The following is a 55,660-nucleotide window of genomic DNA, read 5'->3' on the forward strand; positions in this document are numbered from 1 at the left end:
CGGAAGCGTCAGAAGAGCCCCAAATCGGGCGAGGCCGCGGGGGCTTCTACAGCCACCAGCTGCTGGAGCAGGCTGCCGGCTCCCTCGACAGCAACGTCGAGGAGATCCGTCCTGACCTCCAGGACCTGCGTGTGGGCGACGAGGTGCGTCTGCACCCGCAGCTACCACCGCTCGTCGTGGCCGAGGTGAGGCCGGGCGTCTCGCTCGTCCTCGTGGGTGTGCCGGAGGGCGGGCCGCTCGCCACCACCGTCTGGTCCTACCACCTGCAGCCTCTCAGCCAGGGCCGGACCCGGCTGATCGAGCGCAACGCCTACGCCCACGGCGACAGCCTCGCTCAGCGCCTGGCCGGCGGCCCCTATGTCATCGAGCCCGTGAGCTTCGTGATGAGCCGGGAGATGCTGCTCAACATCAAGCGCCTCTCCGAGCAGCCCGCCTAGCTAGAGCTTCTGGATCGCCTTGACGATCTCGCTCACCGCGAGCGCCGCGAACGCCAGCGCGCACACCACCATCAGGACGTTGGACCAGGCCTTGTTGCGCCACTCGCGCGGCACGCGGTCGGTGTTGAGGATCCACAGCAGCGTGACCGCCAGGAAGGGCATGAAGAACGCGCCGAGGACGCCGTACGCCAGGATCAGCACCACCGGCTTGCCCCAGAACATCATGATCATCGGGGGGAAGGTCAGCCACAGGATGTACCACCGGTAGTAGCGGCCGCCGGTGCGCGTGTCCTCGTGGCCCGACGGCAGTCCCTTGAGGTTGCCGACGAAGTCCGCGAACATCAACGAGACGCCGTTCCACACGCCGACCAGCGAGGACATGGCCGCGCCCAAGAAGCCGAGCAGGAAGACCTTGCCCGCGAACGGCCCGTAGCGCTGGTCGAGGACGTCGGCCACCGAGAGCAGCCCCTTGTCGTCGCTGGCGACCTTCATGGAGTACATCAGCTCGGCGCCCACGACGAGCGTGGCGAGGACGAAGATGCCGGTCACGACATACGCGACGGTGTTGTCGATGCGCATGACCCGCATGAAGCGCGGTGTGTCCCAACCCTTCTCGCGCAGCCAGTAGCCGTAGGCCGCGAGCGTGATGGTGCCGCCGACGCCGCCCGCGAGCGACAGGACGTTGACCAGGCCGCCGTCCGGGATCCACGGCTTGAGGCCCGCCAGGATGTCGAGGAGGTTGGGCAGGGTGATGATCGCGGCGCCGACCATGGCGACGAACATCAGGCCCACGAACGCCGCCATGACCTTCTCGAAGAGGCCGTACCGGTGGAACCACACGAGCATCAGGCCGACGAGCCCGGAGATGATGCCCCACCACTTGGTGTCCAGGACGGGGAAGAGCGCGTTGAGCGGCAGACCGGTGCCGGCCATGGCGGCCGAGCCGTAGACGAAGCCCCAGATGACGATGTAAGGACCGAAGTACCAGGTCGTCCAGGGACCGAGCGAGCGCCAGCCCTCGAACATCGTGCGGCCCGTGGCGAGGGAGTAGCGTCCCGCGCCCTCGACCAGCACGATCTTCATGATGCAGCCGACGAGCACGCACCACAGCAGGCCGTAGCCGAACTTGCTGCCGGCGATCAACGTGGCCACCAGGTCGGCGGCGCCCACACCGGTGGCAGCGACAATCAGGCCGGGGCCGATGATCTTCCACCGGGGCGGGTTGGCGGCGTCAGCGGCAGCGCCTGGGACTGCGGTGTCACGGGTCATGGGCGGGAGCATGCCGGACCGCCCGGCGCCTGGCGAGGGCCGCCCACCCGCGCGGCCGTCGCCGTCAACCGAGGCCAGTCGGCCGTCAGCCGGCGTCCCACCGGGGTCAGCGCTGACGGACGAGCTTGTGCGGCGCGGCCTGGGCCTGCGGCTTGATCACCAGACGGTCGATGTTGACGTGAGCGGGCCGGGTCGCGACATACGCAATCGCGTCCGCGACGTCCTCGGCCACGAGAGGCTCCGCGACCCCCTCGTAGACCTTGTCGGCCGCCGCCCGGTCGCCGCCGAGGCGCACGAGCGAGAACTCCTCGGTGTGCACCAGACCCGGGTCGATCTCGCAGACCCGGATGCCGTCCTCGACCGCCTCGAGGCGCAGCGTCTCGGCGATGACGGTCTCGGCGTGCTTGGCCGCGCAGTAGCCCGCGCCGCCCTCGTAGACCCCGAGGCCGGCGATCGAGGAGACGATGACGACCATGCCGCCCTTGACCTGCCTGAGGGCGGGCAGCAGGGCCTTGGTGACGTTGAGGGCGCCGATGACGTTGGAGTCGTACATCTGCCGCCACTTGTCGACCACCGCGTCGGCGATGCGCTCGGTGCCCAGGGCGCCACCGGCGTTGTTGACGAGGACGTCGAGCCGGTCGCCGACCTCCTGCGCCAGGCGCGCCACGTCCTCCTCGCTGGTGACGTCGCAGGTGACGGCCCGTCCGTCGATCTCCTTGGCCAGCTGCTCGATCCGCTCCGTGCGCCGCGCCGCGCAGATCACCTCGAAGCCCTCCTGGGCCAGGCGACGGGCGGTGGCCTCGCCGATGCCGCTGGAGGCTCCGGTGACGACGGCCAGGGGACGGGTGGTGATCGCGTCAGTCATGCCTCCCATCCTGCCCGGTCCACGGCCGGGCCTGCACGCCCGGCTCGTATGCCGTCCACGCCCCACCAACGACCGCGAGGAGATGTCCATCACGCGCGTCGCCCCAGACGACCCGAACTGAGCTCCCAGCTCACAACAGGTCGCCTGCACGCCCAGAACCGGCCCTCAGACGACCCGAACTGAGCTCCCAGCTCACTCAGGGCCGCCTACGGCCACAGGGGCGGGGCGGATGACGACGCAGGGGCTGTGCGCTGCTCGCGGGGGGTCTGACGGAGGTGATGCCCGTGGGCACCGCGATGACGGCGTGCGCCGCCCTGTCGATCGTCGTGACCCTCAGCACCCTGCGCGGGGTGACGAGGGCGTTGGGCCTCCCTGTCCGTCCCTGAGCCCGGCCGCCGATCTCGGTGGGTCCACAGGTCGACGGGTCAACGGGCACCGGACAGGCGGAGGCTGGGGTCAGGAGGCCGGCCAGTCGGCCGGGTGGATGCGTCGCAGACCCGGCACGTCGACGAAGTCGGTGTCTGGGGAGATGATCTCGTCGAAACCGGCCAGCAGCGCGGTCGCTGCGTGCACAGCGTCTCGCCCGCGGATCGCACTGACCTGCATCAGGCGGGTCGCCTCCTGCCAGACCTCCAGGTCAAAGGCATGGACAACGGTCATGTCCGCCAGGTCTCGAGCGTCCAGCAACGCCTCGGGCACCGCACCCATCCGCATGCGGTGGTGGGTGAACTCCTGCAGCATCTCGACGCTGGCGTGCATGCGGACGCTCCCGGCCGCCACCGCAGCCATCACCTCCCGTGATGCCGCCCGTAAGCGATGGGCGCCGCCCGCGGCCAGGAGTGGCACCGCGCTGTCGACGAAGACCTCGTTCACGAGGGCAGCGTGGCCATGAGCTCGTCATCCAGGTTGCGCCGGAGCTCCCGGAGGTCGAGAGGCGGCTCGTCGCGGGGCTCGGACGTACGGTCTAGGAAGCACCGGGCCGCGTGCTGGGCCGCGCCGACGTCCTCGGGGTAGGTGACGTCGATGGCGTGCCGGATCACCGCCCCGACACTCTGGCCGGAGTCCTCGGCGGCGCGAGCGACCCGGTCGTAGCGATCCTGGTCGAGCAGGATCTGCAGGCGGCGTTCGAGGAGGGACATGCACATATCCTACACATGTGCAGGAATGGCGCCAGACCTGTGCAGGAGGTCTGTCGGTGGGCGCGGCTAGGGTCGGTGGCATGACGATGGTCCACTGGCCCGGCACGCAGTCCCCCGCCTCGGCGGTCGGCGACCTGGCGCCCCTCGAGCTGGCCCTCACCGGGCGTGGTGCGGCGGTGTGCCCGAGCGGGGCGCCACCGGGCCGATCGGACCACGTGCCCTCGCCGCCGGAGGGCACCGCCATCGTCGTCGGCACCTCCGGCTCCACCGGGACACCCAAGCTGGCCGTCCTGTCGGCCGCGGCCGTGCGAGCATCCGGCGAGGCCACGGCCGAGCACCTCGGCGGCCATGGGCAGTGGCTGCTGGCCCTGCCACCCACGCACATCGCCGGCCTGCAGGTCCTCGCCCGCTCGCTGCTGGCCGGGCACTCCCCCGTCGCGACCGACGACGGTCCTTTCACCCCAGAGGGGTTCGCCGCGGCGACCGAGCGTCTCACCGGTGGCGTCCGCCACTACACCTCGCTCGTGCCGACCCAGCTGGTCCGGCTGCTCGCCTCACCTCTGGGCGCCGAGGCCGCGGCGACGTACGACGGGATCCTCGTCGGCGGGGCCGCCCTGCCCGCCACCGTGCACGCGCAGGCGGTGGCGGCCGGGCTGCGCGTGGTGCGGACCTACGGCATGAGCGAGACCGCGGGCGGGTGCGTGTATGACGGACGGCCGCTCTCCTGCGCCCGCGTCCGGCTCGACGAGGGACGGATCTCGTTGGGGGGCGAGATGGTGGCCGACGGCTACCTCGGCGAGACGGCCCTCACCGCCACCCACTTCACGGTCGAGGACGGCACGCGGTGGTTCCGCACGGACGACCTCGGCGAGCTGGCCGAGGACGGCACCCTCACGGTGCTGGGTCGGGCCGACGACGTGATCGTCACCGGCGGGCTCAAGGTCGCCCCCCGCGTCGTGGAGGACGCGATCCTGGCCCACGTCACCGGCGTCCGCGAGTGCGTCGTCGTCGGCGTCCCCGACCTCGAGTGGGGCCAGGTCGTCGGAGCGCTGGTCGTCGAGGACGGCGCGCGCAACGGCGGCAACGGAGGCGGGAGCGACGGTGACGGTGGGGGTGGGGGTTGCGGTCACGCCGGACGGTACGAAGTCGGCGATCCGGCGGCGGCCGAGGTCGCGACCGGCTGGGACGCCGAGCGGGTGCGGGCGGCGCTGCGCCCCCACCTCGCGGCCCACGCCCTGCCCCGCGTGGTCGCCGCCGCGGACGGCATACCGCTGCGGGGGCCGGGCAAGCCGGACCGCGCGGCCGTCCGGGAACTGCTGTCCCAGGCGCTCAGCGCGGCGCCGAGGCGGCGGGAGAGGGGGCCGGTGCCGGGAGCTGGATGAGCGAGGACTGGGTGGGCGGCACGACGTAGACCGTGTTTCCCTTGGCCGCCGCTTCCTTGAGCATGTCGATGTACTTGCTGGTCAGGACCTGCTCGTTGAGCCGGTTCTGGCACTGGGCCGGTGGCACGGGCACGACCTTGACCGAGTTGACCTCCTTGCCGGCGATCATCTCCTTGACCGTGGTGGACATCGCTCCGCAGCGGATGATCTGGTCCGAGTCGGACTGGGCCTGGGCCTCGGTCTTGACCTTCTCGGCGTTGATCTTGGCGGACTCCAGCTCGGCTCGCGCCGACTCGACGCGCGAGCGCGCGGTCTGCACGGCAGCCAGCGACTGCTCGATCTCCTGGGGGAATCGGATGTCGCGCAGGTCCACGGAGTCCACCGTCACGCCGAGGCGCTCCCAGCGTCGGGACAGCTCCTTGGCGATGTCGGACGACACCTGGGCTCGTCGCTGCCGCAGCTCGCCGGCGGTGTAGTTGACCGGGACGTCCCGCACGATCGAGCGGACGTCGACGTCCAGCGCCCGGCTGACCAGGCCCTCCTGGGTGCGGTAGGCCTGGTAGATGTCGCCGACCTTGGCCGGGACGATCGAGTAGCGGATGGTGATGTCGATCGCCGCGGTCGCGTTGTCGGTGGTCTGGGCGTTGATGGCCGGGCCGTCGGTGGCGCCGCTCTCCTGCGCCATGGTGATGACCTGGTTGCGCACGTCGTACTTCACGATGTCGTTCCACGGCGCCTTCATCGAGAACCCCGGGGTGCTGTCCACCCCCGCGACCGTGCCGCCAGGGGTGCGCACGACGATCGCCTCACCCACGTCCTGGGTGTAGAGCGTGGACAGGAACAGGCACAGCGCCCCGAGACCGGTGAGCACCCAGCCGCCGACGACCGGCCAGCGTGAGGGCCCGCCCGGAGCGACGATCGGACGCCGTCGCTTCTCGGCCTTGGCAGCGCGCTCCCACCGGTTGGCGCCCGACGCGTCCGTGCCGCCCGGCCCCAGCTCGGACGGCAGCGGAGGCATGGCCGGCGGCTGGGGCGGACCGGCCGGCGCGGCGCCCGCACCGCGCAGGGCCCTCCGCCCCCACACGACGAGTCCAAGACCCAGGACCAGGAGGGTCACACCCAGGACGAAGGTCGCCATCGACCGCCTCGACTCTCTGCGCCAACGCACCAGGGACCGGGCATCGGTCGACCGGTCGTCTCAGGTCGGACGCTACGCGTCGGTCAGGGCGTTCCGAGCCGCGGGGGCGGCGACTCACCCGTCCGGCACGCGTGCCGTGCGCAGCGCGATCTCTCGATCACGAGACAATGTGCTCATGGCCACCATCTCCCAGTGGGTCGAGGGCGCTCGCCCGCGGACCCTGCCCGCAGCTCTTGCTCCCGTCGCCGTCGGCACCGGATCCGCAGCGGGGCTGGGTCACTGGGACGCCGCGCTCGCCCTCCTCGCGCTGCTGGTCGCGCTCTTCCTGCAGGTCGGCGTCAACTACGCCAACGACTACAGCGACGGCATCCGCGGCACCGACGCCGACCGGGTCGGACCGGTGCGGCTCGTCGGTGGCGGCCTCGCGACGCCGCTGCTGGTCAAATACGCCGCGTTCACGTGCTTCGGACTTGCCTGCCTCGCCGGGCTGGCGCTCATGGGACTGTCCGGTGACACCTGGCTGCTGCTGATCGGGATCGCCGCGGTCCTGGCGGCCTGGTTCTACACCGGCGGACGCCGCCCCTACGGCTACGCCGGGCTGGGCGAGGTGTTCGTGTTCGTGTTCTTCGGGCTGGTGGCGACGGTCTGCACGGCATACACCCAGGCCGAGAAGGTCGACGCGGGCACCTGGGCGGGCGCCGTCGGCATCGGCTCGATCATCACCGCAGTCCTGGTCGCCAACAACCTGCGCGACATCAGCGGGGACGAGGTGGCGGACAAGCGCACCCTCGCGGTGCGGCTCGGGGACCGCGGCACGCGGATCCTGTATGTCGTGCTCATGGTCACCCCCGCGGTGTGCGCCGGCCTGGCCGCCTGGGCCGGTCACCGGTGGGCGCTGCTCGGGCTGGTCGGCCTGCTGCCCGCGATCAAGCCGTGCCTCGACGTGCTGCGCGGCGCGACCGGTCCCGCGCTGATCCGGGTGCTCGCGGCGACGGGCCTGGTGGCCCTGACCTATGGCGGGCTCCTGGCCGCCGGCCTCGCGATCCACTGACAGACCTACCGCCGGTAAAGGCATCGACCTGGCGAACGAAGGCCGGTCGATGCCTTTACCGGCGGTAGGTCAGGTGCCGCAGTAGGTGATGTGGCGTGGTGCGCCCGCCGGGGCAGGGCCGCGCAGATCCTCGAGGCCGGGCCGCTCGGCATACGGGCTGGCGACGGCGTCGAGCAGCCGCTCGAACGGCCCGAGGTCACCCGCGGTCGCGCGCGCCAGAGCCTCCTCGACCCGATGGTTGCGCGGCACGTAGACCGGGTTGACCGCGTCCATCCGGGCCGCGACGGCCGCCCGGTCGTCCGGCAGCAGGGCGTCGCGACGGGCGCTCCAGGCGTCGAAGGCCGTGGCGTCGAGGAAATGACCGCCCGCCGTCCCCGCAGCGAGGGCGCGGAAGAAGGACGTCCAGTCAACGCCATGGGTCTGCAGGAGGGCGAGCAGGTCGGTGACCAGCGGACGGACGACGTCACGGGTCGTCGCCGCGTCGAGACCGGCCAGCCCGAGCTTGGCGGCCATGCCGTCCACGAAGACCCGGTCGTAGCGCTCGGCGAACTCGTGCAGCACGCCCGTCGCGGCCTCGACCGCAGCGTCCGCGCCGTCCGCGCCGTCCGCGCCGTCCGCGCCGTCCGCGCCCTTAGTGTCCTTGGTGCCCTCGGCGATCAGCAGGATCAGCGTCTCGCCGAGACGGGCGAGGTTCCACTGGGCGGCCGCAGGCTGGTTGCCGAAGGCATAGCGACCACCCGTGTCGATCGAGCTGTAGACCGTCGCCGGGTCGTAGGCGTCGAGGAACGCGCACGGGCCGTAGTCGATGGTCTCGCCGGAGATGGTCATGTTGTCGGTGTTCATGACGCCGTGGACGAAGCCCACCAGGGACCACCGGGCGACGAGCTCGGCCTGGGCCAGGGTCACCCGGCGGAACAGCTCGAGGTAGGGCTCGTCCGCCTCGGCCGCCTCCGGGTGGTGGCGGGCGATGGCATAGTCCGCCAGCGATCGCAGCAGGGCGGGGTCTCCGGTCGCGGCGGCGTACTGGAAGGTGCCGACCCGCAGGTGGCTGGCGGCGACCCGCGCCAGGATCGCCCCCGGCAACGGCGTCTCGCGCAGCACCGTCTCGCCGGTCGCGACCACCGCGAGGGCCCGCGTCGTCGGGATGCCGAGCCCGTGCATGGCGGCGCTCACGACATGCTCGCGCAGCATCGGACCCACCGCTGCCTTGCCGTCGCCGCCGCGGGCGAAGGGCGTGCGGCCAGAGCCCTTGAGGTGCAGGTCGCGGCGCGCGCCGGACCCGTCGACGAGCTCCCCCAGCAGGAGGGCGCGCCCGTCGCCCAGCCGCGGGGAGTAGCCGCCGAACTGATGACCTGCGTAGGCCTGGGCGACGGTCGTCACGCCCTCGGGCACCTGCCCGCTGAGCAGGGCCACCCCGTCGGGCGAGCGCAGCCACGCCGGGTCCAGGCTCAGCTCGTCCGCCAGCCCCTCGTCGAGGGTGAGCAGGCGTGGTGCCGGCACGGGAGCGGCCGACCACGCGAGCGACAGCGCCGGGACCGCGCGGGCGTAGGAGTCGTCCAGCCGGAACGGCAGCGAGGTGGGGGACCCCAGCGTCTCTCCCGCCGGCTGAGCGTCATCCACCTCGGGGGCGGTCGGGTCGATGCCAGCCATGTCAGAGACCGTCGTGCCGTCGCTCGGTCCGACGCGCGGCCCGGTCGTCGGCCGTGCCCTCGCCGGTCGAACGGCCGATCTCGTCGTCCTCGACCTCCTCGTCGGAGACCTTGTGGGCCCCTGCCGCCTCGGCGCGCGCGGCCTTGCGGTCCACCCGCTCGGCGATGCGGGCGCTGAACTCCTCACGGGGGCCGCGGAGGACGAACAGCGAGACGACCATGGACAGCAGGCCGGCGAGGATGACCAGGAGCAGGCCGCGCAGCCCCACGAGCCACAGGACGATCAGACAGCCGAGGAACAGCATGATCCGCAGCAGCGAGTAGCGCAGTCCAGGAGAGCTCATCGGTCGATCACATCCCCGAGTAGGAGTGCATGCCGGACATGAACTTGTTGACCACGAAGGAGTTCATGGCGATGCAGAGGAACCCGGCGATCGCGATCCACGTGGCGGTGCGGACCTTCATGCCGGTGGTCGCGCGGGCGTGCAGGTAGGCCGCGTAGACCACCCAGATGATGAAGGACCAGACCTCCTTGGGGTCCCAGCCCCAGTAGCGGCCCCAGGCCTTCTCGGCCCAGACGGCGCCGGCGATGACGGTGAACGTCCACAGCGGGAACGCGACCACGTGCAGCCCGTAGGCCATCCGGTCCAGCGTCCGCGACGGCGGCAGCGCCGCGAGCAGCGTCTGGCGCCACCCCGAGAGCCGGGCCTGCGCCGCCTGGCGCCGCTCGCTCGACTCCTGCACGAGGTAGAGCGCGCTGAGCGCCGCGCCGATGGCGAAGATCGCGGTGGCGATGATGGCGATCGACACGTGCACGACCAGCCAGTAGGACCGCAGCGAGGGCATGAGCTGCCCCGCCTCGGTGTAGACCGTGAGGGCGGGCCCGAGGATGAGCATCAGCAGCGCGGTGAGGAAGACCCCGAGCCAGCGCACGTCCCGGCGCAGCGACATCACGACGTAGACGACGCTGACGGCGGCCGCCGCGGTCAGGAGGTACTCGTAGAGGTTGCCCCAGGGAGCGCGCGACACCGACAGCGCCCGCATCACCACGGCCGCCACGAGCAGCAGCGACGCGAGCCGCGACAGGGCGATCCCGATGCCGGCGGCCTGGCGACGAGACGGACCTTCGTCGGCCTGCACCACGGCGGGAGCGTCACCCCGGACCAGGGTGTCCGTGCCGCCGGAGGCGGCCGACATACGGCCCTCGCCGGAGGCGCCCGACCGGCCCGCAAGGGCGCGGCTGCGGGTGCCCGCCAGGTCGACGGCGAAGGCGAGGAACGCGATGCCCAGCACGACGAGCGCGGAGTAGACCGCGAGGTTGGAGTAGCCCGCGAGGGCTTCGTTGGTCATCGTGCGTTCTCCTTCGTGGACCGGACGGGCGGGGTCAGCCCGAGTCGCTCGCAGAGCTGCTCGGTGAGGTCGTCGACGGCCTCGCCCAGGCGGGGGTCGTCGTTCTTGGCGAGACCGGCCACCTCCAGCAGGGTACGTCCATCGCGCTCCCCGATCCGCACGAAGGCGCGTCGGCGCCGCACGACGAGGGACAGCACCAGGCCGACGAGCACCAGCACGGCGCCGAGCAGGGCCACGGGCTTGCCCGGGTCGTAGCGCACCGACAGCCCGGCGAACCGCTGCACGCCCTCGAAGGTCACCGTCCCGCGACCGCCCGGCAGGGTCTGGGTCTCGCCGGGACGCAGCGCGAGGCGCACGGGCAGGCCGCTCTCCAGCGTCGGCTGCTTCATCGCCTGGGTGTCGAGCGTGTAGACGGACTGCGGCCGACCGCCGGGGAACAGGTCGCCCTCCCACAGCTCGAGCAGCAGGCCGGGCGCTACCGGCGCCGGGAAGTCCGACTGGGGCATCGCGCGCAGCGCCTCGTCGGAGATGGTCGGGGCGAACAGCCCGAGGAAGCCGAGCTGCTCGCCGGGGGGCAGCGCCGAGACCTTGACCGCGCCGGTGGACGTGTAGTTGTTGTCCTGCGGGCGGAACACGGTGGCCTGCTTGTAGACCTGACGACCCTGCGCGTCCTTGACGGTGATGACCGGGGCGTAGCCGTTGCCGAGCAGGTAGACCGAGGACTGCCCGAAGCTCAGCGGCTCGTTGACCTCGAGCTTGCGGCGGCGCTCGGCGGCCCCGGGCGTGTCCCGGGTGGTCACGTCGGCCTCGAAGGACCGCGGCTGCCCGAACTGCTTGCCCTTGAGCGTGGTCTCGAAGGCCACGCGCATCTGGTCCACGCGGACGGTGAAGGGCGGCAGGGACTCCTCGTCGACCCACGGCCCCTTGGTGAAGGTGTCGTGCTGGCTGGTCGTGTTGGCGAAGGTCTCCCCCTCGGGCACGATCGCGTCGACGCGCCAGCCGAGCAGGTGGCCGAGGGCCACGCCCACGATGACGACGAGCAGGGCGACGTGGAACAGCAGGTTGCCCACCTCGCGCAGATAGCCGCGCTCTCCCGAGACCGAGCCGTATGCCGACCGCCCCGCCCCACCCGTGGCCGCCGCGTCGGCGGCGCGGACCCGGTAGCGCCGGCTCCGCAGCACCTCGCGGGCCGCCGCGAGCGCGCGCTCCGGCTCGACGTCGCCGAGCTCCACGACGCGGTGCTCCGGCATCCGGTCGAGGACACGAGGGGCTCGCGGCGGTGCGGCGCGCAGCTCGCGCCACAGCAGGCGCAGGCGGGGCACGACGCAGCCGACGAGGGAGATGAACAGCAGCAGGTAGATCGCGGCGAACCACGGCGAGGCGTAGACGTCGAACAGCCCGACGCGGTCCATGAAGGGGCCGAGGGTCTTGTGCTGCTCGAGGTAGTCGCGGGTCTTGACCGGGTCGATGTCGCGTTGGGGGAAGACCGAGCCCGGGACGGCGGCGAGGGCCAGCAGCAGCAGGAGCAGCAGCGCGGTGCGCATGCTGGTGAGCTGGCGCCAGGCCCAGCGCAGCCAGCCGATCGGGCCGAGCCGAGGCTGGGTGATGTCGGCGCCGTCGCCAGCGCCGCCGCCGCCGGTGGCGCGGTCACGCGTGTGGGAGGAGGTGGCGGGCATCAGAGGACCGGGTTCCCGACGAGCTCGGTGAGCCGCGTCTGCAGGCCCGCGACCAGGGGCTGCCACAGCCCCAGGACCATGAGCAGGCCGAGGACGAGGAGCAGGCCGGCCCCGGCGAGCTGCAGCGCCCGCTGGTGGCGGCGCAGCGCGGTCCAGGTGCCCGAGAGCCGGCCGTAGCCACCGGCCAGCAGCAGGAACGGCAGGCCGAGACCGAGGCAGTAGGCCACGCCCAGCACGGCGCCGCGCGCCAGCGGCCCGGTGGCGGAGTCGTCCAGGGGGCTGCCGAGCGCCATGACGGCACCGAGCGTGGGGCCGATGCAGGGGGTCCAGCCGAGCGCGAAGGCCGCGCCGAGGAGGGGGGCTCCCGCCATACCGGCCGCGGGTCGCCAGCCGACCTTGACCTGGCGCTGGGTCCCCATCCCGGCGAAGACGAGGGCGAGCAGCACGACGACGACGCCACCGACCCGCTCGAGGACCTCCCGGTGCTCGCGCAGCAGGGTGGAGACCGAGGTGACGACGAGGATCACGAGCGGCACGAAGACGACGGTGAAGCCGAGGACGAAGAGCAGCGTGCCCGCGAGCATGCGGCTGGTGCGGCGGTCCTCGAGGCGCGTGTCACCGAGCCCCGTGACGTAGCCGAGGAAGCCGGGCACGAGCGGGAGCACGCACGGCGACAGGAAGGACGCGGCGCCGGCGAGCAGCGCGACGCACGCCGCGAGCGGGAGGGTGCCCTCGGCGATGACGTCGGTGACGCCGGCGATCACCCGGCTTCCTTGGCGACGTCGTCGACGAGGTCCTGCACGGTGCGCTCGGACGTGATGGCGCCGAGCACCCGGGCCGCGATGCGCCCCTGCTTGTCCAGCACGAGCGTGGTCGGCGGCGAGGGCGCCTTGCCCTGCAGCGCCAGCACGGTCTGGCCGTCGAAGGCCAGCGTGGGATAGGGCACCTGACGGGCACGCGCGAAGTCGCGGGCGTTGTCGGAGGACTCGCGGCCCGCGTGCACGCCCATGAAGACCGCGTCGGGGTGGGTCTTGCGGACGGCGGCGTGCAGGGCGTTGAGCCGCGGCTGCTCCTCGACGCAGGGCGGGCACCACGAGGCCCAGAGGTTGAGGACGACGACGTGGCCGCGCTGCTGCGCGACGGACCAGGAGGCACCGTCGAGGGTCGTGCCCTGCAGCGCCACCGGCTCCTTGCGCTGGGCCGCGGTCAGCCGCTCGATGGTGCCGTCGCCGGAGATGTAGCCCTTCTGGTCACCGGAGCGGGCCTGGGCGTTGATCGAGCCCGCGTCGTCGGAGCAGCCGGCGAGCGGTATGCCGATCGCGACCGCCGCGAGCGCGGCGCAGAGCGTGCGTCGGACCTGCGTCATGCCCCCACCGTGGGCTCGGCGACCTGCAGGAGCGCGCCCGCGGGCTCGCTGTAGACGATCGAGGTGAGGCGGTCGCCGTCGTAGTGCAGGCTCGTGAGGCTGGCCAGGCTGCACTGCCGGCGTCGCGGGTCGTGCCACAGGGGGCGACCCTCGAGGTGGCGGCGCAGCGTCCAGACGGGCAGCTGGTGGGAGACGAGCACGATCTCGCGGCCGGGCGCATGCTGGCGGGCCGCGTCCACGGCCGCCTCCATGCGGCGGGCGATGGCGCGGTAGGGCTCTCCCCAGGATGGGGTGAAGGGGTTTCGGACGAGCCACCAGTTGGCGGGGCGCCGCAGCGACCCCGCGCCGTGGCCGAACCTGCGGCCCTCGAAGTGGTTGCCGGCCTCGATGAGCCGGCTGTCCGTGAGGATCGGGGTGTCGAAGTGCTCGGCCACGGGCCGGGCCGTCTCCTGCGCGCGCTCGAGCGGCGAGGCGACGACGAGGGCGACGTCGCGGCCCTCCAGCGACTCGGCCACCAGGTCGGCCATCTGCCGACCGAGGTCGGACAGGTGGTAGTCGGGCAGGCGTCCGTAGAGGATCTTGGCGGGGTTGTGGACCTCGCCGTGACGCATCACGTGCACGATCGTGCGGGCCGTCGCGGTCATGCTGCTCGTCACGCTCCCATCGTAGCATCGTCGGCTGAGGCCGCCCTGGCAGCGGCCGGCAGGGCCGCGAGGACGCGGTCGACCGCCGCGTCGTCGTGGGCGGCGCTGACGAACCAGCACTCGTAGGCGCTCGGGGGCAGGTGGACGCCCTGGCTGAGCATGCTGTGGAAGAAGCGCCCGAACGCGGCGGTGTCCTGGCCCTGCGCGTCCGCGTAGGACAGCACCGGGCCCTCGCGGAAGAAGACGGAGAACATCGAGCCGGCCCACTGGATCGTGTGGGCCACCCCGGCGGCGGCCAGCTCGGCGGCCACGCCGTCGGCGATCGCGTGCGCCGCGTGCTCGAGGCGCTCGTAGACCGCGGGCGTGCAGCCGCGCAGCGTGGCGAGGCCGGCGGCGGTGGCCACGGGGTTCCCCGACAGGGTGCCGGCCTGGTAGACGGGGCCGTTGGGCGCGAGGTGCTCCATCACGTCCCGGCGCCCGCCGAAGGCCGCGGCCGGGAAACCGCCGCCCATGACCTTGCCGAAGGTGAACAGGTCGGGGGCGCCGTGGACGGTCGGGCCCTCGAGGCCGTACCACCCGGCGGCCGAGGCGCGGAAGCCCGTCATGACCTCGTCGCTGATCAGCAGCGCGCCGTGCTCGCGGGTCGTCCGGCGCAGGGCGGCGGTGAAGCCGGGCGCCGGCGGGACCATCCCCATGTTGCCCGGGGCGGCCTCGGTGATGACGGCAGCGATCTCGTCGCCGCGGCGCGCGAAGGCCTCCTCGAGGGCGCGGACGTCGTTGTAGGGCAGCACGATCGTCTCGCCGGCCGAGCTGGCGGGGACGCCCGCGGAGTCCGGCAGGGCGAAGGTCGCGACGCCGCTGCCCGCGTGCGCCAGCAGCGCGTCGACGTGGCCGTGGTAGCACCCGGCGAACTTCACGACCGCCGAGCGGCCGGTGAAGCCCCGCGCGAGGCGCAGCGCGCTCATCGTGGCCTCGGTGCCGCTGGACACCAGGCGCACCTGCTCGACCGGCTCGACGCGGTTGACGATCGCCTCGGCGAGCAGCACCTCGTTCTCGCTGGGCGTGCCGAAGCTGAAGCCCTTGTGCGAGGCCTCGTGCACGGCCTCCAGGACGGTGGGGTGCTGGTGCCCGAGGATCATCGGCCCCCAGGAGCACACCAGGTCGACATACTCCCGGCCGTCCACGTCGGTGAGATAGGGGCCGGTCGCGCTCGCCATGAACCGCGGGGTCCCACCGACGGATCGGAAGGCCCGGACCGGGGAGTTGACCCCGCCGGGGATCACGGCGCTCGCCCGCTCGAACCACGCCTCGGAGGCGGGAGCGGCAGACGGGTATGACGGGGGCTGGGTGGTCATGCGGCTCAGTCTCTCAGCCCGGCCGGGCGCGGGTCGAACCCGTGCTCGTCAGTCGCCGCAGACGCGGGCGACCTCGGCCCGCTGCTGCTGCGAGGTGCCGTTGTCGTCACGGACCCGGGTCATGGCGTCGCCGAGCGCCTGCACGAGCTCGGGCGACAGGGCGTCCAGCCAGTGGCGGCGCACGCTCTCGACGTGGACGGGGGCCATCTCGACCACGGCCTCGACGCCGGCGTCGGTCAGGACCAGCTCGACGCCGCGCCCGTCGCCGGGGACCGGGTGCCGCTGGACCCAGCCGCGTCGCTCGAGGCGGTTGGCGGTGTGGGTGAGGCGGGACCGCGACTGGACCACGAGGGCGGCCAGCTCGGACATGCGCTCCCGGCGTCCGGGCTGCTCGGACAGCATGGACAGGATCTCGTACTCCGACAGCGAGACGCCGTGGGTCTGCAGGTCACGGTCGAGGGCGACCTCGAGCAGGCGCTGCCCACGCAGGTAGGCCCGCCACGACACCTGCTCCGTCGGGCTCAACCACCGCACGTCGTCCGTCACAAGACCCTCGTTCCCCTGGGTGCCGTCATTCGGGGCACCGACAAGCACCCAGCGTAACGACTAGTTCAGCCAGCGTGCTGCCGAGCTTGCGTAATAGGTGAGGATCTGCTGCGCACCGGCGCGGTGGATGCTCGTCAGGGCCTCCAGCGCGACGCGGTCGCGGTCGATCCACCCGTGGGCCGCGGCGGCCTCGATCTGGGCGTACTCCCCCGACACCTGGTAGGCCGAGACGGGCACCGTGGACTCGGCCGCGACGGCGGCCAGCACGTCGAGGTAGGGCAGCGCGGGCTTGACCATGACCATGTCGGCGCCCTCCTCGATGTCGAGGCGGGTCTCGCGCAGCGACTCGGTGAAGCTGGCCGGGTCCTGCTGGTAGGTCGCGCGGTCGCCCTGCAGCGAGCTGGAGACGGCCTCGCGGAAGGGGCCGTAGAAGCCGGAGGCGTACTTGGCGGCGTAGGCCAGCACGATCGTGTCGGTGTGGCCGGCCTCGTCGAGGGCTCGGCGCACGTGCCCGACCTGGCCGTCCATCATCCCGGAGAGCCCGAGCACGGTGGCGCCCGCCTCGGCCTGGGCCAGGCCCATCGCGGCGTAGCGCTCCAGGGTGGCGTCGTTGTCGACACCGCCGCGGGCGTCGAGGACCCCGCAGTGCCCGTGGTCGGTGAACTCGTCGAGGCACAGGTCGGCCATGACGACGAGCTCGTCCCCGACCGTGTCGGCCAGGCGGCGCAGGGCGACGTTGAGGATGCCGTCCGGGTCGGTCGCGCCGGACCCCACGGCGTCCTTGCTGGTGGGGACCCCGAAGACCATGATCCCGCCGACCCCGGCCGCGACCGCCTCGCGCGCCGCCTGCTCGAGGGTGTCGAGGGAGTGCTGCACCACGCCGGGCATGGATCCGATGGGTGTCGGCTCGGTCGCCCCCTCCTTGACGAACACCGGCAGGATGAACTGGGCCGGGTGGAGGCGGGTCTGGGCCACGAGCCGGCGGACGGCCGGGCTCTGGCGCAGGCGGCGGGGGCGGTGGAGCGGGTAGCTCAAGGGTGTCTCCAGCAGAGGTCGGGTGGTGCGGTCGTGTGGTGCGGTCGTGGACGCGAGGTGGTGGTGCGCCGGCGGTGCTCAGCTGCGGCGGCGCCGACGGCGCTTGCTGGGCAGCACGATGGGGTCGCCGGCGTCGTAGGACGCCCGAGCGAGCGTGTGTCCGTGGTCGGCGAGCGCGTCGACCAGGGCGTCGGCGCTGGCCTCGGGGGCGAGGACGTCGACGTGCAGGCCGTGCTCCTCGGCGGTGCGCGCCGTCGCGGGACCGATGCAGGCCACGACCGTGGCGCGGTGCGGCTTGCCGGCGATGCCGACGAGGTTGCGGACGGTGGAGCTCGAGGTGAACAGCACGGCGTCGAACTGGCCGGTCTTGATGGCCTCGCGCACCTCGGCGGGCGGCGGTGAGGCGCGCACGGTGCGGTAGGCCGTGACGTCCTCGACCTCCCAGCCCATGTCCTGCAGCCCGGCCACGAGGGTGTCGGTGGCGATGTCGGCGCGCGGCAGGAAGACGCGGTTGATCGGGTCGAGGAGCACGTCGTAGGGCGGCCACTCCTCGAGCAGCCCCGCGGCCGACTGCTCCCCGCTCGGGACGAGGTCGGGCACGAGACCCCACTCGCGCAGGGCCGCGGCCGTGGTGCCGCCGACGGCCGCGATCCGCAGTCCGGCGAAGGACCGCGTGTCCAGGCCGTACTCCGTGAACTTCTCGCGCACGGCGCGGACGGCGTTGACCGAGGTGAAGCCGATCCACTCGTAGCGCCCGGTCACCAGGCCGGTGATGGCCTTGTCCATCTGCTGCGGGGTGCGGGGCGGCTCGATGCCGATGGTCGGGACCACGGTGGCGGTCGCGCCGTATGACGCGAGCCGGTCGACGACGCCGGTCGCCTGCTCCTTGGTGCGGGGGACGAGGACGTTCCAGCCGATCAGCGGCCGCGTCTCGAACCAGCTCATGGTGCCGCGCAGCTCCACCGTGCGGCCGATGACGGCCAGCAGCTCCTGGTCCTCGTCGGCGTGGTCGAGGACGTGCGCGGCGTCACCCAGGGTGGTCGCGCTCGTGTGCTGGTGCGCCGTGGTGCCGTGGTCGGTCAGCGCGACGGGCGTCTCGGGGGCGCGACCGGCGTCCAGGAGGGTGCTGAGCTGCTCGACCAGCCGTCCGGGGGTCCCGGACATCACCACCGTGACGTCCTCGGCGGCGGACGCCTCGAGGTCCTGCGGCAGGGCCGCGTCGCACACGTGCAGCCGCGGGGAGTCCTGGGAGGTGAGCGGGATCCCGGCATACAGCGGGACGGCCAGCAGGCTGGAGACGCCCGGAACGACCTCGTAGGGGACGTCGGCCTCGCTCAGGGCGCGGCACTCGGCCTCGAGCCCGGAGAACACGCCCGGGTCGCCGCTCATGAGCCGCACGACCAGGCCGGCCCCCCCGAGGCGGCCCACCGCGTCGAGGAGTCGTTGCAGCGCCAGCGAGCCCGCCGGCCCGGAAGGCGCTGGGCCGTCGGACGTCGTCGCAGCCGGGTCGACGCGGCCGACCGGGACGAGGGGCACCACGTCGACGTCCTCGCGGCAGTGGCGACGCACCACCTCGACGTCGTCAGGACGGTCCAGCAGGACGATTCGGGCCTGGCCCAGGAGCTCGGCCGCCCGCAGCGTGAGCAGGCCGGGATCACCCGGACCGGCCCCCACGAAGGCGACGTGCGCACGCGCCCCCGTCGCCGCCCGGGGTGCGGGCACGGGGCCGTGCCTCCCGGTGGTCCTGCCGGTGCTCGAGGCCTTGCGCATCGTGGGGTGCTCCTACGCCAGGGGATCGGTGCTCTGGGGGGCAGTCTGACCCACCCCGGTCGGGCTGCCAAGTCCGCTCCCCACCCCGGCGAGTCCGGCGGCGCCGTCCTCCAGGAGCAGCTCGGCCAGGCGGTGACCGAGGTCACGGGGCTCGGTCCAGGACCCGGTCAGGGAACGCCGCAGTCCGTCGGACCCGTCGGGGCTCCCGACGAAGGCCCGCAGGGACAGCTCCAGCCCGTCCTCGGACTCGACCACCTCGGCCAACGCTCCAACGGGCGCGGTGCACCCCGCCTCGAGCCGGGCGAGCAGACCCCGCTCGGCCTCGACGCAGGCGCGGGTCTCGGCGTCCTCGATGCGGGCGAAGACCTCGCGCAGGGGGTGGTCCTCGCGGCACTCGAGCGCGAGGGCTCCCTGCCCCGCGGCGGGGAGCACCTGAACGGTGTCGAGAGCCTCGCTGACCACGTCCAGCAGCCCCAGCCGGGACAGGCCGGCCATGGCGAGGACCACAGCGCCGCACCGTCCGTCGCGGACGTGCTGCAGCCGGGTGTCGACGTTGCCGCGGATGGGCACCAGCTCGACGCCGAGCCCGAGCGCGGCGATCTGGGCGGCGCGGCGGGGCGAGCCCGTGCCCACGACCGACCCGGGCGGCAGCTCGGCGAGGGTCAGGCCGTCCCGGGCGCAGAGGGCGTCACGGGGGTCCTCGCGACGGGGCACGGCGGCGATGACGAGGCCGGGCTCGGGGGCGGAGGGCAGGTCCTTGAGCGAGTGGACGGCGCAGTCGACCCGGCCGTCGAGCAGCGCCTCGCGGATCGCCGAGGCGAAGACCCCGGTGCCGCCGATCGTGGTCAGGGGGGCGGCGCTGACGTCGCCCTCGGTCGTGATCTCGACGAGCTCGACCTGCAGGCCCAGCTCGCGCAGCCGCTCGGCGACCCAGCCGGACTGGGTGGTGGCGAGGGCGCTGCGGCGGGTCCCCAGGCGGACGATCTGCTGCTCAGGCATCTGCGTGACCGATCTCCACGGCGGGTTCGACGTTGGCGGCCGACACGGCAGCCACGGTGTGCGGGTCCAGGTCGAAGAGCCGGTGCAGCGCCTCGGCGTAGCTGCCGGTCACGTCCTTGTCGGCCATCTCCTTCACCCGCACGGTGGGGGTGTGCAGGATCTTCTCGACCACGCGGTGGACCGTCAGGGCGACCTGCTTGCGGGTGGCCTCGTCCATGTCCGGGGTGCGGGTGTCGAGTCGCTCGAGCTCGGCATCGACGACCGAGCGGGCGCGCGAGCGCAGCGCCGTCAGCGTCGGGGCCACCGCCTGGACGCGGCGAGCCGCGAGGTATGCCGCGACCTCCTCCACGACCAGGTCGCGCACCTGCTGGACCTGGGCGGGGACCATGCCGTCGCGCGCCATGAGCTCTCCGAGGCGGGAGAGGCCCACGACCTGCACGCCCTCGACCTCGCTCACGGCTGGGTCGACGTCGAGGGGCAGGGCCAGGTCGACGTAGGCCTGCGGGCGGTGGTGGCGGGCGGCGGCGACCTGCTCGGCCAGCTCGCGGCCGACGATGCGACCGGACGCGCCCGTGCAGGTCACGACCACGTCCGCGGAGGCGAGCGCCTCGACGCGCTCGGCCCAGGGGACGGTGCGCGCGGCATACGCGCGGGCCAGGTGCTCGGCCTTGGCCTGGGTGCGGTTGGCGATGATCACCTCGGCGGCCCCGGACCGCGTGAGCGTGGCGACGGACAGGGCGCTCATGGCCCCGGCACCGATGACGAGCACGGACCGCTCGGTCAGCGGACCGACGTGTCGCTCGGCCTCCTCAAGCCCGGCGCTCACCAGCGACAGGGACACGTCGTCGAGCTCGGTCTCGGTGTGGGCGCGCTTGCCGACGCGCAGGGCCCGCTGGAACAACGCGTTGAGCTCGGGCCCGACCTCCTCGCGCGACTGGGCCGCGCGCAGGGCCGCGCGCATCTGACCGAGGATCTGGCTCTCGCCGATCGCCATGGAGTCCAGGCCGCAGGCCACCGAGAAGGCGTGGGAGACCGCCCGGTCCTCGTGGTGGACGTAGAGGTGGTCGCGCAGCACCAGGGCGTCGACCTCGGTGACGTCGGCGATCGCCTGGCCGATCTCGCCCACCCCGCCGTGGAAGGTGAGCACGTCGGCGTAGACCTCGGTGCGGTTGCAGGTCGTCACGACGAGCGCCTCCCGCACCTGCTGGCTCGTCGCGAGGACGGACCTCAGGGTCTGGGCACGGTCGTCGCCGAGCGTCGTGCGCTCGAGCAGGTCGATGGGGGCGCTGCGGTGAGACAGGCCGATGACGAGCAGGGTCACGCGGGGGCACCTCCGAGGGCCGACGCGGGCGAGGTCCGCGAGCGGTGGGCGAGCAGGCGAAGCTCGGACGACAGGTCGACGGCCCGCACGTCGGTGGTCGACGGGACCTGCAGGGTCGTGGGGGCGAAGTTGAGGATGGCGCGGACGTCGGCGGCCACGAGCAGGTCCGCGACCTGCTGGGCGGCCGACGCGGGGGTCGCGACCACGCCGATGACGCGTGGACCGTGCTCCGAGACCGCGTCGGTGAGGCTGGCCACGTCCTGGACCACGAGGCCGAGCACGGAGCCGCCGACGACCTGCGGGTCGTGGTCGAACAGCCCGACCACCTCGAAGCCGTCGCCGTCGAAGCCACCGTGGGAGGCGAGGGCCTGGCCGAGCCGGCCCATCCCCACGATGACGACGGGGCGCACCTCGTCGCGCCCGAGGACCGACACGAGCTGGTCGGTCAGCACCGCGGTGTCGTAGCCGACGCCGCGCACGCCGAGCGAGCCGATCTGGGACAGGTCCTTGCGCAGCATGGCCGAGCTGACGTGGGCGGAGGCGGCGAGCTCCTCGGAGGAGACGCTGCCCACCCCCCGGGCAGCGAGCGCGGCCACCGCCTCGAGATACAGGGGTAGCCGGAGCACGGTGGCGTCGGACAGCTCACGACGCTCGGCGACCTCGACCTTCACAGCCCCTGGGGCTCCCTTCTGCCCGCCCCGTCCGGCGGGTAGGCACCGTTGTCCAGGGTATGCCCCGGCCTGGCGGGCACCCAAAAGGACGGTGCGGCCGTCACCCGAGCGCCCGTCGCAGGCGTGCGGGATCGACCCTCCAGTAGTCGTGCTGGCGCCCGTCGACGAAGACCACGGGGATCTGCTCGGCGTAGCGCTCCCGCAGGTCCGGGTCGTCATCGATGGAGTACTCCGCGACGCTCACCCCCTGCTCCCCGGCGACCTCGTGGATCGTGGCGCGCGCGACGTCGCACAGGTGGCAGCCGGGGCGGCCGAGCAGGACGACGCGGGCGCTGGTGAGGTCGGTGTGCACGGTGCCGACTCTACGGGGGCCGGTGCGCGCGGGGCGGACGCGCCGGCACGTCCCGGCCCGGCAAGCTCGTCCCGGGCAGCCGCCATGTGCTGCAATGGGAGTCGCTCGGGCCAGGAGGACCTATCAAGACCATCGCGACGGCGCGGCATCGCGACACTCTCCTACGGGTGACCACGCGACTCCCCGCACTCCTCGGCGCCCACCCGCACGCGGGGGGCGCCATGTCTGCGTCGGTCACCGTCGACCTGAGCGCGCTGTGGCTGGCGCTGTCGGACCCGCCGGGCGGATCCGGCACCGGGGGCGGGTCGTCCTCCGGTGGGAGCGGGCCGGACCCCGACGAGCTGGAGCGGGTGCGCGCCCTCGTGGTCCTCGCGCAGGGCGGCGACCAGGACGCGTTCGGGCAGCTCTACCAGCGCTACGTCCAGGTGGTCTACCGCTACATCTACGTGCGCGTGGGGTCGGTCCACACCGCCCAGGACCTGACCAGCGAGACCTTCCTCAAGGCGCTGCGCAACCTGTCGGGGTTCACGTGGCAGGGCAAGGACATCGCGGCGTGGTTCGTCACGATCGCCCGCAACGTCGTCAACGACCACGCCAAGTCCTCGCGCTTCCGGCTCGAGGTGACCACCGAGGACATGCGGGACGCCGACACCGAGGTCGAGGCGCCCGAGGGCGAGGTGCTCCAGCGGATGCGCGACGAGCGACTCCTGCAGGCCGTCGCCCAGCTGCGCCCCGAGCAGGCGGAGTGCGTGACGCTGCGGTTCGTCCAGGGGCTCTCCCTCGCCGAGACCGCCGAGGTGATGGGCAAGAAGGAGAACGCCGTCAAGCAGCTGCAGCTCCGGGCCGTGCGTGCGCTGCAGCGGGCGCTGGAGGGCGAAGACCTGTGACGGTTCCCGTAACCTACGGCCCGCTCGCTCGTTGAGCATGACGGACCAGCACACCCAGACGCAGACGCAGACCCAGACCCAGACCCAGACCCAGACCCGGACCCAGACACTGAGGAGAGGAGGGGTGCCATGGTGAGCTTCATCGACGACTTCGTGTCCCGCGCTGACGCCGACGCCTTCGAAGCCATGCTCCAGGGCACGACACCACCCTCCCCCGCGATGTCCGACCTGCTGAGCCTGACCCAGCAGGTCGCTTCCGTGCCGGTCCCCGGGCCCGACCCGTCGTTCGTCGCCGGCCTCGCCGCCACTCTGCGCACCGAGGCGGCGGCCGTGGCGGCCTCCCCGCCGACGCCCGCTCCCGCGCCGGTCTCCCAGCCTTCCGTCCTCACGATCCACGGCACCTGGCCCAAGGTCCTGGCCGGCGCTGCCGCGGGTGTCGTCGTGGCCGGCACCGGCCTCGGGGTCGCGTCCCAGGGGGCGCTCCCCGGGGACGCGCTGTATGCCGTCCGCGGGGTCGTCGACGGCCTCGAGGTCCGTCTCGCGGGGTCCGACGGGGCCCAGGGCCGGACCCTGCTGGCGCACGCCCGCGAGCACGTGGCCGACACGAGCGCCCTGGCGGATCGGACGCCGCAGGTCGCCGACGACATCCGCACGTCGTTGAGCGACGCGGCCGCGTCGGTCGAGTCCGGCCAGACCGAGCTGTTCGCGGCCTTCGACGACACGCGGGAGCCCGACCACCTGCGGGTCGTCCAGGAGTTCACGAGCTGGGTCCAGCCCCAGCTGCAGACGCTGCGGCAGAAGGTCCCGGCCGAGGCGCTCGGCGAGCTCGCCGCCCTGCAGAGCACCGTTGACAAGGGCTCCACCGAGCTGCGGGCCAAGCTCGTCGCGTGCGGCGAGTCCTGCTCGGGGATCGCCGTCCCGGCTCCGGGGCCGAGCGCCACCACGTCGCCCTCCTCGCCCGCTCCGTCGACCACGGCCCCGCCCTCGACGTCGCCCTCGCCGCCGAGCCCCTCGTCGCCCACCACGATCCCGCCGCTGCTCACCTCGCCCGGCGCCACGGTCACGGTGCCCGCGCCCAGCGTCCCCAGCACCCCTGGCCGCACCACGCGGCCCCAGCGACCGACGACGGTGCCGGACGAGCCCCGACCGCGCCCCACCACGGACCCGACCCGGACCCGCACGCCTCGGCCCACCGCGCCCCGACCGACCACCACGGACGCGGACCCCACGCCCACCCGCTCCACCTCGACACCCACCCCGTCTGGGCCGAGGCCGTGCCCGCCCGGCCAGGTGTGGGTGCCGCTGCCCGGCACCGACCTGGGGACCTGCCTGCCCAAGCCCAAGGTCCCGACCGTCACGGCAACGATCGTCCTGCTGCCGGTCGTGGTGCCCCCGGTCGTGGTGCCCGATGCGCCTGATGTGACCGTGCCCGATGCGCCGGACCTGCCCGGCGCTCCCGAGCCAGAGCCCACTGCGCCCGCGGCACCCGAGCCGTCGGAGCCCGGGGCGCCCGAGCCGCCGGTGACCCCGCCGGCCGAGACCGTCACTCCCCTGCCGAGCATCCCGACCAGCGCCGCCCCGGGGCTGCCCGGCCCGACCGCCCCGGTGCCGACGACCACGAGCGCAGCGCCGACCCCGACCGCCACCACGACCGAGCCCGTCCCGACGACGCCGGCTCCCACACCCACCAGCTCCACGACGGAGCCGACTCCCACGCAGACGACTCCGGCTCCCACACCCACCAGCACCACGACCGAGCCCGTCCCGACGACGCCGGCTCCGACGACCCCGGCGCCCTCGGACATCCCGACGGGGGTCCTCGTCACGCCGGAGGCTCCGCGGTTCGCCGACCACTGCGTACCGGGCAACGGGATCGTGCACCTGCCGCGCACGACCGGGGTGAGCTACGAGTGGGACCGCCGCATCGGGCTGATCACCACCACGGTGGTCGTCGACGCAACCCCGGAGCCGGGCTACGCGTTCGCACCGGGCACGACCAGCCGGTGGACGCGCGACTATCCGGGCACCTGCGGGAGCGACTGACGTCTGCTGGCCCCGGGCCCGTGCCGGCACGACGCCGCTGACGCCGACCACGGCTGGGGGCGGCGCTCGTCATACGAGCTGACCGAGGGGCCCCTGCGGTCGCCCTCCGCCTCGGCGACCGTCCCCCGTCGGTCCGGCCATCCTCGGTCTGGTGCTGCAGCACCAGACGGGAGACGACCAAGCAGACGGGGGACGCAGCCCGAGACCCCGGACGGAGCCGCCCTGCCAGGAGGCGGCAGGGCCACGCCAGGGCGCACGAACGCCGTGCGTGCGGATCCACCTGAGCAGGTCAGCCGAAGAAGGCGGAGTCCCGGGTCGCGAGGAGGCGGTAGAGGCTCTCCTGGATCGTCTGCCGGATCTCGTCGGTGAGCGCGAACACCGTCATGGGGTCCTCCCCTGCCCCGGCCCCGAGCTCGTCGGTGCGCACCGGCTCGCCGAACTCGATGATCCACTTGCTGGGCAGCGGGACCAGCCCCATCATCCCCAGCCACGGGAAGGTCGGCGTGAGGGGGAAGTAGGGCATGCCCAGCAGCTTGGCCAGGCCCGAGGCGTTGCCCAGCATCGGGTAGGTCTCCTCCGCGCCCACGATGGAGCACGGCACGATCGGCACCCCGGCGCGCAGGGCAGCGGCGACGAATCCCCCACGCCCGAACCGCTGCAGCTTGTAGCGCTCGCTGAACGGCTTGCCGACCCCCTTGAAGCCCTCGGGCCAGACGCCGACCAGCTCCCCCGCCCTGAGCAGCCGCTCGGCGTCCTCGGCCGTGGCCAGGGTGGAGCCGGACTTGCGGGCCAGGTCCCCGACGACGGGCGTGGCGAAGACGAGGTCGGCACCGAGCATGCGCAGGTGCCGTCCCGCCGGGTGGTCGTCATACAGGGCCACCTGCGTCATGAGCGCGTCGAGCGCGATCGTCCCGGAGTGGTTGGCGACGACCAGGGCGCCGCCCTCGGCGGGGACGTGCTCGGCGCCGCGCACCTCGACGCGGAACCAGGAGCGGTAGAGGGGGCGCAGCAGGGGCAGGTAGGCGTGCAGCGTGAAGTCCTCGTCGAAGCCGAACTCGTCGACGTCGTAGTCGGCGGTCAGGCGGCGGCGCACGAAGGCCAGCAGCTCGGCGATCTGCCGTTCGGCCTCGTCCGGCGGGATCTTGGCCAGAGCGGCGGCGCTGCGCAGCACCTGCACGACGGCGTCGACCACGGCGTCCACGTCGATCGGGGGCACGGCTCGCGTCGGGTCGGCCGGATGTCCGGGGCGAGGGTCGTCGGTCACGAGCGGGCTCCGGGGGTTGAGGACGGGTCGGGGAGCCACCCCATGGCGGCCAGGACGACCTGGGCGCGGCCCAGCCCCGTGCGGGCGAGGTCGACGCCCGGCACGGTCAGCCCGGCCGTCTCGGCGAACGACGCGAACGCCTCCCGGCTCGTCCGGCTCGGCTCGAAGCCCAGACGTTCCCTCATGCGGGTGGTGTCGACGACGCGGCCGTACGCCAGCTGGCGGAACTGCCCCTCCGGGAAGGTCGCCATCCGGGACCAGCCGTAGCCGCGCCGCAGCAGGCCCTCGGTCTGCAGGGGCGCCTGCACGACGGGCCGGTGCATCATCCGTGCGCACTGGAGCACGGTGAGCACCCCGTCGCCGGCGACGTTGGTGACGCCGGTGACGCGGTCGGCGTCAGCGGTGGAGGCCAGCACGGTCGCCCGGACGCAGTCGTCCTCGTGGACGAACTGCAGGCGCCCGTCGAAGCCCGCGGGGACCGGCACGACCGGGAGGCTGAAGTAGTCGGTGAGGGCCGTGGCGATGCTCGGCCCGATGACGTTGGCGAAGCGCAGGACGGACACCTCGACGTCGGGGCGGCGCCGCGCGAACCCCGCGACGTAGGACTCCACCTCGGACGAGTCGCGCCCGAAGCCGTTGGCCGTGCGCACCCCCAGCGCCGCCGACTCGGTGAACACCGCGGGGTCGTGCGGGGAGGCGCCATACACCGCCGCCGCGGACTTGACCACGAGCCGCCGCAGCGAGGTGGCCTTCTGGCACGCCGCGAGCAGCTGCATCGTGCCGATGACGTTGATCTCCTTCTGCGACGCCCGGCCTCCGGCGGCCGTGGGGGTCGCGAGGACGCCCATGTGGACGACGGTGTCCACTGAGTACTGCTCCACGAGCCGGGTGATGACCGGGTTGCGCAGGTCCACGCGCACGAAGTCGACCCCGATCAGCGGACGTCTCGGTGGCACCACGTCGATGCCGATGACGCGGCCCACGTCCTCGCGGGCGGCGAGCGCCGTCGCGGCGAGCCCGCCCAGCAGCCGAGAGACACCCGTGACGAGCACGACGTCGGGCACGTGGACCTCCTGGGTGACGTTCGGTGACGCTGGGCTGGCGGCGGGCTGGCGGCGGGCTGGCGGCGGGCTGGCGGCGCGGCTGGTGGCCAGGCTGCTCGCGTGGCTGCTGGGGGGAACCTGTCCCGAGCCTAGGCCAGGGGTGACGCCGACGGCACCCGGGCATGACCAGAGCCCCCCGACCGTGGTCGAGGGGCTCTGCTGGTCACTTCTTGTTGCGGCGCTGGTGACGCGTCTTGCGAAGCAGCTTGCGGTGCTTCTTCTTGGCCATGCGCTTGCGGCGCTTCTTGATCACGGAACCCATAGCGTGTCCTTCGTCGAGCTGATCTGCAGTGTCGGTCGTGAGCCTCGTGCCGGTGCACGACGTTGTCACGTGCGCGTGGCGCGCTCACCGCCGACGAGGGAATCCGCCCCAGCCTAGCGCCCCGGGCTCTCCTCACCCAATCGACCGAGGCCGTATGCCGTCCGCGCCGGCCTCACGCGGTCTCGGTGTAGGCGCGCGCGAGGTACTCCTCGACGACGTGCTCAGGGACGCGGAAGGACCGTCCCACCCGGACGGCGGGCAGCTCTCCGCTGTGGACGAGGCGGTAGACGGTCATCTTGCTCACGCGCATGCGGGCCGCGACCTCGGCGACCGTGCAGAAGCGGACACCGTCGAAAGGACGTTGGGACGACATAGGGGATGGCTCACTCTCCGGGCACGAGGTGTCGTCGGCTTCCCCGTCGAGTCTTCACACGCGTGCTGGTTGGCACTCTAGAGCTCCGGTCACGCCGCGTGAGCAATCCGCGATGAGATTCACCCATGCTGTCCAGTCGACACGCCGCCGACCCCATGATCGGCGCCCATCTTGTGACTGCTAGTCGAACCAGACGTCGAGCCCGTGCAGCGGGAACGCCGCCTCGCGGGTGGCCATGACGGCGCGGTCCACGGGGTCCTCGGGGTCGTAGCCCGACTCCCAGCCCCGCCACCAGACGATGCCACCCTCGGCCACGCCGTCGCTCATGGACTCGGGCCCGGGCCGGCCGTGGCGCTCCAGCACGTGGTCGCGCCAGGCTTGCGGGATCGGGGTGTCCAGCCGGATCGGGTGGTGCGTGGCGATGGCCGTGAGGTGCGTCCAGGCGCGGGGCACCACGTCGACGACCTCGTAGCCTCCCCCGCCGAGGGCGACCCAGCGGCCGCCGCTCACCTCGTGGGCGAGCCGGTGCAGGCCCTCGAAGGCCTGCCGCTGGGCGTCCACCGAGATCGCGAGGTGCGCGAGCGGGTCCTGGTAGTGCGAGTCGCACCCCTGCTGGGTGATCAGGACGTCGGGGGCGAAGGCCCGCACGAGGGGGTTGACGGTGGCGTTGATCGCCCGCAGCCAGGCCGCGTCGCCGGTGCCCGGCGGCAGGGCCACGTTGATCGCGGTGCCGTCGGCCGAGGGGCCGCCGAGGTCGCGAGGGAAGCCGGTGCCGGGGAAGAGCACCCGGCCCGTCTCGTGCACGGACAGGGTCATGACGCGCGGATCGTCCCAGAAGCAGCGCTCGACGCCGTCGCCGTGGTGGACGTCGATGTCGACGTAGGCCACCCGCTCGGCGCCGTGCTCGAGGAGCCAGTGGATGGCGACGGCCGCGTCGTTGTAGATGCAGAAGCCGGCGGCCCTGTCGGGCATCGCGTGGTGCATGCCGCCGCAGAAGTTGACGCCGTGCAGCGCCCGCCCCTCCCACACGTCTCGGGCGACGGCGAGGGTGCCGCCGGCGATGCGGGCGCTGGCCTCGTGCATGCCGAGGAAGGCAGGGTCGTCCTCGGTGCCGATCCCGAACGCCTGGTCGGCCTGGGCGGGGTCCTCGCCCGCCGCACGGACGGCCGCGATGTAGTCCCGGTCGTGGACCCAGGCGAGCTCGTCGTCGGTGGCGACCGGGGGGGACACGAGCTCGACGTCGTCGTGGTCGAACAGCCCCAGCTCGCGGCACAGTCGCGCGGTCAGGTCCAGACGGACGGGACTCATGGGGTGGCTCGGCCCGAAGTCGTAGCGCGTGAAGACCTCGTCCCAGACCACTCTCGTCGGCATCGACATGGAGCCGACCGTACCCGTGCGGGACAGGCCCGGCACGACGAGGCTCGCTAGCCGGTCAGACGCTGGTGCTGGCCACCGAGCCCGGGTCGTCCGCGAGGGGCAGGATCATCATCATCTCGTCGTCGTCGTCCTCGGTCGGCTGGTGACCGCGGGCCACCATGGGACGACGGGTGTCGGTGACCCGGAAGCCGTAGGAGCTGGCGAACGCCACGGCCGGACCGTTGTCGGTGCCCACCCAGTAGGACAGGTGGCGGCAGTCCATCGACCGGGCGATGCCGGAGGCGGCGCGGACCAGCTCGACGGCGACGCGGCGACCGCGCAGCTCGGGCCGGACCCAGATGCCGAACAGCTCGGCCATGGCGTCGTCGCTGCCGTCGCGGGGCGCCTGCGCCCGCACGCTGGCGACGCCGACCGGACCGTCCGCCGCCTCGGCCACGAGGCGGGTCGCCCGGGCCATGCGCTCGTGCCACAGGTCGTCGGAGAAGTCGCGCTCCTCCTCGTAGGTGGCCGCGAAGGCGTCCGGGGACTCCTTGAGCGCCGCCAGCCGGATGGTCCGGTAGAGCTCCCAGTCATCATCGGTCAGCACGCGCACGGTCAGCTCGGTCATGTCCCGCATCCTTTCATGGTGTCCGTGGCCGCTGCTACACCGGTCTGCGACCGATCCAGCGGGGCGCTGCGGCCTCGATCCGCAGGCGTGGCCGGAGATTTCAGTTGGGTCGAGGAGCCGGTGGGGTCGAGGGGCCGGTGGTGCCGAGCGTTCAGTGACCGCGGCCCAGCTCGGCCGAGCGTTCGGTCGCGGCCCGCACCGCCGCCACGACGGCGGCCCGGGTGGCCCGTTCGTCGAGGACGGCCAGGCCCGCGGTCGTCGTGCCCCCCGGCGAGCTCACCCGCTCGCGCAGGATCGTCGCCGAGTCGTCCCCCTCCGCCAGCATCGTGGCAGCACCGAGCAGGGTCTGCACAGCCAGGGTCGAGGCGACGTCGCGGGGCAGGCCCATCAGGACACCGCCCTCGGTCATGGCCTCGGCGAGGTAGAAGACGTAGGCGGGCCCCGAGCCGCTCACCCCGGTGACGGCGTCCAGGTGCTTCTCGGGCAGGGACAGCACGGCCCCCGACGGCTCGAGCACGGCACGCGCCAGGGCGAGGGCCTCGTCGCCGCAGCGGCTCCCGGGGCTGACCACGGCCATGCCCTGCCCCACCAGGGCCGGGGTGTTGGGCATGACCCGCGCCACGGCGATCGAGTCGGGCAGGTGCTCCTCGATGGCGGCGGAGGTGACGCCGGCGGCGACGCTGACCACGACGTCGCCCTCGCCGAGCCCGCCGGCCATCGCGTCGAGCAGGGCCGGGACGTCGGCCGGCTTGACGGCGACCACGTGCACGTCGGCCGCGCCGGCGGCCTCGGCCACGTCGGAGGTCGTGCGCACGGCATACGACCCGGCGAGCTCGGAGAGTCGCTCGCTGCTGGTGTCGACGGCGAGGACCTGGTCGGCCGGGTGCCCGCCGCGGACCAGGGCGGCGAGGATCGCCGACCCCATGGCGCCGACGCCGTAGAACGCGATCGTGCGGGACGCGAGGTCAGTCATCGGAACTCCCTGTCGAGGTTGCGAGGTCGGGTGCGCTCGCCAGTATGCCGAAGCCCACCGACAACCCCTACCCCGCGCCATTGGTCACCACTGGCGGATTTGATCGTTCGAACCGTGCCTCGAGACGTCATTGGTGACCAATGGCGGCGCGGCGCGGCGCGCGGTATGGCGGCGCGGCGCGGTGCGGGGACGGCGCGGCACGGGGACGCGGGGCGCGGGGCGCGGAGAGGCCAGGTGATCAGCGGCGCGAGAGCAGCGAGCGCACGAAGAACGTGACGTTGGTGGGGCGCTCGGCGACGCGGCGCACGAGGTAGGAGTACCAGGCGGGGCCGTAGGCGACGTACACGCGCATGCGATCGCCGCGGTCGGCGATCGCGGTCTGCTCGAGGGGGCGGATGCCGAGGTACATCTGGTACTCGAAGTGCTCGGGCCCCTTGTCGTAGGACCGGGCGAGGGCGGCCGCGATCGAGGTCATGCGCGGGTCGTGGGTGGCGACCATGGGGTATCCGACCCCCTCCATCAGGATCCGCAGGCACCGGACGTAGGACCGGTCGACGTCCTCCACCGCGTCGAAGGAGCGGCGCTCGTCGAGCTTGTAGGCGCCCTTGACCAGCCGGACCCGGACACCTTCGGCAGCGAGGTCGCGGCAGTCCTGCTCGGTGCGCCGCAGGGCCGCCTGCAGGGCGATCCCCACGCCGGGGAAGTCCTGCCGCAGCTCGCGGAGCAGCTCCAGGGTCGGCTCGACCGTCTCGAAGCCCTCCATGTCGAGGGTCACGTCCAGGCCGGCGTTGTGCGCGGCCCGGCACACGCGCCGCAGCTGGGCGAGGGCGAGGGACCGGCCGGTGGCCTGGTCCAGGCGACCGAACGCGGCGGGACGGACGCTGAGCTCGAGGCGGTGGTCACCGACGAGCCCCCGGGAGACGGCCTCGGCGACGAGCCGTTCGTACTCGTCCACGGTGGCGTCGCTGCGGGCGCGCGAGTCGGCGTCCGGCCCGAGGTAGGACACGGTCACCGCGCGGCCGGTCTCCATGAGGTCGCGGGCCGCGCCGAGCGCCGACTGCGTGCTGTCCCCGGCGATGAAGCGGGCCAGGATGTCGCGCGTGCCCGGCGACTCCTCGATCACCGACTGCACGCGTCCGATGCGGGCGAGCCGCAGGGAGGAGGCGCGCAGGGCGTCACCGAGCTCCAGGATCATGGTGGCGCCTTCCGCGCAGGGATCAGGTGGTGAGCCCCAGGCTAGACCGTCCTCGGTGGTCACGGCGTCCGGCGGCGCAGGGTCGCGGCCCCCAGCGCGATCGCCGCCACCACGAACCCCGCCATCACGGCGACGTCGCGCCACACGTCGGCGGCGGCGTCGGCCTGCGTGGCCACCGCCGTCATCGCGTCCACGGCATAGCTGAGGGGCAGCACGTCGCTGAGGCCGCTCAGCACGCCCGGCATGGCGTCGCGCGGCGTGAGCAGCCCGCACAGCAGGAACTGCGGCAGCACGAACGCCGGCATGAACTGCACGGCCTGGAACTCCGTGGTCGCGAACGCGCTCACGAACAGCCCGAGGGTGCACCCGAGGACCGCGTCGACGACGGCGACCAGCACCAGCAGCCCGAGCGAGCCGCGGACGTCCAGGCCGCACACCCACACCGCCCAGGCCGTGGCGACCAGCGCCTGCAGCAGCGCGAACACCCCGAACGCCAGGGCGTAGCCGCCCAGCAGGTCGCCCTTGCCGAGGGGCGTGGTGAAGAGGCGCTCGAGCGTGCCCGACGAGCGCTCCCGCAGGGTCGTGACGCTCGTGACGATGAACATCACCACGAAGGGGAATACGCCGAGCAGGGCAGGACCGACCCGGTCGAAGACGGGCGTCCCGTCATACACCCAGGCCAGGAGGCCGAGCAGGACGCAGGGCACCACGAGCAGGAGGGCGACGGTGCGCCGGTCGGAGCGGATCTGGGCCAGGATCCGCCCGGCCGTGACGAGCATGAGTCGGGGGTTCATCGGGAGCCTCCATCCGCTGGGCCGTCTGCGTCCGAACGGTCGATGAGGGTGAGGAAGGCCTGCTCGGCGTCGTCGGCGCCGGTGGCGGCGAGCAGCTCGGGATAGGTCGAGTCGGCGAGGACGCGCCCCTCCCGGACCAGGACGAGCCGGTCGCAGCGCGCCGCCTCGTCCATGACGTGGCTGGAGACGAGCAGCGTCGTCCCGTCGTCGGCCAGGCGGTGGAACAGGTCCCACAGGCTGCGGCGCAGCACCGGGTCCAGCCCGACGGTCGGCTCGTCCAGGACGAGCAGGCGCGGCGACCCCACGAGCGAGCAGGCCAGGGACGCCCGGCTGCGCTGCCCACCGGACAGGGCCCGCGTGAGGTCGTCCGCGTGGCTGGTCAGGTCGACGAGCTCGAGGACGCGCGACACCTCGGCCTGGACGTCGCGGACCCCGAGCAGGCGGGCGAAGTAGGTGACGTTGGCGGTCACCGAGAGGTCGTCGTAGACGCTCGGGCTCTGCGTCGTGTAGCCGACCTCGCGCCGCAGGTCGGCGGACCCGGCCGGGCGGCCCAGCACCAGGACCTCACCGCCGTGGGTGACCTGCACCCCGACGACGGCACGCAGGAGGGTGGACTTGCCGCCGCCGGAGGGGCCTAGCAGACCGACCACCTGGCCGACCGGCACCTGGAGGTCGAGGCCGTGGAGGACCTCGCGGGCGCCGCGTCTGACCACGAGGGAACGCACGTCGATCGCCGCCGCTGCGGGCGCGGGCACGCGTGCCGGGTCGAGGTCGACCGCACCCGCCTCGTGCCGTCCGCGCTGTCTTTTCATCATGTGATGAAATCTAGACCTGTGCCAGCCTCCCCACAACCCCCGCCCTGGGGGCATGAGGGTGGGTCGGGTCAGAGATCGAGATAGCGCTGTATGACGGGACCGACCGCCGCCACGAGCTCGTCGGGCTCGGCGTCGGCGACACCGGGCAGCCCTGCCACGTAGCGCGCGAACGCCAGCCCGATCATCTGGGTCGCCACCAGCGCGGCCCGGCGCTCCAGGTCCTGCGGGCCGACGCGCGCCGCCACCCGGCCGAAGACCTCGTGCAGGAGGAACTGCCTGAGCAGGGTCATCGGGTCGTCGTGGGTCGCCGCCGACCGCAGCAGCGCCGCGATGCGTTCGCGCCCCTCGGGGTTGTCCCACACGTGGAGGAAGCCGCGCACCAGGGACTCCCCGAGCCGGTCGTCCGGCACATCGAGGATGCGGTCGACCACGACGCGCGGGTCGAAGGGCACCTCCATGGCCGCCGCGAACACCGCGGTCTTGCCGTCGAAGTAGTGGTGCACCAGGGCGGGGTCGACGCCGGCCGCGCGCGCCACGCCCCGCAGGGAGGTGCCGTCGTAGCCCTTGGCGGCGAGCTCGGCCCGGGCCGCCTCGACGATCTGTGCCCGGGCGTCCTCCCCCGCGGGTCGCCGTCCGCGTGGGCTCATGCGCCGCCGTCGGGCTCGGGCTGGGCAAGGTGGCGGCGCGCGAAGGCCAGGGACTCGGCCAGGTCCTCGCGGCGCTGGTGGGCGCTGACCTTGCGGGTGCTGACCTCCACCACGACGGATCCCGCGAACCCCGTGGAGGCCAGGTGCTGCAGCAGCTCCTTGGCCGGCTGCGAGCCGCGCCCCGGCACGAGGTGCTCGTCGAGCGCGGAGCCCAGACCGTCGGTCAGGTGCACGTGGTGCAGCCGGTCGCCGAGCGCCTGCGCCATCTCGAGCGAGTCCTCCAGGGCCGTCGCGGCGTGCGACAGGTCCAGCGTCACGTTGTCGTAGGGCTGCTCTACGGGGTCCCAGTGCGGCAGGTAGGCCTGCACCAGACGCTCGCCGGCGCGCCAGGGATACATGTTCTCGACGGCGATGGTGATGCCCGACTCGTGCTCGCGGGTCGCGACGCCGTCGACGAACTCGCGGGCGTAGACGCGCTGCCAGCGGAACGGCGGGTGCACCACGACGGTGTCGCAGCCGACAGCCCGGGCCAGGTCGAGGGACATGTCGATCTTGGGCCAGGGGGCCGAGTGCATGACCCGCTGCGTGAGCAGCAGCGTGGGGGCGTGGATCGACACCACCGGCAGCTGGTGCTGCTGCACGAGGTCGTTGATCGCGGCGGCGTCCTGCGACACCGGGTCGGTGTAGACCATCACCTCGACGGCGTCGTAGCCCAGGTCGGAGGCGATCCGGAAGGCGTCGCGGACACGCTCGGGATAGACCGACGAGGTCGAGAGGGCGACGAGGGGGGACGGCACGGAGGGCCCTGCTGGCTGGTGTGCGGTCACGTCGTCGAGCCTAGCCTCGCGGGGACTACTCCATGCGCATGAGGTCCAGCTCGTTGAGGATCACGCCCTCGCGCAGCGCCCACGGGCAGATCTCGAGACGGTCGACGCCGAGCAGGTCCATCGACGCCTCTCCCACCATCGCGCCGGCGAGCAGCTGGTGGGAGCGGCCCGCGGAGACGCCCTGCAGCGCCGCGCGGTGGGCGGCCGGCATACCGGCCAGGCGCGGGACCAGGTCGGCGAGGGCGGCGCGCTCGAGGTGCCGCTTGGCGTGCAGGCCGTCGCTGGCGGGGGCCGCGCCCAGGACCCGGGCGAGGGTGCGCATCGTCTTGGAGGTGCCCACGGCGAGGTCGGGCTCGCCGGCCTTGGTCAGCTCGCGCATCCCGCGGGCGATGGTGGCGCGGATCTGCTTGCGGGCCTCGCGGACCTGCTCGGTCGACGGCGGGTCGCCCTGCAGCATCGTGCGGGTCACGCGGCCCGCCCCCAGCTCGAAGGACATGGCCACGTCCGGGTCCTCGTCGATGCCCGAGGCGATCTCCAGCGATCCGCCGCCGATGTCGACCATCAGCAGCTTGCCGCTGGACCAGCCGAACCACCGACGCACCGCGAGGAAGGTCAGCCGCGCCTCCTCCTCGCCGGTGAGGATCTGCAGGTCGGCGCCGGTGCTCTCGCGCACCATCGACAGGACGCCCTCGCCGTTGCCCGCCTCGCGGATCGCGCTGGTCACGAAGCCCATCACGCGCTCGACGCCCTGGTCCTCGGCGATGCGCAGGCACTCCCCCGCGAATCGCTCCAGCGAGCGCACGCCCTGCTCGTCGATGTGCCCCTGGTCGTCGGTGTGCTCCGAGAGCCGCAGCTCCATCTTGTGGCTCACGGTCGGGAGCGGCCGGGCTCCCCAGTGGGCGTCGACGACGAGCATGTGGACCGTGTTGGAACCGATGTCGATGACTCCGAGGCGCATGGGGGCGAGCCTAGTGGGAGCCGGCGGCACTAGGCTTGAGGGATGCCCGAAGTCCCCCTCGACATCCCCCGCGTCTGGATCGAGTTCACCGATCCGGCCGACGCGGAGCAGCGCTTCCGGTGCGACCTGACCTGGCTGACCTCGCGGTGGACCTGCATCTACGGCAACGGCTGCGCCGGGGTGTATGCCGAGCGCCCCGACGACGGCTGCTGCACGCTGGGCGCCCACTTCACCGACGCCGACGACGTCGCCCGGGTGCGGCGCGTCGCCCGGCGGATGCCGCCCGAGCGCTGGCAGCACCGGTCGACCGGCCTGTCCACGACGCCACGTGGCACCCGCAAGGGCGAGGAGCCCCTCGAGGGCTGGCTCGAGCGGGAGGACGGCGAGCTCAAGACGCGTGTGGTGGACGGCGCCTGCGTCTTCCTCAACCGCCCGGGATTCCCTGGGGGACACGGCTGCTCGCTGCACCAGTGGGCCGTCGAGCACGGCGAGGCGCCGCACACGGTCAAGCCCGACGTGTGCTGGCAGCTGCCGACCCGCCGGTCCTACCGCACCGTCGAGATGCCTGACGAGACCAGCTATCTCGAGATCTCCATCGGCGAGTTCGACCGCCGCGGTTGGGGCCCCGGCGGTCACGACCTCGACTGGTACTGCTCCGGCAACCCCGAGGCGCACGTCGGGCGCGAGCCCGTCTACCGCTCCAACGAGGGCGAGCTGCGAGAGCTGATGGGCGATCTCGCGTACGACGAGCTGGTGATCCGGTGCGAGGCGCACCTCGCCGCCGTCAAGGCGGCCCGCGCCACCGGGGCCCGCAAGCTGCTGCCGCTGCTCGTGCACCCGGCCACCCTGGAGGCCCAGGGCGAGGGCGCGGTCACCAAGAAGCGTCGGTGAGCGGCTTTGCCCGACAACGACATCCGCGACGGGTGGGTCGAACCGTCCGCGGATCGGCTTGCGGCTGAGGCGATCCCGTCCCCCAACATCTGGAACGACCCGGACGCGTACGAGATCGAGAACGCCGGCGTGGACCCGGACGGCGCCATCGAGGCGGCAATGAGGTCCGTCCTGGGCGAGGCCGGCCGGACGGGCTGGGCGGGCTGCGACGTCCTCGACGTGGGGTGCGGATCCGGCTATCACCTGCCAGGTCTCGCGGCGACCGCGGACACCGTGGTGGGTGTGGAGCCGCACGGGCCGCTCGTCATACGAGCCCGAGAACGGTTGTCCCACCTGGGGATCCGCAACGCGTCCGTGGTGGAGGCAGGCGCCCAGGCGCTCCCCCTGGCGGACGGCTCGATCGACGTGGCGCAGGCGCGCTGGGCCTACTTCTTCGGCGCCGGGTGCGAGCCCGGCCTCGCCGAGCTCGAGCGCGTGATCCGGCCCGGGGGAACGGCTTTCGTGATCGACAACGACGCGACGCGGTCGACCTTCGGCGCGTGGTTCCGGCGCGCGTGGCCGACCTACGACCCGCTCGCGGTCGAGCGCTTCTGGCGGCGGCAGGGCTGGACGGCCGAGCGCGTCGACATGCGGTGGTCGCACCGGTCGCGCGACGACCTGGAGCGCGTGGTGCGGCTGGAGTTCACGCCGCAGATGTCGGACTGGATCCTGGCCCGGCACGGCGGGACCGAGGTCGACTACGCGGTCAACGTCTGGTGGCGCCGCTTCTAGCGACCCGCGCTGCGAGGGCCTGAGGGGGTGTGTCGGTGCCCGCGTCTAGGTTGGGACCATGGCCAGACCCGCGACCAAGACCACCAAGGCGACCTACCGCTGCTCCGAGTGCGGCTGGACGACGCCCAAGTGGGTGGGCCGGTGCGGCGAGTGCCAGGCCTGGGGGTCCGTGAGCGAGATCGGCGCCGTCTCCATCCGCACGGCCGCCGCGACCCACGTGGAGCGGCCGGCGGTGCCCATCGGCCAGGTCGACGCGCGACGCGCCGAGGCCCGCTCGACCGGGGTCGGCGAGTTCGACCGGGTGCTGGGCGGCGGACTCGTGGCGGGCGCCGTGGTGCTCGTGGCGGGCGAGCCGGGCATCGGCAAGTCCACCCTGCTGCTCGACGTGGCGGCGCAGGTCGCGCAGGCCGGCGGCACCGTGCTCTACGTCAGCGGCGAGGAGTCCGCGGCCCAGGTGCGCGTGCGCGCCGAGCGGATCGGCGCCATCGCCGACCGCCTCTACCTGGCGTCCGAGACCGACCTGTCGACGCTGCTCGGCCAGGTCGAGGCGGTCAAGCCCGACCTGCTCGTGGTCGACTCGGTGCAGACGATCAGCTCGGTCGAGGTCGACGGCTCGGCGGGCAACGTGTCTCAGGTCCGCGAGGTCGCCGCCAGCGTCATCGCGGCCGCCAAGCGCCGGCACATGGCCACCCTGCTCATCGGGCACGTCACCAAGGACGGGTCCATCGCCGGGCCCCGCGTGCTGGAGCACCTGGTCGACGTGGTGGTGCAGTTCGAGGGCGAGCGCCACAGCCGGCTGCGGCTCGTCCGCGCCGTCAAGAACCGCTACGGACCGACGGACGAGGTCGGCTGCTTCGACCTGTCCGACGTGGGCATCGTCGGCCTGGCCGACCCCAGCGGGCTCTTCCTCTCCAGCCGCGACAGCGAGGTCCCCGGCACCTGCGTCACCGTCACCCTCGAGGGCCGGCGACCGCTGGTCAGCGAGGTGCAGGCGCTGATGGACCAGACCACCGCGACCAACCCGAGGCGCACGACCAGCGGCGTCGACCACAACCGCACAGCGATGACCCTGGCCGTCCTGCACAAGCACGCCGCCCAGCCCGTCGACAAGCACGACGCCTACATCGCCACCGTCGGCGGCGCCCGCCTCACCGAGCCCGCCGCCGACCTGGCCGTGGCGATCGCCATCGCGTCCTCCCTCCTCGAGAAGCCCGTCCCCTCCGGCACGGTCGCCTTCGGCGAGGTGGGCCTGGCCGGCGAGGTGCGCCAGTGCACCGGCCTGCAGCGCCGCCTGATGGAGGCAGCGCGACTGGGCTTCCGGCGCGCCATCGTGCCGGCGGGCACCCGCGCCCAGGGCCAGCTGCCCGACGGGATCCAGGTGCTCGAGGTCACCCACGTGGGGCGGGCGGTGGGGATCGCGCTCGACCTGTGACGAGGACGACCCCACCTGACGGACGGATACCCCGCGTGTTCGCCCGTCGACGCCGCTTGCGCCGTTAGGATGATGCGGGAGCAGTGCAGGCGATCCCCGCCGCACGCTGCGTCGAGCGCGGGCACCGACCGGGCTCGGGCGCAGGCTCTGACGACGAGGAGTGATCGTGGACGGCCGCCCGGACGACGACCTGATGCTGACCGCCCTCGCTGCCGTGGCCCCCGGCACCGACCTGCGCGACGGGCTCGAGCGCATCCTCCGCGGCCGCACCGGCGCCCTGATCGTGCTGGGCAACGACAAGCTCGTCGACCAGATCGCGACCGGCGGCTTCCCCATCGACATCGAGTTCTCCGCGACCCGCCTGCGCGAGCTGGCCAAGATGGACGGCGCCATCGTCGTCACCAAGGACCTGAGCCGCATCGTCAAGGCCGCCACCCAGCTGCTGCCCGACGCCTCGATCGAGACCAGCGAGTCCGGCACGCGGCACCGCACCGCCGAGCGCGTGGCCAAGCAGACCGGCTACCCCGTCATCTCGGTGAGCCAGTCGATGCAGATCATCGCGCTCTACGTCGGCGGGCAGCGCCGCGTCATCGAGAACTCCTCCGCGATCCTGTCGCACGCCAACCAGGCCCTCGCCACGCTGGGCCGCTACAAGGCCCGGCTCGACGAGGTCACCGGCACCCTCTCCGCCCTGGAGATCGAGGACCTGGTCACGGTCCGCGACGTCATGGCGGTCCTGCAGCGCCTCGAGATGGTCCGGCGCATCAGCGAGGAGATCGAGGACTACGTCGTCGAGCTCGGCACCGACGGCCGGCTGCTGTCCCTGCAGCTCGAGGAGCTCACCCAGGGCGTCGGCAACGACCGCGAGCTCGTCATCCGCGACTACCTGCACGAGGCCGCGGTCGCCGCCGACCACCCCGTGCAGAACGGTCTGGCCGAGCTCGCCGCCCTCACGACGCCCGAGCTCATCGACCTGCAGATCGTGTCCCGCGCCCTGGGCTTCTCCGCCTCGGCCGACGTGCTCGACCAGGCGGTCAGCCCGATCGGCTTCCGCCTGCTGTCCAAGATCCCGCGCCTGCCGGCCACGATCGTCGACCGTCTCGTCGACCACTTCGGCTCGCTGCAGCGGCTGCTCGCGGCCAGCCTCGAGGACCTCATGGACGTCGACGGCGTCGGCGAGTCCCGCGCCCGCGCGGTCCGCGAGGGCCTGTCCCGCCTGGCCGAGTCCAGCATCCTCGAGCGCTACGTCTGACCCTGACGGCGGCCCGCAACGACCGCGGGCCCGTCATACGACCTCATGAGCGACGACCACGGCGACCTCGGCGACCTGCACGAGCCGATCCTCGGCTGGTATGCCGACCATGCCCGCGACCTGCCGTGGCGCCACGACGACTGCTCCGCGTGGGGCGTGCTCGTCTCCGAGGTGATGCTGCAGCAGACCCCCGTCGCGCGAGTGCTGCCCGTCTGGCTGGAGTGGATGGAGCGCTGGCCCACGCCCCGCGACCTCGCGCGCGCCCCCGCCGGTGACGCTGTGCGGGCGTGGGGGCGGCTGGGCTACCCGCGTCGGGCGCTGCGCCTGCACCAGTGCGCCGTCGCCATCGTCGAGCAGCACGGGGGCGAGGTGCCCGCGACCGAGGCCGAGCTGCTCACGCTGCCCGGCGTGGGGACCTACACGGCGGCGGCGGTCGCGTGCTTCGCGCACGGGGAGCGCACCGTCGTCGTCGACACCAACGTCCGTCGCGTGGAGGCCCGGGCCGTCACCGGCGCAGCCCTGCCCGCCGCCGCCCTCACCCGCGCCGAGACGGCTCTGTCCGCGACGCTCGTCCCGGCCGACCCCGAGGTCGCCCGCGTCTGGAACGTCGCCGTCATGGAGCTCGGCGCCCTGGTCTGCACCGCCCGCAGCCCCCGCTGCCCGGACTGCCCGGTGGCTCACCTGTGCGCGTGGCGGCTCGCGGGCTCGCCGGCCTATGACGGGCCGGCGCGCAAGGGACAGGCCTGGGAGGGCACCGACCGGCAGGTGCGTGGCGCGATGCTGGCGGTGCTGCGCGCCGCCGACGGCCCCGTGGGTCTCGCCGACCTGGCGACGGCCTGCCCCGACGACGAGGTCCGGCGCATGCGCTGCCTCGACGGGCTCGTGACGGACGGCCTCGTCGAGCCACTCGGACGCGGCCGGTTCACGCTCCCGCGCTGATCCGCGCGCCGGATCCTCGGCGCAGACCTCCCCGCGACGGCCGTCGTGGGGAGAGGATGGCCGTATGCCGATCCCCATCGCGCCCCGCAAGATCGACGTCCCGTCCGTGCGGCGGGCCCTGCACCGAGGCATCGCCGCCAGGGCTCCCAAGCTGCACGCCCCCGAGGGCGCCGAGTCCGGGCTCGCCCGCCCGACCGGCGCCACCGGTGCCGACGGAGTGGGCGCTGCCGGTGTCGGCGCCGCCCATGTCGGCGCCTCCGGTGTCGACACTGACGGCGTCGACCGGGTCAGCCATGGCGCCGGTGACGCTCGCCAGCTGGTGCAGCTCGTGGTGCTCGGCGAGTCGACGGCTCTCGGCATCGGCTGCGACGAGCCGTCGCAGATCCTCGCGGCCCAGCTCGCGCAAGTGCTGGCCGACCGCGAGGGCCGCGACGTGGCCTGGCGGACGCTCGCGGCGGACGACGCCACGGCGGACTACTGCACGCTGCACCTCGTGCCCCGCCTCGAGGCCGAGGCAGAGGCAGGTCGCGCCCCCGTCGACGTCGTCGTCATCGCCATCGGCGTCAACGACCTGCTGCGTGGCCACCGCCCCGGGCGGTTCGCCCGCGACGTGGAGGCCCTGGTCAACCGCACCCGGGCAGTCGCACCCGACGCCGCGATCGTGATCTCCGGCCTGCCCGAGCCCCGCTCCATGCCGCTGCTCCCCCGCCCCGTCGCGTCCCTGCTCGGCCTGGCGGCGGGACGTCTCGACGGGGTCCTGCGCGACGCGGCCCGCCGTCATCGCCTGACCCACGTCCCGGTCTCGCACCTGCCCATGACGCCGGACGACCTCGCCGCGGACGGCTTCCACCCCGGTCCGGCCGCGTGCCGGGTCTGGGCCCAGCAGCTGGCCTCCGGCATACCGGCGCGAAACGCCCGAAACTGACCCGTCAGGGCAGCCCAAGCCCCCACCACCGCCCGCACCCGCCCGAAACTGACCCGCCAGGGCAGCTCGAGCCCTCGCCGCGGACGGCTTCCACCCCGGTCCGGCCGCGTGCCGGGTCTGGGCCCAGGAGCTGGCCTCCGGCATACCGGCGCGAAACGCCCGAAACTGACCCGTCAGGGCAGCCCAAGCCCCCACCACCGCCCGCACGCACCCGAAACTGACCCGTCAGGGCAGCTCGAGCCCTCGCCAGGCCCCGCACCCGCCCGAAACTGACCCGTCAGGACAGCTTGAGCCCCCACCACGCCCGCACGCACCCGAAACTGACCCGTCAGGGCAGCCCAAGCCCCCACCACCGCCCGCACGCACCCGAAACTGACCCGCCAGGGCAGCTCGAGCCCTCACCAGGGCGGTTGGACCCATCCACGCGCCCCGACGGGTCACTTCTTGCCGACGCGAAGATCGCCGTCGGCGGAGCTCAGAGGTCGACGAGCATCCGGATGTTGCCGAGGGTGTTGGGCTTGACCCGGTCGAGGTCGAGGAACTCCGCGGTGCCGGCGTCGTAGGAGCGCACCAGCTCGGCGAACACCTCGTGCGTGACGGGGGCGCCCTCGATGACGCGGAAGCCGTAGCGCGCGAAGAAGTCGACCTCGAAGGTCAGGCAGAAGACCCGCGAGACCCCGAGGTCGCGGGCGTCGGTGAGCAAGGCCGTGACGAGGCGGCCGCCGATCCCGTGCCCGGCCGCCTCCTCGGCGACGGCGAGGGTGCGGACCTCGGCCACGTCCTCCCAGAACACGTGCAGCGCACCGCAGCCCACGACGACGCCGTCGATCTCGGCGACCCGGAACTGCTGCACCGACTCGTAGTAGGCGACGGAGTCCTTGGCGAGCAGGATGCGGCGCTCGGCGTAGACCTGGACGAGGCGGCGGATGGCGTCGACGTCGCTGGTGCGCGCCCGGCGCACCACGACGGTCACCTCGCTCGCGTCCGGCGCCCCCACGACGTCTCCCCGCTGCGTTGCCTCGCTCATCCGACCCAACCTAGACCTCCGGCCAGCTCGGCGCCGTGGCTCGTCACCCTCTGGACCGGGACGCGGGGCTTGGGGGCGCCGCGGACCCGCCGCCGGCAAGGCCGAGAGGACGCGCATGCGGTGAGGCACGGCGTGTCGCGAGACGTCGTGACCGCTCGGTGCGGTGGCGGGCGCTTCCGGCCTACCTCGCGGGTATGCCGCGGGCCGGCCACCTCGGTGGGTGGCCGGCCCTCGCCGGTGTGCTGCCTCGACCCGGGACGCAGGCGGCGCTGCGCGATCCCGGTGCCGGGACGGTCAGCCCTCGGTGCCGGTGCTCTCGCCGCGGTCGTGACCGCCGTCGAGCGCCACGTCGAGCGGCGGCAGGTCGGGGACGTCGGAGCCCTTGGTGCCCTCGAAGGTGAACTGGGCGTCCTTGTCGGCGCCGTCGGTGTCGACGAGGATGATCTCGCCGGCTCCGATCTCGCCGTAGAGGATCTTCTCCGACAGGACGTCCTCGATGTTGCGCTGGATGGTGCGGCGCAGCGGGCGGGCGCCCATGACCGGGTCGTAGCCCTGCTTGGCCAGCAGCTCCTTGGCCGCGGGCGTGAGCTCGATGCCCATGTCCCGGTCCTTGAGCCGCGTGTCGAGGCGGGCGATGAACAGGTCGACGATCTGGACGATCTCGTCCTTGGTGAGCTGCGGGAAGACGATGACGTCGTCCACGCGGTTGAGGAACTCGGGGCGGAAGTGCTGCTTGAGCTCCTCGGAGACCTTGGACTTCATCCGGTCGTAGCTCGTCGAGCTGTCGTTGCCGGCGGTGAAGCCGAGCGAGACGCCCTTGGAGATGTCCCGGGTGCCGAGGTTGGTGGTCATGATGATGACGGTGTTCTTGAAGTCCACGACCCGGCCCTGGGAGTCGGTCAGGCGGCCGTCCTCCAGGATCTGCAGCAGGGAGTTGAAGATGTCGGGGTGGGCCTTCTCGACCTCGTCGAACAGCACGACGGAGAACGGCTTGCGGCGGACCTTCTCGGTGAGCTGGCCGCCCTCCTCGTAGCCGACGTAGCCGGGGGGCGAGCCGAACAGCCGCGAGGCCGTGTGCTTCTCGCCGAACTCGGACATGTCGAGCTGGATGAGGCTGTCCTCGTCGCCGAAGAGGAACTCGGCGAGCGCCTTGGCGAGCTCGGTCTTGCCGACGCCCGTGGGGCCGGCGAAGATGAACGACCCACCGGGACGGCGGGGGTCCTTGAGCCCGGCGCGGGTGCGGCGGATCGCCTGGGACAGCGCCTTGATGGCGTCGTCCATGCCGACGATGCGCTTGTGCAGCTCGTCCTCCATGTGGAGCAGCCGCGAGGACTCCTCCTCGGTGAGCTTGAACACCGGGATGCCGGTCGAGGCCGCGAGGACCTCGGCGATCAGCTCGTCGGTCACCTCGGCGACGACGTCCATGTCACCGGACTTCCACTGCTGCTCGCGCTCGGCCTTGGCCTCGACGAGCTTGCGCTCGTCGTCGCGCAGGGCGGCGGCCTTCTCGAAGTCCTGGCCGTCGATGGCGGCTTCCTTCTCGCGGCGCACGTCGGCGATCTTGTCGTCGAACTCTCGCAGCTCCGGCGGGGCGGTCATGCGCTTGATGCGCAGGCGCGCACCCGCCTCGTCGATCAGGTCGATCGCCTTGTCGGGCAGGAACCGGTCGTTGATGTAGCGGTCGGCCAGGTTGGCGGCCGCGGCGAGGGCGGTGTCCGTGATGGACACGCGGTGGTGCGCCTCGTAGCGGTCGCGCAGGCCCTTGAGGATCTCGATGGTGTGCGCGAGCGTCGGCTCGGCCACCTGGATCGGCTGGAAGCGGCGCTCGAGGGCCGCGTCCTTCTCGATGTGCTTGCGGTACTCGTCGAGGGTGGTCGCGCCGATGACCTGCAGCTCCCCGCGCGCCAGCATGGGCTTGAGGATGCTGGCGGCGTCGATCGCGCCCTCGGCCGCGCCGGCACCGACGAGGGTGTGGATCTCGTCGATGAACAGCACGATGTCGCCGCGGGTGCGGATCTCCTTGAGGACCTTCTTGAGGCGCTCCTCGAAGTCACCGCGGTAGCGCGAACCAGCGACCAGGGCACCGAGGTCGAGGGTGTAGACCTGCTTGTCCTTGAGGGTCTCGGGCACGTCGCCGCGCACGATGTCCTGGGCCAGGCCCTCGACCACGGCGGTCTTGCCGACGCCGGGCTCGCCGATGAGGACGGGGTTGTTCTTGGTGCGGCGGGACAGCACCTGCATGACCCGCTCGATCTCCTTGGCGCGCCCGATGACGGGGTCGAGCTTGCCGTCGCGGGCGGCCTGCGTGAGGTTGCGGCCGAACTGGTCGAGGACCAGCGAGCCGGCCGGGGTGCCCTCCTGGGCGCCGGTGGTCGAGCCGCCGACGCCGGCCCCGGCGGTCTCCTTGCCCTGGTAGCCCGACAGCAGCTGGATGACGGTCTGGCGCACGCGGTTGAGGTCGGCGCCGAGCTTGACCAGCACCTGCGCCGCCACGCCCTCGCCCTCGCGGATCAGGCCCAGCAGGATGTGCTCGGTGCCGATGTAGGAGTGGCCGAGCTGCAGCGCCTCGCGCAGGGAGAGCTCGAGGACCTTCTTGGCGCGCGGCGTGAAGGGGATGTGGCCGGTGGGGGCCTGCTGGCCCTGGCCGATGATGTCCTGGACCTGCTCGCGCACGGCCTCGAGGGAGATGCCGAGGCTCTCGAGAGCCTTGGCGGCCACGCCCTCGCCCTCGTGGATCAGGCCGAGCAGGATGTGCTCCGTCCCGATGTAGTTGTGGTTGAGCATGCGCGCTTCTTCTTGCGCGAGCACCACGACTCGTCGGGCCCGGTCGGTGAACCGTTCGAACATCTGGGTTGTCTCCTCGCTATCGAGATGCCTCGATGCTATCTGCGCCTCCCGGCAGACCGTGCGTGATGGGACGCACCGCCGGGCACGTCCCGCCGTGCGGCGCGGGACTTGACGGTGTCAACGCCACCGACGTGCGTGGTGTTCCGTGCTCAGGGGCCGGTGTGTTCGCCCTCAGCGGACGGGATCGGCGCCGTGGGCGACCTGGCCGTATGCCGGACGCCCGGCCTCACGGCCGGGGAGCCGCGACCAGGCGCGCCAGCCCCACACCGCCAGGGCGACCATGAGCAGGCTCTGCACCCCGCCGGGGGCGGCCTGGGAGGCGATGGCGGAGGTGGTGTAGCCCCCGCCGTCGGTGATGCGCGTGGCGGCGACCGCCAGAACGACGACCAGCACCAGCTGCACGGCGCCGGCGGCTCCGAGCAGCGCGAAGCCCGCCCGCCAGCGCTCGGCGAGGGCGGCCAGCCCGACGAGGGTGGCCGTGGAGGTGAGGGTCGTGCAGACGACGGCCAGGAACATGCCCGGCCCCGCAGCGAGGGTGACGGTCTCGACGAGGCCGGGCACCACGACGAGGACGACCAGGGCGACGACCGCGACGAGACGCGTGCGGGTCCGTCGGTCGGGCGTCTCGGGCAGGACACCCCGTCCGGACGCCGTCCGGGCGTCGGCGCCCCACTGGCGCGTCCCGTGCACGGCGATGGCGCCCAGCCCGAGGGTGAGGAGCGCGAGCGGCAGGGTGTGCCGCACGTCCCGGGCGAGGTCGAAGGAGGACCCGAGCCCGGCGAGGATCCGGACCAGCGCGACGACGGCGACCAGCCCGAGGGCCCACCAGCCGGACTCGCGCCGGAGCACGAGGAGCCCGACCGCGAGGAGCATCAGCACCCCGGTGAACAGGCCGGTGATCTCTGCCAGCAGCATGGACCGACCCTAGCGGGCGGTGGATCGAGCCGGGGCGCGCCGCGCCCTCAGTCGCGGATCGGGGTGGCCTGCTGGTGGCGCAGCTGCCAACCGTGCTCGGTCTGCAGCCACACCGAGGAGCGCCAGGACGCGCGGGACGACCGGTGCGCGCGGTAGGTCACGAGGACCACCCCGGGCGCCAGCAGCTCCGCCTCGAGCCGGTCGACGGTCAGCGAGCTCGTCGAGTCCTCGACCGGGGCCTGGAGCGCGGTGCGGCGGTCGTAGACCTGGCCGCTGGCGGCGTACTCCGCGTAGTAGTCGTGCAGGAGCGGCTGGACGCCGTCGACGTCCCCGCGCATGTTGGGGTCCAGGAGCTTCATCTCGAGCTCGACCACCTGCTCGAGGTCGGAAGTCTGGTCGGAGGCCTGACCGTCGGCTCGGCCGTCGGGGTGGGTCGGGACGGACATGGAACTCCTCACGGCGCGAGGGGGCGCCGGGCCGAGCGGGTCGCGCGGGCGCGACGGGGACAGGTGGAGCAGGTGCTCGCTCCCGGGAGAGCGTAGATGAAGCAGCAGGAGGCTCGCAGCCAGTCCCGGGGGCCGTCGCCCGCGCGGGCGAGCAGCGGGCTGCCCGCAGCGGCGGCGGCACGCTCCGTCGCGACGTGCCACAGGTCGTCGACCATCCCCAGCCGCTGACGGCTCGACATCTTGACGCCGGGCGCGGCGTACGAGCCGGCCACGGGCTCGGCGTGGCGCCGGTAGGACTCCTCGGCCCGCCGGAGGCGCACCGGCTGCGAGGCCACCGTCTGGTGCCCGGCCGTCGCGGAGAGGCGGACGCGAGCGGGATAGCCCTGCGTCGGGTGCGGCTCGATCACCACCGCTCCCGGGGAGACGTCGAGCACCCAGGGACCGATCGCGGCGGCGTAGGCCGCGGGGTGGGCGAGGGCGTCGAGGTACCACCCGAGGACGAACGTGGCGGCGACGTGCGGCGGCTGCCGATGGCCGTACGCCCGCGCCCAGCCGCCGTCCACCCGCTCGCGCCAGGCGTCCAGCGCCTGCAGCCCAGCCTCGGAGCCGGCCGCCACCTCGCTCGTGTCGATCTGGGGCCCGGACGACGCATCGCCCGGCCCGGACACGAGGTCGAGCCAGGCGATGCGGGACGAGACGAGGTCGCAGGCGAGCTCCAGCTCACCGCCGGCCAGCGGATAGCCCATCGGTGTCAGCGCTGTCGCGAGCTGCGCGGCTGCGGTCAGTGCGCGGCGTCGTAGGCCTTCTGCAGCTCGGAGGAGACGCGGCCGCGGTCGGAGACCTGGAAGCCGTTCTGGCGGCCCCACTCGCGGACGTCGTTGAGGTTGTTGCGGCCACCACCGGAGGACGGCTTGCGACCCGTGGTCTTGCGACCGCCGGAGCGGCGGGCGTGCCCGACCCAGGTGGCGAGGTCGTCGCGCAGCTTGCGGGCGTTGTCCTCGGACAGGTCGATCTCGTAGGTGACGCCGTCGAGGGCGAAGGTCACGGTCTCGGCCGCGGCGCCGCCGTCGATGTCGTCCTCGAGAATGACCTGGATGCGCTGAGCCATGTCGGAGCTCCTTCGTCGTGGGAGGGAAAAAGAAATAGATCCACCCATGAACATAGAGGAGATTACCGATCGCCGTCAAAAGCGACGATGAATGGCGCGCGCGCCCTAAGCCCTTCCGTCGCGATCCTCCACGGAATTGCGCGCCGAGATCTCCTGCTCCCTTTCCCACTGAGCGTGAGCAATTCGCTCTCGACGGTCACCCTCGAGGATGTTCTTCATCACGTGCCAGAAGATGAAGAGCACTCCCACGGTGGGCGCCAGCGCGATGAAGACCTTCCAGAGCATGTCCATCAGAAACCTCTCGTCGATCAGGGTGTCGTGCGGCGTCGCTCAGGCCTGCGGCTTGAGGTGCGGAAAGAGAATGGTCTCGCGGATTCCCGTGCCGGTGAGGAGCATGATGAGCCGGTCGACGCCCATGCCGGTGCCGCCCATCGGGGGTGCGCCGTACTCCAGGGCCCGCAGGAAGTCCTCGTCGAGCTCCATCGCCTCGTCGTCCCCGCGCGCGGCCAGCGCGGCCTGGGCCGTGAGCCGCTCGCGCTGCACCACCGGGTCGACGAGCTCGGAGTAGGAGGGGGCGAGCTCGACGCCGCCGACGATGAGGTCCCAGGCCTCGACCAGGCCGGGCTCGGTGCGGTGGGCCCGGGCCAGCGGACGCACCGACTCGGGGTAGTCGCACACGAACGTCGGCTGCAGGAGCGTGTGCTCGACGAGCTGCTCGAACAGCTCGAGGATGATCTCGCCCGCCCCCCAGGTGGGCTTGAGCGCGATGTCGCGAGCCGCGGCGAGGCGACGCAGCCGCTCGGCGTTGTCCGGCGTCTCGTCGGGGTGGATCTCCTCGCCCAGCGCCTGACCGACGCCCTCGCAGATCGGCAACCAGCGCCACTCGCCGGACAGGTCGATCTCGCGGCCGCGATAATCCGTCAGCGAGGTGCCGCGGCCGGTCGCCTCGGCGGCGTCCAGGATGATCGTGCGGGTGCGGTCGGCGGCGGTGAACTGGTCGCCATAGGCCTCGTAGAACTCGAGCTCGGTGAACTCCGGGGAGTGGGTCGAGTCGACCCCTTCGTTGCGAAAGACCTTGCCGATCTCGTAGACGCGGTCCACGCCCCCGACGACGGCGCGCTTGAGCCACAGCTCGGTGTAGGCGCGCAGATTCATGTCGATGTCGAACGCATTGAGGTGGGTGGTGAACGGAGAAGCCGCACCACCGTGGCTGAGGTTGAGGATCGGGGTCTCGACCTCGACGAACCCGAAACCGTCCAGGGTGCTGCGGATCGAGCGCAGCACCGTCGCGCGCAGACGCACCATGTCGCGCGCCTCCTGACGGACGATCAGGTCGGCATACCGCTGCCGGACCCGGGTCTCCTCGGACAGGTCCTTGTGCAGGGTCGGCAGGGGCCGCAGCGCCTTGGAGGCCATGACCCAGGTGGTCGCCATGACCGAGACCTCGCCGCGACGGCTGCGCACCACGTGGCCCGTGACGCTGACGTGGTCGCCGAGGTCGACGTCGGCCTTCCACGCGTCGAGCTGGTCCTGGCCGACCTCCGCGAGGCTGAGCATGACCTGCAGCCGGGTGCCCTGGCCCTCCTGGAGGGTCGCGAAGCAGAGCTTGCCGGTGTTGCGCTGGAAGACGATGCGTCCCGTCACCGAGACGACGAACTCCTCGCCGGTCGGCTCGTCGCCGGCCTCGAGGGGCTCGCCGAGGGCGGCGGCCTCGGCCAGGGAGTGGGTGCGCGGCACGGTGACGGCGTATGGCGCCATGCCCCGCTCCAGCAGCCGCTCGCGCTTGTCGCGGCGGACCCGCATCTGCTCGGGCACGTCACTCTCGGGGGCGGCGGCGTCGGGCTGGTGGGGCGGCTGCTCGGGCGCGGAACTCATGCCCCCAGCGTAGTCGCGCGGGCCTGGACTCCATGCCTATCGTCCTGCGCGCCGCCTTGGGTCCGGGGGCGGTCACCGGGGACACTGTCCGGGACGAAAGGACCCCCGTATGCCGTCTCGCCCCGCCACCCGTCGCCCGCGCACCGTCGTCCTCCCCCTGACTGCCGGCGTCGGCGTGCTGCTGTCCGGCTGCACGGCCCTGTCCAGCGGCTACGCGCCCCCGGTCACCGTGACGGTGACGCCGACGGTGACGGTGACCGGCGCTGCGGCGGCCCCCAAGCCCGCGGCGACGCCGACCCCCAGCGCGACGGCGACCCGCGCGGCCGGGGTGACCAGCCAGGTCCGCGGTCGCGCCTTCGACCTGGGCAAGATCACCGCGGTCGCGATGAACGGCCAGACACCGGTGCTGACCTTCGACCGCTGGACGGTGCGCGGCCGGTCCGACGGCTCGGTGGGTCGTCAGGGCGTGGACCTGACGCCGCACTCCGGCTCGTTGTACAGCAACCGCAACGCCATCTCGTTCCGCATCCCCGTCGACCCGGCGGCGACCGTCGTCCGCCTGACCTGCACCAGCGAAGGCGCCCCCGCGCAGTCGGCGCCGAGCACCGTCCAGGCGCTCTCGGAGCTGCCCGGCGACCAGGCCATCGTCAAGCTCACGCTGGACGACCAGGGCTGGGCCACGAAGGTCGAGAGCGACCCCGTCTGCGGCTGAGCCTAGGCCGAGGCCTCGGACGGTCCGGGCGGGTCCTCGTCGAGCCGGCACCAGGACTGGCCGACGAGGCCGGCGGCCACGAGCAGCACCCCGCAGGCCGCGACGGCGAGGGCGGCCGCGGCGTCGGAGCCGAGGCCCTGCAGCGCCAGCGCGGCGCGTCCGACGAGGGCGTGCGCGACGCTCCACCCGGCCACGACAGCCCCGGTGAGCGCGGCGGCCTGGCAGAGCACCAGCACCCGGAACCCACGGAGCCCGTCGTGCGGCCCCGAGGCCCGGCGTCCGCGCACCGTGCGGCGGACCGACCAGGCTCCGGCCAGGACCAGGGCGGCGACGAGCAGCAGCGGCAGCGTCGCGAGGTAGCCGACGGGCGGCAGCGCGCGACCGCCCTCGCTCCACCACGACAGCGCGGCGTAGCCGAGGGCGAGCACCAGGACAGCGGCCAGGGCGCAGACGCCGGCGCTCAGCCCGCGGCCGCCCCTCAGCACGACGACTCCTCGGGGCCGCCACGGTGCTGCCGACGACCGGTCGGCCACTCGGGCCCCGGCCGTATGCCGTCCGCCCGGTGCTCGTCCGCGAGCTCGCGCACGAGGCGGCGGCCGCCGTCAGGCACGGTCAGCTGGGCGTCGGGGTCGACGTCGGCCCAGGGCACCAGCACGAACCCGCGCTCGTGGGCGCGGGGGTGCGGGAGAGTCAGCTCGGGGTCGTCGCTGCGGGCCTCGCCGTAGGCGATCAGGTCGAGGTCCAGGGTGCGGGCACCCCAGCGGACCTCCCGGGTGCGGCCGTGCTCGGCCTCGATGCGGTGCAGGCGCTCGAGGAGGGCTCGGGCCGAGAGGCGGCTGCGTCCCACGACGACGGCGTTGAGGTAGGCCGGCTGGTCGAGGCCGCCGACCGGGTCGGTCTCGACGAGGGCGGACCGTCCGGTGACGCGCAGGCCACGGGTGCGGGTCAGGCGGTCGACGGCGGAGGCCAGGGTGGCCGCGGGGTCCTCGAGGTTGGCGCCGAGGGCGATGACCACCGCGACGTCACGTCGGGAGGTCACCGACACGGCGACGTCGCCGAAGGGCACCGCGATGGGCGCGCTGGGCTTGTGCACCGTCACGTCGACGGACTCCAGGAGCAGGTGGTCCTCGAGCAGGCGGGCACCGATGCGCCCCGCCAGGGTCTCGACCAGGTCGTGCGGCTCCCCCGTCACGAGCTCGTGCACGGTCTCGGCGACCTCGGCATAGCTCACGGTCGCCGCCAGGTCGTCCGTGGCGGCGGCGCGTCCGAGGTCGAGGTGCAGGACGAGGTCGACGACGAACTCCTGGCCGAGGACGCGCTCCTCGAGCAGGACGCCGTGCCTGCCCCGGGCGCGCACGCCGGTGAGCGTGATGCGGTCGGTCATGCGGGGCCTCCGGGCGGGCGTGCGGACAAGGATGTCGAGGTCGAGGACGGGCCGGGGGCCGGCACGGAGGTGGGGCGCCGCGACGCGGCGTCCGCCGAGGCGGGGGCGGGCGGCATACCGCCCTGCCAGGCGGCGAGGACCCGCAGGGCGTCGGCGCTGGCGCGCACGTCGTGGACGCGGACGCCCCACACGCCGGCCTGAGCGCACAGCAGGGTGGTGGCGGCGGTCGCGGCGTCGCGCTCGAGGGGCGGACGGGGCACGAGATCCTGTGCGGGCTGGCGGGATTCGCCGAGCGAACCGCCAGCGCCGATCGGGCCGCACGGGTCGCCGGCGCTGATCGGGTCGGCAGGCTGCGCGAGCAGGGACCCCAGGAAGGCCTTGCGCGAGGTGCCGACGAGGATCGGGCGGCCGAGCACCATGAGCTCGTCGAGCCGGCGCAGCAGCGTCCAGTTGTGGGACGCGGTCTTGGAGAAGCCGATGCCGGGGTCGAGGACGACCTGCTCGTCGCGGACGCCCGCCTCGCGGAGCTCGGCCAGCCGCTCCCCCAGCTCGTCGCGCACGTCCGTCACCACGTCGTCGTAGGCGAGGTGGTCCCGCTGCTGCATGGCCGAGCCGTAGGCCCGCCAGTGCTGCACGACCATCGTGACGCCGGTGCGGGCCACGACCTCCCGGATGGCCGGGTCGCCGAGACCACCGCTGACGTCGTTGACAATCGCCGCGCCCGCCTCGACCGCCGCCTCGGCGACCTCCGCGCGCATCGTGTCGATCGACACCGTGACGCCGTGGGCCACCAGGTCGCGCACGACGGGCACGACCCGGTCGAGCTCCTCGGTGACGAGCGGCCGCGTCGCACCCGGCCGGGTGGACTCGCCACCCACGTCGACGATCCCGGCTCCCTGCCGGGCCAGCTCGAGGCCGTGCTCCACGGCGCACCGGGCGTCCAGCCACCGCCCGCCGTCGCTGAACGAGTCGGGCGTGACGTTGAGGACGCCCATCAGCACCGGCCGGCCCGGGCCGTGCTCATGGGGCAGGTCGATCACCCGCGGCCACCGAGCGCGAGCCGCATGGCCTCGGCCCGGGTGGCCGGGTCGTGCAGCTGCCCGCGCACCGCCGAGGTGATGGTGCGGGAGCCCGGCTTGCGGACCCCCCGCATGGACATGCACAGGTGCTCGCACTCGATCACGACGATCACGCCGCCCGGCCGCAGGTGCTCGACCAGCGCGTCCGCCACCTGCGTGGTGAGACGCTCCTGCACCTGCGGGCGGCGGGCATAGACGTCGACGAGGCGCGCGAGCTTGGACAGCCCGGTGACCCGCCCGTCCTTGCCGGGGATGTAGCCGACGTGCGCGACGCCGTGGAACGGGACGAGGTGGTGCTCGCAGGTCGAGTAGACCTCGATGTCGCGCACCATGATCAGCTCGCTGTGGCCGATCTCGAAGACGGCGTCGAGGACCGAGCCCGGGTCCTGGTGCAGGCCGGCGAACATCTCGTCGTAGGCCCGCGCCACCCGCGCCGGGGTGTCGCGCAGACCGTCCCGCTCCGGGTCCTCGCCGATGGCGAGGAGGAGCTCCCTCACGGCCGCCTCGGCCCGCTCCCGGTCGATGGACATGTCAGTGCCCGGGGTCGACCCGGTCGTCGCCGGGGAGCTCGATCACCTGGGTGGGCGGGTACTCGCGCTCGGGGTCGGGGTTGTCCCCGACCTGCTGCTCGACCTGGGCCTCGACCGCCTCGACGGCGCGGGGCTCGCCGGACTGCAGCGCCATCTCCTCGGCCGGGGTCAGCACCGGAGGACGGTCGCTGACGTGCCGGTCCTCGCTGGACAGCCAGACCGGGCGCTCGGGGCGCTTGACGACGTCGGCGAAGATCACGGCCAGCTCCTCGCGGCCGAGCGTCTCCTTCTCGAGGAGCTCGAGGACCAGGCGGTCGAGCACGTCGCGGTTCTCGCCGAGGGCGTGCCAGGCCTCGTCGTGGGCGTACTCGATGAGGCGGCGGACCTCCTCGTCGACGATGCCCGCGACCTTCTCGGAGTAGTCGCGCTGGTGACCGTAGTCGCGGCCGAGGAAGACCTCGCCCTGCTCCTGGCCGAGCTTGATCGCGCCGACCCGCTCGGACATGCCGAACTGCGTGACCATCTTGCGGGCCATGCTCGTGGCCTTCTCGATGTCGTTGGAGGCACCCGTGGTGGGGTCGTGGAAGATCATCTCCTCCGCGACGCGACCGCCCAGGGCGTAGGCCAGCTGGTCGAGGATCTCGTTGCGGGTCGTGGAGTACTTGTCGTCGTTGGGCAGGACCATCGTGTAGCCGAGGGCCCGGCCGCGCGGCAGGATCGTGATCTTGCTGACCGGGTCGGTGTGCCGCATCGACGCCGCCACGAGCGCGTGACCGCCCTCGTGGTAGGCCGTGATCTTCTTCTCCTTGGCCGACATGATGCGGGTGCGCTTCTGCGGGCCGGCGATCACGCGGTCGATCGCCTCGTCGACGATGGCGTTGGTGATCTGCAGGAGGTTGGAGCGGGCCGTCAGCAGCGCCGCCTCGTTGAGCACGTTCGCGAGGTCGGCGCCCGTCATACCAGGGGTGCGGCGGGCCACGGCCATCAGGTCGACGTCGTCGGCCAGCGGCTTGGACTTGGCGTGCACCTGCAGGATGTGGTGGCGGCCGAGCATGTCCGGGGCCTCGACGGCGATCTGCCGGTCGAAGCGGCCCGGGCGCAGCAGCGCCGGGTCGAGGATGTCGGGGCGGTTGGTCGCCGCGATGAGGATGACATTGGTCTTGACGTCGAAGCCGTCCATCTCGACGAGCAGCTGGTTGAGCGTCTGCTCGCGCTCGTCGTGGCCGCCGCCGAGCCCCGCGCCGCGGTGGCGACCCACGGCGTCGATCTCGTCGACGAAGATGATGGCCGGCGCGCTGGCCTTGGCCTGCTCGAACAGGTCACGCACGCGGGAGGCACCGACGCCGACGAACATCTCGACGAAGTCCGAGCCGGAGATCGAGAAGAA

Annotated in this window: 57 protein-coding genes and 1 pseudogene (1 of these 58 cut by a window edge); 12 read left to right on the forward strand and 46 right to left on the reverse strand. The window is 73.0% G+C overall.

Going from position 1 to position 55,660, the window contains the following annotated elements; genetic code table 11:
* Positions 1-437 (forward strand): annotated as a pseudogene (locus B4K29_RS05305) (hypothetical protein); the annotation flags it as partial.
* Here B4K29_RS05305 and B4K29_RS05310 read toward each other — a convergent pair.
* From B4K29_RS05310 to B4K29_RS05325, 4 genes are all read right to left on the reverse strand, one after another.
* Positions 438-1,706: an Nramp family divalent metal transporter gene (locus tag B4K29_RS05310; protein WP_286966566.1), complete on the reverse strand. Its 1,269-nt coding sequence runs from the start codon at positions 1,704-1,706 to the stop codon at positions 438-440. It abuts the pseudogene before it with no gap.
* A 106-nt stretch (positions 1,707-1,812) separates the two neighbouring features.
* Positions 1,813-2,571 carry an SDR family oxidoreductase gene (locus tag B4K29_RS05315; RefSeq protein ID WP_034252443.1) on the reverse strand — a complete coding sequence of 253 codons (759 nt, stop codon included), beginning with the start codon at positions 2,569-2,571 and terminating at the stop codon, positions 1,813-1,815.
* A 456-nt stretch (positions 2,572-3,027) separates the two neighbouring features.
* Complete coding sequence (locus B4K29_RS05320) at positions 3,028-3,444, reverse strand: type II toxin-antitoxin system VapC family toxin (RefSeq protein ID WP_019286445.1); 417 nt, start codon at positions 3,442-3,444, stop codon at positions 3,028-3,030.
* On the reverse strand, positions 3,441-3,710 hold the full coding sequence (locus B4K29_RS05325; RefSeq protein ID WP_019286446.1) for a hypothetical protein: 270 nt from the start codon (positions 3,708-3,710) through the stop codon (positions 3,441-3,443). Before B4K29_RS05325 ends, B4K29_RS05320 begins: the two co-directional genes overlap by 4 nt.
* A gap of 80 nt (positions 3,711-3,790) precedes the next feature.
* Here B4K29_RS05325 and B4K29_RS05330 point away from each other — a divergent pair, with 80 nt between their 5' ends.
* Positions 3,791-5,092, forward strand: coding sequence for an AMP-binding protein (locus tag B4K29_RS05330; RefSeq protein ID WP_029211310.1), 1,302 nt, complete (start codon positions 3,791-3,793; stop codon positions 5,090-5,092).
* Here B4K29_RS05330 and B4K29_RS05335 read toward each other — a convergent pair.
* Entirely contained in the window at positions 5,040-6,230 is a 1,191-nt protein-coding gene (locus tag B4K29_RS05335; RefSeq protein ID WP_029211311.1) for a prohibitin family protein, read from the reverse strand. The two genes, B4K29_RS05330 and B4K29_RS05335, sit on opposite strands and share 53 nt — an antisense overlap.
* 175 nt (positions 6,231-6,405) lie before the next feature.
* On the opposite strand from B4K29_RS05335, the gene B4K29_RS05340 reads away from it, so the two are divergent.
* Positions 6,406-7,281 (forward strand): 1,4-dihydroxy-2-naphthoate polyprenyltransferase, encoded by an 876-nt coding sequence (locus tag B4K29_RS05340; protein WP_286966567.1) that lies wholly within the window; start codon positions 6,406-6,408, stop codon positions 7,279-7,281.
* Positions 7,282-7,350: 69 nt separating this feature from the next.
* Here B4K29_RS05340 and B4K29_RS05345 read toward each other — a convergent pair whose 3' ends face one another.
* The 15 genes from B4K29_RS05345 to B4K29_RS05415 all read right to left on the reverse strand — a co-directional run bounded on the left by B4K29_RS05345 (position 7,351) and on the right by B4K29_RS05415 (position 22,015).
* On the reverse strand, positions 7,351-8,931 hold the full coding sequence (locus tag B4K29_RS05345) for a protein adenylyltransferase SelO (RefSeq protein ID WP_286966568.1): 1,581 nt from the start codon (positions 8,929-8,931) through the stop codon (positions 7,351-7,353).
* A 1-nt stretch (position 8,932) separates the two neighbouring features.
* Positions 8,933-9,274, reverse strand: coding sequence for a DUF4229 domain-containing protein (locus B4K29_RS05350; protein ID WP_029211314.1), 342 nt, complete (start codon positions 9,272-9,274; stop codon positions 8,933-8,935).
* Positions 9,275-9,281: 7 nt separating this feature from the next.
* Positions 9,282-10,280, reverse strand: coding sequence for a c-type cytochrome biogenesis protein CcsB (gene ccsB, locus B4K29_RS05355; RefSeq protein ID WP_029211315.1), 999 nt, complete (start codon positions 10,278-10,280; stop codon positions 9,282-9,284).
* Positions 10,277-11,956, reverse strand: coding sequence for a cytochrome c biogenesis protein ResB (gene resB, locus B4K29_RS05360; protein ID WP_286966569.1), 1,680 nt, complete (start codon positions 11,954-11,956; stop codon positions 10,277-10,279). The genes ccsB and resB overlap by 4 nt, the downstream gene beginning before the upstream one ends.
* Positions 11,956-12,720, reverse strand: a complete 765-nt coding sequence (locus tag B4K29_RS05365) for a cytochrome c biogenesis CcdA family protein (protein WP_029211317.1) — start codon at positions 12,718-12,720, stop codon at positions 11,956-11,958. Before B4K29_RS05365 ends, resB begins: the two co-directional genes overlap by 1 nt.
* The gene (locus B4K29_RS05370; protein WP_286961202.1) at positions 12,717-13,322 is read right to left on the reverse strand and encodes a TlpA family protein disulfide reductase; all 606 of its coding nucleotides are present in this window, start codon (positions 13,320-13,322) and stop codon (positions 12,717-12,719) included. Before B4K29_RS05370 ends, B4K29_RS05365 begins: the two co-directional genes overlap by 4 nt.
* Positions 13,319-13,966 carry a histidine phosphatase family protein gene (locus B4K29_RS05375; RefSeq protein ID WP_286961291.1) on the reverse strand — a complete coding sequence of 216 codons (648 nt, stop codon included), beginning with the start codon at positions 13,964-13,966 and terminating at the stop codon, positions 13,319-13,321. The genes B4K29_RS05370 and B4K29_RS05375 overlap by 4 nt, the downstream gene beginning before the upstream one ends.
* 8 nt (positions 13,967-13,974) lie before the next feature.
* Positions 13,975-15,321: a glutamate-1-semialdehyde 2,1-aminomutase gene (gene hemL / locus B4K29_RS05380; protein WP_286961200.1), complete on the reverse strand. Its 1,347-nt coding sequence runs from the start codon at positions 15,319-15,321 to the stop codon at positions 13,975-13,977.
* 48 nt (positions 15,322-15,369) lie between these two features.
* Positions 15,370-15,867: a MarR family winged helix-turn-helix transcriptional regulator gene (locus B4K29_RS05385; RefSeq protein ID WP_019286457.1), complete on the reverse strand. Its 498-nt coding sequence runs from the start codon at positions 15,865-15,867 to the stop codon at positions 15,370-15,372.
* 60 nt (positions 15,868-15,927) lie between these two features.
* Entirely contained in the window at positions 15,928-16,902 is a 975-nt protein-coding gene (gene hemB, locus B4K29_RS05390) for a porphobilinogen synthase (protein ID WP_286966570.1), read from the reverse strand.
* A 78-nt stretch (positions 16,903-16,980) separates the two neighbouring features.
* On the reverse strand, positions 16,981-18,672 hold the full coding sequence (locus B4K29_RS05395; protein ID WP_376786870.1) for a uroporphyrinogen-III synthase: 1,692 nt from the start codon (positions 18,670-18,672) through the stop codon (positions 16,981-16,983).
* A 12-nt stretch (positions 18,673-18,684) separates the two neighbouring features.
* Entirely contained in the window at positions 18,685-19,671 is a 987-nt protein-coding gene (gene hemC / locus B4K29_RS05400; protein ID WP_286966572.1) for a hydroxymethylbilane synthase, read from the reverse strand.
* Positions 19,664-20,992: a glutamyl-tRNA reductase gene (locus tag B4K29_RS05405; RefSeq protein ID WP_286966573.1), complete on the reverse strand. Its 1,329-nt coding sequence runs from the start codon at positions 20,990-20,992 to the stop codon at positions 19,664-19,666. The genes hemC and B4K29_RS05405 overlap by 8 nt, the downstream gene beginning before the upstream one ends.
* A complete protein-coding gene (locus B4K29_RS05410) occupies positions 20,989-21,663 on the reverse strand; it encodes a redox-sensing transcriptional repressor Rex (protein ID WP_286966574.1) in 675 nt (224 codons plus the stop codon). Before B4K29_RS05410 ends, B4K29_RS05405 begins: the two co-directional genes overlap by 4 nt.
* 100 nt (positions 21,664-21,763) lie before the next feature.
* Complete coding sequence (locus B4K29_RS05415; RefSeq protein WP_286961185.1) at positions 21,764-22,015, reverse strand: glutaredoxin family protein; 252 nt, start codon at positions 22,013-22,015, stop codon at positions 21,764-21,766.
* A gap of 167 nt (positions 22,016-22,182) precedes the next feature.
* Between B4K29_RS05415 and B4K29_RS05420 the strand changes: the two genes are divergently transcribed.
* On the forward strand, positions 22,183-22,902 hold the full coding sequence (locus B4K29_RS05420; RefSeq protein ID WP_286966575.1) for a sigma-70 family RNA polymerase sigma factor: 720 nt from the start codon (positions 22,183-22,185) through the stop codon (positions 22,900-22,902).
* 129 nt (positions 22,903-23,031) lie between these two features.
* Complete coding sequence (locus B4K29_RS05425; protein ID WP_286966576.1) at positions 23,032-24,945, forward strand: hypothetical protein; 1,914 nt, start codon at positions 23,032-23,034, stop codon at positions 24,943-24,945.
* Positions 24,946-25,234: 289 nt separating this feature from the next.
* Here the strand turns inward: B4K29_RS05425 and B4K29_RS05430 are convergent, their stop codons facing one another.
* From B4K29_RS05430 to B4K29_RS05490, 13 genes are all read right to left on the reverse strand, one after another.
* Complete coding sequence (locus tag B4K29_RS05430; protein WP_286966577.1) at positions 25,235-26,209, reverse strand: lysophospholipid acyltransferase family protein; 975 nt, start codon at positions 26,207-26,209, stop codon at positions 25,235-25,237.
* Entirely contained in the window at positions 26,206-27,273 is a 1,068-nt protein-coding gene (locus B4K29_RS05435) for an NAD-dependent epimerase/dehydratase family protein (protein WP_286966578.1), read from the reverse strand. Before B4K29_RS05435 ends, B4K29_RS05430 begins: the two co-directional genes overlap by 4 nt.
* 202 nt (positions 27,274-27,475) lie before the next feature.
* A complete protein-coding gene (locus tag B4K29_RS05440) occupies positions 27,476-27,574 on the reverse strand; it encodes a 30S ribosomal protein bS22 (protein ID WP_003792170.1) in 99 nt (32 codons plus the stop codon).
* Positions 27,575-27,746: 172 nt separating this feature from the next.
* Positions 27,747-27,947: a helix-turn-helix domain-containing protein gene (locus B4K29_RS05445; protein ID WP_019286471.1), complete on the reverse strand. Its 201-nt coding sequence runs from the start codon at positions 27,945-27,947 to the stop codon at positions 27,747-27,749.
* Positions 27,948-28,127: 180 nt separating this feature from the next.
* Complete coding sequence (locus B4K29_RS05450; protein ID WP_029212737.1) at positions 28,128-29,324, reverse strand: acetoin utilization protein AcuC; 1,197 nt, start codon at positions 29,322-29,324, stop codon at positions 28,128-28,130.
* Between the two features lie 55 nt (positions 29,325-29,379).
* Positions 29,380-29,931, reverse strand: a complete 552-nt coding sequence (locus tag B4K29_RS05455) for a GNAT family N-acetyltransferase (RefSeq protein ID WP_019286473.1) — start codon at positions 29,929-29,931, stop codon at positions 29,380-29,382.
* A 151-nt stretch (positions 29,932-30,082) separates the two neighbouring features.
* Positions 30,083-30,904: a pyrroline-5-carboxylate reductase gene (gene proC / locus B4K29_RS05460; protein ID WP_019286474.1), complete on the reverse strand. Its 822-nt coding sequence runs from the start codon at positions 30,902-30,904 to the stop codon at positions 30,083-30,085.
* A 238-nt stretch (positions 30,905-31,142) separates the two neighbouring features.
* Complete coding sequence (locus B4K29_RS05465) at positions 31,143-32,099, reverse strand: proline dehydrogenase family protein (protein ID WP_034254121.1); 957 nt, start codon at positions 32,097-32,099, stop codon at positions 31,143-31,145.
* 59 nt (positions 32,100-32,158) lie between these two features.
* Positions 32,159-32,893, reverse strand: a complete 735-nt coding sequence (locus B4K29_RS05470; protein WP_286966579.1) for an ABC transporter permease — start codon at positions 32,891-32,893, stop codon at positions 32,159-32,161.
* Positions 32,890-33,708, reverse strand: a complete 819-nt coding sequence (locus tag B4K29_RS05475; RefSeq protein ID WP_029212739.1) for an ABC transporter ATP-binding protein — start codon at positions 33,706-33,708, stop codon at positions 32,890-32,892. The genes B4K29_RS05470 and B4K29_RS05475 overlap by 4 nt, the downstream gene beginning before the upstream one ends.
* 68 nt (positions 33,709-33,776) lie before the next feature.
* Positions 33,777-34,355 (reverse strand): TetR/AcrR family transcriptional regulator, encoded by a 579-nt coding sequence (locus B4K29_RS05480; protein WP_019286478.1) that lies wholly within the window; start codon positions 34,353-34,355, stop codon positions 33,777-33,779.
* The gene (locus tag B4K29_RS05485) at positions 34,352-35,182 is read right to left on the reverse strand and encodes a sugar phosphate isomerase/epimerase family protein (RefSeq protein WP_286955274.1); all 831 of its coding nucleotides are present in this window, start codon (positions 35,180-35,182) and stop codon (positions 34,352-34,354) included. The genes B4K29_RS05480 and B4K29_RS05485 overlap by 4 nt, the downstream gene beginning before the upstream one ends.
* Positions 35,183-35,207: 25 nt before the next feature.
* A complete protein-coding gene (locus tag B4K29_RS05490) occupies positions 35,208-36,140 on the reverse strand; it encodes a Ppx/GppA phosphatase family protein (RefSeq protein WP_286966580.1) in 933 nt (310 codons plus the stop codon).
* 42 nt (positions 36,141-36,182) lie between these two features.
* Here B4K29_RS05490 and B4K29_RS05495 point away from each other — a divergent pair, with 42 nt between their 5' ends.
* From B4K29_RS05495 to B4K29_RS05520, 6 genes are all read left to right on the forward strand, one after another.
* Positions 36,183-37,031, forward strand: a complete 849-nt coding sequence (locus B4K29_RS05495; RefSeq protein ID WP_286955269.1) for a hypothetical protein — start codon at positions 36,183-36,185, stop codon at positions 37,029-37,031.
* 6 nt (positions 37,032-37,037) lie between these two features.
* Positions 37,038-37,802 carry a class I SAM-dependent methyltransferase gene (locus tag B4K29_RS05500; RefSeq protein WP_029212744.1) on the forward strand — a complete coding sequence of 255 codons (765 nt, stop codon included), beginning with the start codon at positions 37,038-37,040 and terminating at the stop codon, positions 37,800-37,802.
* Positions 37,803-37,860: 58 nt separating this feature from the next.
* Positions 37,861-39,234, forward strand: coding sequence for a DNA repair protein RadA (gene radA / locus B4K29_RS05505; RefSeq protein ID WP_286966581.1), 1,374 nt, complete (start codon positions 37,861-37,863; stop codon positions 39,232-39,234).
* Positions 39,235-39,427: 193 nt separating this feature from the next.
* Positions 39,428-40,486: a DNA integrity scanning diadenylate cyclase DisA gene (disA, locus tag B4K29_RS05510; RefSeq protein WP_286966588.1), complete on the forward strand. Its 1,059-nt coding sequence runs from the start codon at positions 39,428-39,430 to the stop codon at positions 40,484-40,486.
* A 45-nt stretch (positions 40,487-40,531) separates the two neighbouring features.
* On the forward strand, positions 40,532-41,425 hold the full coding sequence (locus tag B4K29_RS05515; protein ID WP_286966582.1) for an A/G-specific adenine glycosylase: 894 nt from the start codon (positions 40,532-40,534) through the stop codon (positions 41,423-41,425).
* A 64-nt stretch (positions 41,426-41,489) separates the two neighbouring features.
* Positions 41,490-42,350 (forward strand): SGNH/GDSL hydrolase family protein, encoded by an 861-nt coding sequence (locus B4K29_RS05520; RefSeq protein WP_286966583.1) that lies wholly within the window; start codon positions 41,490-41,492, stop codon positions 42,348-42,350.
* Between the two features lie 475 nt (positions 42,351-42,825).
* Here B4K29_RS05520 and B4K29_RS05525 read toward each other — a convergent pair whose 3' ends face one another.
* The 8 genes from B4K29_RS05525 to lysS form a co-directional block, all read right to left on the reverse strand.
* Entirely contained in the window at positions 42,826-43,377 is a 552-nt protein-coding gene (locus B4K29_RS05525) for an amino-acid N-acetyltransferase (RefSeq protein ID WP_286956051.1), read from the reverse strand.
* Between the two features lie 294 nt (positions 43,378-43,671).
* Entirely contained in the window at positions 43,672-46,224 is a 2,553-nt protein-coding gene (locus B4K29_RS05530) for an ATP-dependent Clp protease ATP-binding subunit (protein ID WP_239262189.1), read from the reverse strand.
* A 171-nt stretch (positions 46,225-46,395) separates the two neighbouring features.
* The gene (locus tag B4K29_RS05535; protein WP_286966584.1) at positions 46,396-47,139 is read right to left on the reverse strand and encodes a nicotinamide mononucleotide transporter; all 744 of its coding nucleotides are present in this window, start codon (positions 47,137-47,139) and stop codon (positions 46,396-46,398) included.
* A 47-nt stretch (positions 47,140-47,186) separates the two neighbouring features.
* Positions 47,187-47,585: a DUF4440 domain-containing protein gene (locus B4K29_RS05540; protein WP_019286491.1), complete on the reverse strand. Its 399-nt coding sequence runs from the start codon at positions 47,583-47,585 to the stop codon at positions 47,187-47,189.
* Positions 47,586-47,593: 8 nt separating this feature from the next.
* Positions 47,594-48,331 (reverse strand): (2Fe-2S)-binding protein, encoded by a 738-nt coding sequence (locus tag B4K29_RS05545; RefSeq protein ID WP_286966585.1) that lies wholly within the window; start codon positions 48,329-48,331, stop codon positions 47,594-47,596.
* A 35-nt stretch (positions 48,332-48,366) separates the two neighbouring features.
* Positions 48,367-48,693 (reverse strand): histone-like nucleoid-structuring protein Lsr2, encoded by a 327-nt coding sequence (locus tag B4K29_RS05550; protein WP_239262195.1) that lies wholly within the window; start codon positions 48,691-48,693, stop codon positions 48,367-48,369.
* Between the two features lie 105 nt (positions 48,694-48,798).
* Positions 48,799-48,984, reverse strand: coding sequence for a hypothetical protein (locus B4K29_RS05555; RefSeq protein ID WP_019286493.1), 186 nt, complete (start codon positions 48,982-48,984; stop codon positions 48,799-48,801).
* Between the two features lie 39 nt (positions 48,985-49,023).
* Entirely contained in the window at positions 49,024-50,568 is a 1,545-nt protein-coding gene (lysS, locus tag B4K29_RS05560; protein WP_286956059.1) for a lysine--tRNA ligase, read from the reverse strand.
* Positions 50,569-50,677: 109 nt separating this feature from the next.
* Between lysS and B4K29_RS05565 the strand changes: the two genes are divergently transcribed.
* Positions 50,678-51,280: a hypothetical protein gene (locus B4K29_RS05565; RefSeq protein ID WP_019286495.1), complete on the forward strand. Its 603-nt coding sequence runs from the start codon at positions 50,678-50,680 to the stop codon at positions 51,278-51,280.
* Positions 51,281-51,282: 2 nt separating this feature from the next.
* On the opposite strand, the gene B4K29_RS05570 is transcribed toward B4K29_RS05565, so the two are convergent.
* The 5 genes in view from B4K29_RS05570 to ftsH are tightly spaced (at most 1 nt apart) and all read right to left on the reverse strand, a layout consistent with a single transcriptional unit that may run on beyond the window.
* Entirely contained in the window at positions 51,283-51,765 is a 483-nt protein-coding gene (locus B4K29_RS05570; protein ID WP_286956062.1) for a DUF3180 domain-containing protein, read from the reverse strand.
* Complete coding sequence (gene folK, locus B4K29_RS05575) at positions 51,759-52,664, reverse strand: 2-amino-4-hydroxy-6-hydroxymethyldihydropteridine diphosphokinase (RefSeq protein ID WP_286966586.1); 906 nt, start codon at positions 52,662-52,664, stop codon at positions 51,759-51,761. Before folK ends, B4K29_RS05570 begins: the two co-directional genes overlap by 7 nt.
* Positions 52,661-53,704 (reverse strand): dihydropteroate synthase, encoded by a 1,044-nt coding sequence (gene folP / locus B4K29_RS05580; RefSeq protein ID WP_313535238.1) that lies wholly within the window; start codon positions 53,702-53,704, stop codon positions 52,661-52,663. Before folP ends, folK begins: the two co-directional genes overlap by 4 nt.
* The gene (folE, locus tag B4K29_RS05585) at positions 53,701-54,273 is read right to left on the reverse strand and encodes a GTP cyclohydrolase I FolE (RefSeq protein WP_286956069.1); all 573 of its coding nucleotides are present in this window, start codon (positions 54,271-54,273) and stop codon (positions 53,701-53,703) included. The genes folP and folE overlap by 4 nt, the downstream gene beginning before the upstream one ends.
* A 1-nt stretch (position 54,274) precedes the next feature.
* On the reverse strand, positions 54,275-55,660 hold the 3' portion of the coding sequence (ftsH, locus tag B4K29_RS05590) for an ATP-dependent zinc metalloprotease FtsH (RefSeq protein ID WP_029212522.1). The gene runs 687 nt beyond the window's last position; 1,386 of the gene's 2,073 nt are visible here — the last part of the coding sequence; the start codon falls outside the window, past its right edge; the stop codon is at positions 54,275-54,277.

Origin of the sequence: Arsenicicoccus sp. UBA6765, from assembly GCF_002453335.1 — a bacterium.
Classification (GTDB): domain Bacteria; phylum Actinomycetota; class Actinomycetes; order Actinomycetales; family Dermatophilaceae; genus Arsenicicoccus; species Arsenicicoccus bolidensis.

Coding starts and splice junctions, on each gene's coding strand:
- B4K29_RS05490 (WP_286966580.1), bottom strand. CDS start 36,140: ATGCGCCTCGGAGTCATCGACATCGGTTCCAACACGGTCCACATGCTC.
- B4K29_RS05345 (WP_286966568.1), bottom strand. CDS start 8,931: ATGGCTGGCATCGACCCGACCGCCCCCGAGGTGGATGACGCTCAGCCG.
- radA (WP_286966581.1), top strand. CDS start 37,861: ATGGCCAGACCCGCGACCAAGACCACCAAGGCGACCTACCGCTGCTCC.
- hemC (WP_286966572.1), bottom strand. CDS start 19,671: ATGCCTGAGCAGCAGATCGTCCGCCTGGGGACCCGCCGCAGCGCCCTC.
- B4K29_RS05565 (WP_019286495.1), top strand. CDS start 50,678: ATGCCGTCTCGCCCCGCCACCCGTCGCCCGCGCACCGTCGTCCTCCCC.
- B4K29_RS05440 (WP_003792170.1), bottom strand. CDS start 27,574: ATGGGTTCCGTGATCAAGAAGCGCCGCAAGCGCATGGCCAAGAAGAAG.
- B4K29_RS05450 (WP_029212737.1), bottom strand. CDS start 29,324: ATGTCGATGCCGACGAGAGTGGTCTGGGACGAGGTCTTCACGCGCTAC.
- B4K29_RS05475 (WP_029212739.1), bottom strand. CDS start 33,708: ATGATGAAAAGACAGCGCGGACGGCACGAGGCGGGTGCGGTCGACCTC.
- B4K29_RS05425 (WP_286966576.1), top strand. CDS start 23,032: ATGGTGAGCTTCATCGACGACTTCGTGTCCCGCGCTGACGCCGACGCC.
- proC (WP_019286474.1), bottom strand. CDS start 30,904: ATGACTGACCTCGCGTCCCGCACGATCGCGTTCTACGGCGTCGGCGCC.
- B4K29_RS05370 (WP_286961202.1), bottom strand. CDS start 13,322: ATGACGCAGGTCCGACGCACGCTCTGCGCCGCGCTCGCGGCGGTCGCG.
- B4K29_RS05530 (WP_239262189.1), bottom strand. CDS start 46,224: ATGTTCGAACGGTTCACCGACCGGGCCCGACGAGTCGTGGTGCTCGCG.
- hemL (WP_286961200.1), bottom strand. CDS start 15,321: ATGACCACCCAGCCCCCGTCATACCCGTCTGCCGCTCCCGCCTCCGAG.
- B4K29_RS05375 (WP_286961291.1), bottom strand. CDS start 13,966: ATGACCGCGACGGCCCGCACGATCGTGCACGTGATGCGTCACGGCGAG.
- B4K29_RS05555 (WP_019286493.1), bottom strand. CDS start 48,984: ATGGACATGCTCTGGAAGGTCTTCATCGCGCTGGCGCCCACCGTGGGA.
- B4K29_RS05470 (WP_286966579.1), bottom strand. CDS start 32,893: ATGAACCCCCGACTCATGCTCGTCACGGCCGGGCGGATCCTGGCCCAG.
- B4K29_RS05540 (WP_019286491.1), bottom strand. CDS start 47,585: ATGTCCGTCCCGACCCACCCCGACGGCCGAGCCGACGGTCAGGCCTCC.
- B4K29_RS05520 (WP_286966583.1), top strand. CDS start 41,490: ATGCCGATCCCCATCGCGCCCCGCAAGATCGACGTCCCGTCCGTGCGG.
- B4K29_RS05445 (WP_019286471.1), bottom strand. CDS start 27,947: ATGTCGTCCCAACGTCCTTTCGACGGTGTCCGCTTCTGCACGGTCGCC.
- folE (WP_286956069.1), bottom strand. CDS start 54,273: ATGTCCATCGACCGGGAGCGGGCCGAGGCGGCCGTGAGGGAGCTCCTC.
- B4K29_RS05495 (WP_286955269.1), top strand. CDS start 36,183: ATGCCCGAAGTCCCCCTCGACATCCCCCGCGTCTGGATCGAGTTCACC.
- B4K29_RS05350 (WP_029211314.1), bottom strand. CDS start 9,274: ATGAGCTCTCCTGGACTGCGCTACTCGCTGCTGCGGATCATGCTGTTC.
- ccsB (WP_029211315.1), bottom strand. CDS start 10,280: ATGACCAACGAAGCCCTCGCGGGCTACTCCAACCTCGCGGTCTACTCC.
- disA (WP_286966588.1), top strand. CDS start 39,428: ATGCTGACCGCCCTCGCTGCCGTGGCCCCCGGCACCGACCTGCGCGAC.
- B4K29_RS05330 (WP_029211310.1), top strand. CDS start 3,791: ATGACGATGGTCCACTGGCCCGGCACGCAGTCCCCCGCCTCGGCGGTC.
- B4K29_RS05465 (WP_034254121.1), bottom strand. CDS start 32,099: ATGATCCTGGAGCTCGGTGACGCCCTGCGCGCCTCCTCCCTGCGGCTC.
- B4K29_RS05335 (WP_029211311.1), bottom strand. CDS start 6,230: ATGGCGACCTTCGTCCTGGGTGTGACCCTCCTGGTCCTGGGTCTTGGA.
- B4K29_RS05525 (WP_286956051.1), bottom strand. CDS start 43,377: ATGAGCGAGGCAACGCAGCGGGGAGACGTCGTGGGGGCGCCGGACGCG.
- B4K29_RS05480 (WP_019286478.1), bottom strand. CDS start 34,355: ATGAGCCCACGCGGACGGCGACCCGCGGGGGAGGACGCCCGGGCACAG.
- B4K29_RS05455 (WP_019286473.1), bottom strand. CDS start 29,931: ATGACCGAGCTGACCGTGCGCGTGCTGACCGATGATGACTGGGAGCTC.
- B4K29_RS05325 (WP_019286446.1), bottom strand. CDS start 3,710: ATGTCCCTCCTCGAACGCCGCCTGCAGATCCTGCTCGACCAGGATCGC.
- B4K29_RS05515 (WP_286966582.1), top strand. CDS start 40,532: ATGAGCGACGACCACGGCGACCTCGGCGACCTGCACGAGCCGATCCTC.
- folK (WP_286966586.1), bottom strand. CDS start 52,664: ATGACCGACCGCATCACGCTCACCGGCGTGCGCGCCCGGGGCAGGCAC.
- lysS (WP_286956059.1), bottom strand. CDS start 50,568: ATGAGTTCCGCGCCCGAGCAGCCGCCCCACCAGCCCGACGCCGCCGCC.
- B4K29_RS05545 (WP_286966585.1), bottom strand. CDS start 48,331: ATGGGCTATCCGCTGGCCGGCGGTGAGCTGGAGCTCGCCTGCGACCTC.
- B4K29_RS05395 (WP_376786870.1), bottom strand. CDS start 18,672: ATGCGCAAGGCCTCGAGCACCGGCAGGACCACCGGGAGGCACGGCCCC.
- B4K29_RS05535 (WP_286966584.1), bottom strand. CDS start 47,139: ATGCTGCTGGCAGAGATCACCGGCCTGTTCACCGGGGTGCTGATGCTC.
- B4K29_RS05340 (WP_286966567.1), top strand. CDS start 6,406: ATGGCCACCATCTCCCAGTGGGTCGAGGGCGCTCGCCCGCGGACCCTG.
- B4K29_RS05315 (WP_034252443.1), bottom strand. CDS start 2,571: ATGACTGACGCGATCACCACCCGTCCCCTGGCCGTCGTCACCGGAGCC.
- resB (WP_286966569.1), bottom strand. CDS start 11,956: ATGCCCGCCACCTCCTCCCACACGCGTGACCGCGCCACCGGCGGCGGC.
- B4K29_RS05310 (WP_286966566.1), bottom strand. CDS start 1,706: ATGACCCGTGACACCGCAGTCCCAGGCGCTGCCGCTGACGCCGCCAAC.
- B4K29_RS05550 (WP_239262195.1), bottom strand. CDS start 48,693: ATGGCTCAGCGCATCCAGGTCATTCTCGAGGACGACATCGACGGCGGC.